The 57,671-nt window shown below is 42.8% G+C and carries 58 protein-coding genes (1 of these 58 running past the window's edge); 22 read left to right on the top strand and 36 right to left on the bottom strand.

The annotated features are described in order from the left end of the window. From DMB44_RS00685 to DMB44_RS00665, 5 genes are all read right to left on the bottom strand, one after another. Positions 1-2,827 carry the 5' portion of a glucodextranase DOMON-like domain-containing protein gene (locus DMB44_RS00685; protein ID WP_110640145.1) on the bottom strand. Its footprint begins 2,072 nt before the window's first position, so only the first 2,827 of its 4,899 coding nucleotides appear in the window; it begins with the start codon at positions 2,825-2,827; the stop codon falls past the left edge of the window. A 114-nt stretch (positions 2,828-2,941) separates the two neighbouring features. Next, complete coding sequence (locus DMB44_RS00680) at positions 2,942-3,853, bottom strand: sugar ABC transporter permease (protein WP_237265199.1); 912 nt, start codon at positions 3,851-3,853, stop codon at positions 2,942-2,944. Between the two features lie 8 nt (positions 3,854-3,861). Continuing rightward, a complete protein-coding gene (locus DMB44_RS00675) occupies positions 3,862-4,767 on the bottom strand; it encodes a carbohydrate ABC transporter permease (RefSeq protein WP_237265198.1) in 906 nt (301 codons plus the stop codon). 28 nt (positions 4,768-4,795) lie between these two features. Beyond that, positions 4,796-6,274 carry an extracellular solute-binding protein gene (locus DMB44_RS00670; RefSeq protein WP_110640143.1) on the bottom strand — a complete coding sequence of 493 codons (1,479 nt, stop codon included), beginning with the start codon at positions 6,272-6,274 and terminating at the stop codon, positions 4,796-4,798. A gap of 193 nt (positions 6,275-6,467) precedes the next feature. Next, complete coding sequence (locus tag DMB44_RS00665; RefSeq protein ID WP_110640142.1) at positions 6,468-7,130, bottom strand: thioredoxin family protein; 663 nt, start codon at positions 7,128-7,130, stop codon at positions 6,468-6,470. A 96-nt stretch (positions 7,131-7,226) separates the two neighbouring features. Here DMB44_RS00665 and alaXM point away from each other — a divergent pair, with 96 nt between their 5' ends. Both alaXM and DMB44_RS00655 read left to right on the top strand, forming a co-directional pair. Continuing rightward, positions 7,227-7,952: an alanyl-tRNA editing protein AlaXM gene (gene alaXM, locus DMB44_RS00660; RefSeq protein WP_110640141.1), complete on the top strand. Its 726-nt coding sequence runs from the start codon at positions 7,227-7,229 to the stop codon at positions 7,950-7,952. A 200-nt stretch (positions 7,953-8,152) separates the two neighbouring features. Next, the gene (locus tag DMB44_RS00655; RefSeq protein ID WP_110640140.1) at positions 8,153-9,919 is read left to right on the top strand and encodes a phosphoenolpyruvate carboxykinase (GTP); all 1,767 of its coding nucleotides are present in this window, start codon (positions 8,153-8,155) and stop codon (positions 9,917-9,919) included. On the opposite strand, the gene DMB44_RS00650 is transcribed toward DMB44_RS00655, so the two are convergent. Further along, complete coding sequence (locus DMB44_RS00650) at positions 9,916-10,926, bottom strand: N-acetylglucosamine kinase (RefSeq protein WP_110640139.1); 1,011 nt, start codon at positions 10,924-10,926, stop codon at positions 9,916-9,918. The two genes, DMB44_RS00655 and DMB44_RS00650, sit on opposite strands and share 4 nt — an antisense overlap. Next, positions 10,911-11,648, bottom strand: coding sequence for an enoyl-CoA hydratase/isomerase family protein (locus DMB44_RS00645; RefSeq protein ID WP_237265197.1), 738 nt, complete (start codon positions 11,646-11,648; stop codon positions 10,911-10,913). The genes DMB44_RS00650 and DMB44_RS00645 overlap by 16 nt, the downstream gene beginning before the upstream one ends. Before the next feature lie 189 nt (positions 11,649-11,837). On the opposite strand from DMB44_RS00645, the gene DMB44_RS00640 reads away from it, so the two are divergent. Next, the gene (locus tag DMB44_RS00640; RefSeq protein WP_110640138.1) at positions 11,838-12,698 is read left to right on the top strand and encodes a ribose-phosphate diphosphokinase; all 861 of its coding nucleotides are present in this window, start codon (positions 11,838-11,840) and stop codon (positions 12,696-12,698) included. After that, complete coding sequence (locus DMB44_RS00635; RefSeq protein ID WP_237265196.1) at positions 12,682-13,398, top strand: RNA 2'-phosphotransferase; 717 nt, start codon at positions 12,682-12,684, stop codon at positions 13,396-13,398. Before DMB44_RS00640 ends, DMB44_RS00635 begins: the two co-directional genes overlap by 17 nt. Before the next feature lie 2 nt (positions 13,399-13,400). Here the strand turns inward: DMB44_RS00635 and icd are convergent, their stop codons facing one another. The 8 genes from icd to DMB44_RS00595 all read right to left on the bottom strand — a co-directional run bounded on the left by icd (position 13,401) and on the right by DMB44_RS00595 (position 23,043). Next, complete coding sequence (gene icd / locus DMB44_RS00630) at positions 13,401-14,612, bottom strand: isocitrate dehydrogenase (NADP(+)) (protein WP_110640136.1); 1,212 nt, start codon at positions 14,610-14,612, stop codon at positions 13,401-13,403. A gap of 104 nt (positions 14,613-14,716) precedes the next feature. Beyond that, positions 14,717-15,403, bottom strand: coding sequence for a type I 3-dehydroquinate dehydratase (locus tag DMB44_RS00625; RefSeq protein WP_110640135.1), 687 nt, complete (start codon positions 15,401-15,403; stop codon positions 14,717-14,719). 84 nt (positions 15,404-15,487) lie between these two features. Beyond that, entirely contained in the window at positions 15,488-15,928 is a 441-nt protein-coding gene (locus tag DMB44_RS00620) for a helix-turn-helix domain-containing protein (RefSeq protein ID WP_110640134.1), read from the bottom strand. Between the two features lie 205 nt (positions 15,929-16,133). After that, positions 16,134-16,691: a HemK2/MTQ2 family protein methyltransferase gene (locus DMB44_RS00615; protein WP_110640133.1), complete on the bottom strand. Its 558-nt coding sequence runs from the start codon at positions 16,689-16,691 to the stop codon at positions 16,134-16,136. 2 nt (positions 16,692-16,693) lie between these two features. Beyond that, the gene (gene ilvA, locus DMB44_RS00610; protein WP_110640132.1) at positions 16,694-17,914 is read right to left on the bottom strand and encodes a threonine ammonia-lyase; all 1,221 of its coding nucleotides are present in this window, start codon (positions 17,912-17,914) and stop codon (positions 16,694-16,696) included. Positions 17,915-17,987: 73 nt separating this feature from the next. Further along, on the bottom strand, positions 17,988-20,627 hold the full coding sequence (acnA, locus tag DMB44_RS00605; RefSeq protein WP_110640131.1) for an aconitate hydratase AcnA: 2,640 nt from the start codon (positions 20,625-20,627) through the stop codon (positions 17,988-17,990). 387 nt (positions 20,628-21,014) lie between these two features. Beyond that, a complete protein-coding gene (locus tag DMB44_RS00600; protein WP_110640130.1) occupies positions 21,015-21,731 on the bottom strand; it encodes a hypothetical protein in 717 nt (238 codons plus the stop codon). Between the two features lie 349 nt (positions 21,732-22,080). Continuing rightward, the gene (locus DMB44_RS00595) at positions 22,081-23,043 is read right to left on the bottom strand and encodes a phosphate uptake regulator PhoU (RefSeq protein WP_110640129.1); all 963 of its coding nucleotides are present in this window, start codon (positions 23,041-23,043) and stop codon (positions 22,081-22,083) included. A 136-nt stretch (positions 23,044-23,179) separates the two neighbouring features. On the opposite strand from DMB44_RS00595, the gene DMB44_RS09460 reads away from it, so the two are divergent. Next, positions 23,180-23,350 (top strand): hypothetical protein, encoded by a 171-nt coding sequence (locus DMB44_RS09460; protein WP_201796906.1) that lies wholly within the window; start codon positions 23,180-23,182, stop codon positions 23,348-23,350. A 147-nt stretch (positions 23,351-23,497) separates the two neighbouring features. Here the strand turns inward: DMB44_RS09460 and pth2 are convergent, their stop codons facing one another. From pth2 to DMB44_RS00575, 4 genes are all read right to left on the bottom strand, one after another. Next, complete coding sequence (gene pth2, locus DMB44_RS00590) at positions 23,498-23,851, bottom strand: peptidyl-tRNA hydrolase Pth2 (RefSeq protein WP_110640128.1); 354 nt, start codon at positions 23,849-23,851, stop codon at positions 23,498-23,500. Continuing rightward, positions 23,845-24,396, bottom strand: coding sequence for a CDP-2,3-bis-(O-geranylgeranyl)-sn-glycerol synthase (locus DMB44_RS00585; RefSeq protein WP_237265195.1), 552 nt, complete (start codon positions 24,394-24,396; stop codon positions 23,845-23,847). Before DMB44_RS00585 ends, pth2 begins: the two co-directional genes overlap by 7 nt. A 158-nt stretch (positions 24,397-24,554) precedes the next feature. Then, a complete protein-coding gene (locus DMB44_RS00580) occupies positions 24,555-25,139 on the bottom strand; it encodes a CBS domain-containing protein (protein ID WP_110640127.1) in 585 nt (194 codons plus the stop codon). 90 nt (positions 25,140-25,229) lie between these two features. Continuing rightward, positions 25,230-26,015, bottom strand: coding sequence for an MBL fold metallo-hydrolase (locus DMB44_RS00575; RefSeq protein ID WP_110640126.1), 786 nt, complete (start codon positions 26,013-26,015; stop codon positions 25,230-25,232). 201 nt (positions 26,016-26,216) lie between these two features. Here DMB44_RS00575 and DMB44_RS00570 point away from each other — a divergent pair, with 201 nt between their 5' ends. Genes DMB44_RS00570 through DMB44_RS00555 form a run of 4 tightly spaced genes read left to right on the top strand, consistent with a single transcriptional unit; the run spans position 26,217 to position 29,046 of the window. Beyond that, positions 26,217-26,747, top strand: coding sequence for a GNAT family N-acetyltransferase (locus DMB44_RS00570; RefSeq protein WP_110640125.1), 531 nt, complete (start codon positions 26,217-26,219; stop codon positions 26,745-26,747). Then, entirely contained in the window at positions 26,744-27,481 is a 738-nt protein-coding gene (locus tag DMB44_RS00565; RefSeq protein ID WP_110640124.1) for an isopentenyl phosphate kinase, read from the top strand. The genes DMB44_RS00570 and DMB44_RS00565 overlap by 4 nt, the downstream gene beginning before the upstream one ends. Beyond that, positions 27,478-28,524: a type 2 isopentenyl-diphosphate Delta-isomerase gene (gene fni, locus DMB44_RS00560; protein ID WP_110640123.1), complete on the top strand. Its 1,047-nt coding sequence runs from the start codon at positions 27,478-27,480 to the stop codon at positions 28,522-28,524. Before DMB44_RS00565 ends, fni begins: the two co-directional genes overlap by 4 nt. Further along, positions 28,525-29,046 carry a ZPR1 zinc finger domain-containing protein gene (locus DMB44_RS00555; RefSeq protein WP_110640122.1) on the top strand — a complete coding sequence of 174 codons (522 nt, stop codon included), beginning with the start codon at positions 28,525-28,527 and terminating at the stop codon, positions 29,044-29,046. It begins immediately after the preceding gene. Here DMB44_RS00555 and DMB44_RS00550 read toward each other — a convergent pair. The 4 genes from DMB44_RS00550 to dnaG form a co-directional block, all read right to left on the bottom strand. Then, entirely contained in the window at positions 29,043-29,234 is a 192-nt protein-coding gene (locus DMB44_RS00550) for a hypothetical protein (protein ID WP_110640121.1), read from the bottom strand. The two genes, DMB44_RS00555 and DMB44_RS00550, sit on opposite strands and share 4 nt — an antisense overlap. Before the next feature lie 51 nt (positions 29,235-29,285). Beyond that, positions 29,286-30,566, bottom strand: a complete 1,281-nt coding sequence (gene hisS / locus DMB44_RS00545) for a histidine--tRNA ligase (RefSeq protein ID WP_237265194.1) — start codon at positions 30,564-30,566, stop codon at positions 29,286-29,288. A gap of 323 nt (positions 30,567-30,889) precedes the next feature. Next, positions 30,890-32,371 carry a Lon protease family protein gene (locus DMB44_RS00540; protein WP_110640120.1) on the bottom strand — a complete coding sequence of 494 codons (1,482 nt, stop codon included), beginning with the start codon at positions 32,369-32,371 and terminating at the stop codon, positions 30,890-30,892. Continuing rightward, positions 32,353-33,657: a DNA primase DnaG gene (gene dnaG, locus DMB44_RS00535; protein ID WP_110640156.1), complete on the bottom strand. Its 1,305-nt coding sequence runs from the start codon at positions 33,655-33,657 to the stop codon at positions 32,353-32,355. The genes DMB44_RS00540 and dnaG overlap by 19 nt, the downstream gene beginning before the upstream one ends. 212 nt (positions 33,658-33,869) lie before the next feature. On the opposite strand from dnaG, the gene DMB44_RS00530 reads away from it, so the two are divergent. Both DMB44_RS00530 and DMB44_RS00525 read left to right on the top strand, forming a co-directional pair. Beyond that, positions 33,870-34,895: a TIM barrel protein gene (locus tag DMB44_RS00530; protein ID WP_110640119.1), complete on the top strand. Its 1,026-nt coding sequence runs from the start codon at positions 33,870-33,872 to the stop codon at positions 34,893-34,895. Further along, positions 34,896-35,186, top strand: coding sequence for a DUF5611 family protein (locus DMB44_RS00525; protein ID WP_110640118.1), 291 nt, complete (start codon positions 34,896-34,898; stop codon positions 35,184-35,186). On the opposite strand, the gene DMB44_RS00520 is transcribed toward DMB44_RS00525, so the two are convergent. Continuing rightward, complete coding sequence (locus tag DMB44_RS00520) at positions 35,183-35,686, bottom strand: CopD family protein (RefSeq protein WP_110640117.1); 504 nt, start codon at positions 35,684-35,686, stop codon at positions 35,183-35,185. The genes DMB44_RS00525 and DMB44_RS00520 overlap by 4 nt on opposite strands. A 345-nt stretch (positions 35,687-36,031) precedes the next feature. Here DMB44_RS00520 and DMB44_RS00515 point away from each other — a divergent pair, with 345 nt between their 5' ends. Further along, positions 36,032-36,304: an HU family DNA-binding protein gene (locus DMB44_RS00515; protein ID WP_110640116.1), complete on the top strand. Its 273-nt coding sequence runs from the start codon at positions 36,032-36,034 to the stop codon at positions 36,302-36,304. A 360-nt stretch (positions 36,305-36,664) separates the two neighbouring features. On the opposite strand, the gene DMB44_RS00510 is transcribed toward DMB44_RS00515, so the two are convergent. Both DMB44_RS00510 and DMB44_RS00505 read right to left on the bottom strand, forming a co-directional pair. Further along, positions 36,665-37,219 carry a 30S ribosomal protein S7 gene (locus DMB44_RS00510; protein WP_201796908.1) on the bottom strand — a complete coding sequence of 185 codons (555 nt, stop codon included), beginning with the start codon at positions 37,217-37,219 and terminating at the stop codon, positions 36,665-36,667. A 6-nt stretch (positions 37,220-37,225) separates the two neighbouring features. Beyond that, on the bottom strand, positions 37,226-37,654 hold the full coding sequence (locus DMB44_RS00505; RefSeq protein ID WP_110640114.1) for a 30S ribosomal protein S12: 429 nt from the start codon (positions 37,652-37,654) through the stop codon (positions 37,226-37,228). Between the two features lie 175 nt (positions 37,655-37,829). Here DMB44_RS00505 and purM point away from each other — a divergent pair, with 175 nt between their 5' ends. Continuing rightward, entirely contained in the window at positions 37,830-38,846 is a 1,017-nt protein-coding gene (gene purM / locus DMB44_RS00500) for a phosphoribosylformylglycinamidine cyclo-ligase (protein ID WP_110640113.1), read from the top strand. Here purM and DMB44_RS00495 read toward each other — a convergent pair. Beyond that, the gene (locus DMB44_RS00495) at positions 38,840-39,766 is read right to left on the bottom strand and encodes an ABC transporter ATP-binding protein (RefSeq protein WP_237265193.1); all 927 of its coding nucleotides are present in this window, start codon (positions 39,764-39,766) and stop codon (positions 38,840-38,842) included. The two genes, purM and DMB44_RS00495, sit on opposite strands and share 7 nt — an antisense overlap. Then, a complete protein-coding gene (locus DMB44_RS00490; protein WP_110640112.1) occupies positions 39,763-40,587 on the bottom strand; it encodes an ABC transporter permease in 825 nt (274 codons plus the stop codon). The genes DMB44_RS00495 and DMB44_RS00490 overlap by 4 nt, the downstream gene beginning before the upstream one ends. Positions 40,588-40,749: 162 nt before the next feature. On the opposite strand from DMB44_RS00490, the gene DMB44_RS00485 reads away from it, so the two are divergent. The 4 genes from DMB44_RS00485 to DMB44_RS00470 all read left to right on the top strand — a co-directional run bounded on the left by DMB44_RS00485 (position 40,750) and on the right by DMB44_RS00470 (position 43,763). Continuing rightward, positions 40,750-41,358 (top strand): MBL fold metallo-hydrolase, encoded by a 609-nt coding sequence (locus tag DMB44_RS00485; protein WP_110640111.1) that lies wholly within the window; start codon positions 40,750-40,752, stop codon positions 41,356-41,358. A 192-nt stretch (positions 41,359-41,550) separates the two neighbouring features. After that, the gene (locus DMB44_RS00480; RefSeq protein WP_110640110.1) at positions 41,551-42,747 is read left to right on the top strand and encodes a mandelate racemase/muconate lactonizing enzyme family protein; all 1,197 of its coding nucleotides are present in this window, start codon (positions 41,551-41,553) and stop codon (positions 42,745-42,747) included. A 30-nt stretch (positions 42,748-42,777) separates the two neighbouring features. Beyond that, entirely contained in the window at positions 42,778-43,494 is a 717-nt protein-coding gene (locus DMB44_RS00475; RefSeq protein ID WP_110640109.1) for an RAD55 family ATPase, read from the top strand. Between the two features lie 59 nt (positions 43,495-43,553). Beyond that, entirely contained in the window at positions 43,554-43,763 is a 210-nt protein-coding gene (locus DMB44_RS00470) for a CDGSH iron-sulfur domain-containing protein (RefSeq protein ID WP_110640108.1), read from the top strand. Between the two features lie 356 nt (positions 43,764-44,119). Here the strand turns inward: DMB44_RS00470 and purN are convergent, their stop codons facing one another. Together purN and tmk are read right to left on the bottom strand one after the other, a co-directional pair. Further along, on the bottom strand, positions 44,120-44,719 hold the full coding sequence (gene purN / locus DMB44_RS00465) for a phosphoribosylglycinamide formyltransferase (RefSeq protein ID WP_237265192.1): 600 nt from the start codon (positions 44,717-44,719) through the stop codon (positions 44,120-44,122). Positions 44,720-44,786: 67 nt separating this feature from the next. Further along, a complete protein-coding gene (gene tmk, locus DMB44_RS00460) occupies positions 44,787-45,377 on the bottom strand; it encodes a dTMP kinase (protein ID WP_110640106.1) in 591 nt (196 codons plus the stop codon). 145 nt (positions 45,378-45,522) lie between these two features. On the opposite strand from tmk, the gene DMB44_RS00455 reads away from it, so the two are divergent. Both DMB44_RS00455 and folP read left to right on the top strand, forming a co-directional pair. Next, complete coding sequence (locus DMB44_RS00455) at positions 45,523-46,677, top strand: PLP-dependent transferase (RefSeq protein WP_110640105.1); 1,155 nt, start codon at positions 45,523-45,525, stop codon at positions 46,675-46,677. Between the two features lie 179 nt (positions 46,678-46,856). Then, complete coding sequence (gene folP / locus DMB44_RS00450; protein ID WP_110640104.1) at positions 46,857-47,879, top strand: dihydropteroate synthase; 1,023 nt, start codon at positions 46,857-46,859, stop codon at positions 47,877-47,879. A 167-nt stretch (positions 47,880-48,046) separates the two neighbouring features. Here folP and DMB44_RS09725 read toward each other — a convergent pair whose 3' ends face one another. Both DMB44_RS09725 and DMB44_RS00440 read right to left on the bottom strand, forming a co-directional pair. Next, complete coding sequence (locus DMB44_RS09725; RefSeq protein WP_369907608.1) at positions 48,047-48,124, bottom strand: zinc ribbon domain-containing protein; 78 nt, start codon at positions 48,122-48,124, stop codon at positions 48,047-48,049. A 224-nt stretch (positions 48,125-48,348) separates the two neighbouring features. Continuing rightward, positions 48,349-48,702 (bottom strand): helix-turn-helix transcriptional regulator, encoded by a 354-nt coding sequence (locus tag DMB44_RS00440; protein ID WP_161952068.1) that lies wholly within the window; start codon positions 48,700-48,702, stop codon positions 48,349-48,351. A 285-nt stretch (positions 48,703-48,987) separates the two neighbouring features. Between DMB44_RS00440 and DMB44_RS00435 the strand changes: the two genes are divergently transcribed. Continuing rightward, a complete protein-coding gene (locus tag DMB44_RS00435; RefSeq protein ID WP_110640102.1) occupies positions 48,988-50,052 on the top strand; it encodes an arsenic resistance protein in 1,065 nt (354 codons plus the stop codon). After that, positions 50,052-50,504 carry a universal stress protein gene (locus tag DMB44_RS00430; RefSeq protein WP_110640101.1) on the top strand — a complete coding sequence of 151 codons (453 nt, stop codon included), beginning with the start codon at positions 50,052-50,054 and terminating at the stop codon, positions 50,502-50,504. The genes DMB44_RS00435 and DMB44_RS00430 overlap by 1 nt, the downstream gene beginning before the upstream one ends. A 215-nt stretch (positions 50,505-50,719) precedes the next feature. On the opposite strand, the gene DMB44_RS00425 is transcribed toward DMB44_RS00430, so the two are convergent. The 4 genes from DMB44_RS00425 to DMB44_RS00410 all read right to left on the bottom strand — a co-directional run bounded on the left by DMB44_RS00425 (position 50,720) and on the right by DMB44_RS00410 (position 55,393). Next, positions 50,720-51,442: a carboxymuconolactone decarboxylase family protein gene (locus DMB44_RS00425; protein ID WP_110640100.1), complete on the bottom strand. Its 723-nt coding sequence runs from the start codon at positions 51,440-51,442 to the stop codon at positions 50,720-50,722. A 509-nt stretch (positions 51,443-51,951) separates the two neighbouring features. Beyond that, on the bottom strand, positions 51,952-53,370 hold the full coding sequence (locus tag DMB44_RS00420) for a B12-binding domain-containing radical SAM protein (protein WP_110640099.1): 1,419 nt from the start codon (positions 53,368-53,370) through the stop codon (positions 51,952-51,954). Then, positions 53,367-54,857, bottom strand: a complete 1,491-nt coding sequence (locus DMB44_RS00415; protein WP_110640098.1) for a radical SAM/SPASM domain-containing protein — start codon at positions 54,855-54,857, stop codon at positions 53,367-53,369. Before DMB44_RS00415 ends, DMB44_RS00420 begins: the two co-directional genes overlap by 4 nt. Further along, positions 54,857-55,393, bottom strand: coding sequence for a hypothetical protein (locus DMB44_RS00410; RefSeq protein WP_110640097.1), 537 nt, complete (start codon positions 55,391-55,393; stop codon positions 54,857-54,859). Before DMB44_RS00410 ends, DMB44_RS00415 begins: the two co-directional genes overlap by 1 nt. 869 nt (positions 55,394-56,262) lie before the next feature. On the opposite strand from DMB44_RS00410, the gene DMB44_RS00405 reads away from it, so the two are divergent. Then, complete coding sequence (locus tag DMB44_RS00405) at positions 56,263-56,700, top strand: Lrp/AsnC family transcriptional regulator (RefSeq protein WP_161952067.1); 438 nt, start codon at positions 56,263-56,265, stop codon at positions 56,698-56,700. Positions 56,701-57,671 lie beyond the last annotated feature (971 nt).

Below are 57,671 nucleotides of genomic sequence, written 5' to 3'. Positions count from 1 at the left end.
ACATGTACACTCCAATCTCATCAAGTGGATCAATACCGTATAGCCAAGCATCTCCATTGACGTATATCTGAACGAATATAGTTGTTGAATTGTATTCTATGTCCACCTGAGAAATGGATCCATAGGTGGAATTTGAATTTACATACCTGATACTGTCATTCCACTGATCTTCTATCACTGGAGATGACGCAATTCCATATGGTGTGCTTATGGTTTCACCTGCATATCCATTTAGGGATGGAGTATGCTGTTGAGTGTAATCCCCAAGCGAATATGGAGTCAGAGGTTTGCTGTAGCCAAGCGTCAGATAATTCGGTACACGCGATCCGATTTGCTTCAGTGCATATATCAGATCGCCCTTGAATATGTAATCAAATGGGAGCGTATTGGAGCTGCTTATTGTCCACGGAGCCATCTGGAAGAACCAGTCACTGCCTTCTGCAGCGTATACAGCATTCCAGGCTCTTGTAAGATTTCCTTCAGGACCTCTGGCTGTCAAATTACTCTCAAACGCCGAATAATTCTCTATTTGCGTGAGGTTATGGGATTTTTGGTACTCTACCACCTTATTCCTGACTGAATTTAGAGCCTCCCAGTAAAAGTCCTGTACAGAATCTCCAGACCACTGAGTTAAATATATGTTGTTTTGATACGGCGCAGCCTTACCGTTTCCGCTGTTCCAGCCGGCGGTTGCTATATGTGTTAGAACTGGGAATGATAATCCATCAGATCTGGCCTGCTGAATGAACTGATCTGGAGTCACCGTATGAATATAACTAGAGTTCTGATCCAGTGCCTTGTAAAGATCCTCCAAGAATGGTACGCCATCCTCGGCGAACGGCGACATAAACATCCAGTTTTCTCCATCTATGCCTATTGTTACCAGCGTTCTGGCATGATCTTGAGCCGGTATCGCGCTGTATACGCCCTTCAGATAATTTATTATGTTATCAACTGCAACCCATGTTGGAAGGTTTCCATAGTTGAAAGCCCAGTTATTTGATATGTAACCGTCCCTGAAGAACATATAGACAGAGGTGTTGTCTGGGCCAATAGCCACGTATGGTGTATAAAGATTTAGCATCTGGGAAATGTTTCCACCGTTTCCAAAGTCATAACCAGAGGCATCAATTCCAGAGGCCATTAAAGTGGCTTCCGCTGTATTGCTCCATATTGCGCCAGACTCATCTATTGCCTGCATCATACGATACGATACCGTGAACTCTGGAGCGTACATACCGGAAGGCCACTGACCAAAGAGAGAATGAAACTGACCACGGCTTATGTTCATCTGAGCCAGCACATCGCTGTAGTATGATGCCTTCTCGATGGAGCCTTCTGGACCTGATATATTGTTTGCCAGCAGCAGAGGAGTTAACGGATGATAAAACGGACTTGTAAACAGCTCAACATTATTGCTTCCATTCTGATTTCCCTGCATGTCATTTCTGAATGCAGGTATGACCTGACCTGTGAGCCATTTTGAATAATGCAGTATTTCTAAAAGATCCTTCTGGTTGAAAGAAGTCTGATTATGCATAGCCCATATAGTACTGTTTATCCAGTTGGATCCAAGCTGCCCCTCAATAAGAGGCGTACTGATGTCATAGAGGAACCACAGAACTTTCAGATCTTCAAATTGAGACGAACTCAACTTTCCTCCAGACATCCATATGTCATGTAAATTTCTGTATTCATTGGATGCTGGTTCATTCAATTCAAATACATATTCCGGTATACTGAAGTAATCCGCGGTTATATTCGCAAGTAGACTTTGATTCTCCGTTGTATTAAGTGTGCTGTATGGTATGAAGGCATATCGAATGAATGTATTGTTGTAGTATGGATCCGTAGATATATTAACGAGCTGGTAGAGGAGAGATCCAGACATTTCGTATGTCACATTTATCTGCGGAAACATATGTGCTATAAGCGCCTGCTCTATGTATTCGGCGGTTGCATGGGCTTCTGTCCACGGGAGTATGTAATTGTTGGATCCTACAATTTTGTAAAGTGGCTGATGATCGTTATAAATTATGGCCAGATTTATAGGCTTTGGTCTTGAAGACGGTATATTGACATATCCAAAGTTCAGAGCAAGCGTATTATTGACCGTAAATAAACTCTGGTAGGTGCCGTCGTTGTACGATCCCTCCTGATAATACGGTATGCCTGTTCCGACCCATGAACCGCTTCCTCCAACGACGAAGAGGGAAAGATTCATAACTAGCGTACCAGAATATCCGCTTGGAAACATTGAAGTCCATGGAATGGCTATTTCAGTACTATTGGTAGATGAATCAAATTTAAATATACTCGGTATCATCCTAGCGTTTGGCGTATTACTAGTTATTGAGGTGTTGATCAAGAATGTACCGTAGCCTGTTATTCCCGTATTTTCACCACCAAACCAAACGCTGGAAAAATAATTTAGAGGTTCAGTGAATTTTATATCTCTGGCCCAGACATTTAGATTCGATATTTCATAGGTACCATAATCAGATCCAGTATTATTGCTCATGAAGATATAAAGTGCGTTATCACTTATGTTTTCGCTAACGCCTAAGAATAGATATGTTGCATTGAAAGAAACGTAAAACGAGGAGATATTATTATTTTTTCCCCAAGGAGACGCCATGTAATTTCTATACACAATATGCCCTGCAAAGTCTGCCTGAGTATTTCCAGTGAAAGTTATGTTTCCCTCATTTACATGAATTGCGCTATTCGCCATGGGTGAAGCCGCAGATATGGGAATTGAAATTACCGACATCAGAAAAAGTACGGTCAATGATAGAACTATTATGATATTATTACTACTTCGCATGGTATAATAAACTCTTCTCTCTATAAATATTTTTTACTATATGCCTATAACAAAAGAATAAAAATATTCTATTGAAAAATATCTAAATATTTTCAGCTTTTATTCCATATGCGATTATTTATACGTAGCGAGGCTAAATCCTGTCACCAGATACTTTTGAAACACGAAGAACAGTATGAACAATGGTAAGCCCATCAACACCGAGAATGCAGCATAGACATTGTAATTCATCACCACAGTGCCTGTGGATGTGTAATAGAGACCTATAGCTAGGGTGTACATGCTTGGAGTTGTGATGAATTGACCTGCAAGTGCATAGTCTGTATATGGGCCCATAAATGCAACAAGCGTTGCAAATATTATCACCGGTCTTGACATCGGAACAAGGATCCTGAACAAAGCTTGAGACTGAGTCAGACCATCCAATTGTGCAGCTTCCTCATAATCCCTGGGAAGCGAGTTGACGTAGTTCATTATGAGCCATGATGAATAAACGAGCGCACCACCTGTATATGCCAAGATCAGGCCCTGATAGGTATCGATAAGATGTAACGTTGCGAACATAAAGTAGAGTGGAATAACCATAACAACAAAAGGAAACATAGTGAGTATCAGCATCATATACAGTATTGCCTTTTTTCCAGGTATATTAAATCTAGACATACCTATCCCAGCTATGATGGCGAACGCTATCCCTATAGCTGTAGATGCCGTGCAGAATATTAGCGTGTTTCCAAGCCACGTTAGAAAGGGATATTTGAATAATATCAGATAATAGTTTGAAAGTGAGAAGAACTTTGGGAGGAGATCAGATAAGCTGGTCTCGGCGATACTGTTCACCGAACTTAACGATGTAAGTATCACGTAATAGATTGGGAAAATAGAATATACTCCCACTATTATCAGTATTATGTGAGAAAGTATCTTCTTGATTATGGATATGCGTTTATAATACGTATTCTTCTTATAATAAGCCTCTGCATATCTTGGACGCCTTATTTCCTTATTTTCGTTTGACTCTTCCATCAGATCACCTAATATAGAACCTGCATCATCTTGGTATATTTGTTAGCAAGAACTACAAGCACCAGCAGTATCAATATTGATATTATTGCATAAGCTATTCCAACACCATAGGCAAGGTATGTGAATGCTTCATAATATGAATAGGTTATAAGTATCTGGGTCGATATAAGAGGTCCGCCACCTGTCAGTAGAAAAACTGGATAGAAATTATTCCATGTGAATATGAAACCAAATATTGTTATGAAGGCAAACTGCCTGCTGAGCATCGGTAGCGTTATTCTTCTCAGAGTTCGCAGGGTACCGTATCCATCCATCTCCGCTGCATCGTATAATTCAGATGGTATGCTCTGTATGGAGGCCGTAAATACGTAGGTATAATACGGAAATGATAACCATAGATTAACAAGGATCAAAGAGAGCATGGCTAGAGATGGACTTCCAAGCCAGAAAAGCCCCTTCAATCCCAAGGCATTAAGAACTTCGTTTATTATCCCGAAATGATAGCTGAGCATGTTCTTCCATATCAGCAATGTTATGAATGCTGGATACGCCCATGGAAAGAGTATCAAAGTTCTATAAAATCGCTTGCCTATCAGGCCTTTCTGATTTATGATCAGTGCAAGCGCGAATCCCATAGGTACCATCAACACGGTACTTCCAACGCTCCAGATAATTGTATGCAGTATTATCTGAGGAAAGGCGCTTGATGTAAGTATTGCAATATAATTTGCAAATCCTATAAAACTATAGTTATAGAAATGTATCACGTTGAGATTTGTGAATGAAAAATAGACGCCAACGCCTATAGGATAAAAATCCAGAAAGACAAGAACGGCTATTACTGGTATCACGTATATTATACTCTTCCAGTCATAGGATTTATTGAAAAAATTTGAAAAATTCAATGTTTTCATGCTTTTCATTTCTATAGCCTTATTTTATTTATAATCTTATCACATTACCATAGCTCTCTGCAAAGAAAAATATGTTTTCACTGACGGATGATGTCTGCAGTAAAGAGATGGTCGTTGCCGAAATGAATGGTGGATATCCTGCGGACTTCATCGTCGAGATTATCTGTTGCTCCAGCGCATTTGCAGCTTGTGTTATGTTACCATGGCCACCGACATACAGTGCATACATCTGCGTATTGAATGGAGTCCAGTATGCATTGAAAGCGAGATAATTAGGCTGGATCTGCGTATGTTCTTCCTGTTCAAACCAGTACTTTGCGAACGGATCTGTGGAGTTATGAGCAACTGCCCAGCTATTGGCTGCTATTGCAGATGGGAAATCGCCTGCTTCTTTGAACAACAGTTCCTGGTTTGTTATGTTCGTCATCATCTTAACAAACTGTATTGATGCCCATATCTGTGTCGGATTTGCTCCACTGGCTTTGCTGTTGGATACAACATATCCTATTGAACCCCAGATAGGCTCAACCCAGCTGCCCGTCACATTGTTGTAAGGCAATGGTGCCACACCGAGATTGTTACCAAGATAGCTTTCGAAGGTGGCCTGCATCCAAGGCCCTTCCTCTATGAATGCGGACTCATTATCCTCAAACATCGATATTACATCATTCGTCGTGCTGAGACCGGTAGGGCTAACCTTATATACATATGTAAGGTTGTAAAGGAAGCCTATTGTCTTTGTGGAATTTACCGAGTTAAGCTGCGGATACATAGAGGCATTAAATATTGTCGCGTTGAATGCAGGGAACCAGGCCGCGGCGTTATATCCATACCAGAGTCCAAGCCCGTATGGGAATCCATATACAGTTTTACCATTTGGACTCGTCTTTCCAGTCACATTCTTTGCTTCCTGGATTAGCTGGTAGATTGTTTTTGGAGGCGTCTTGACGTACATTTTGTTGTAGTACAGTGCATTTCCATTTATGTTTATGGGTATTCCATATATGCTACCGTGATATGTCCAGTCATTGAGAGCGGCTGGCTCAAATTGAGCAAAATATGAACTGTTGAATTCATCACTCATGTTGATGAGCGATCCAGAGGCCCATAGAACAGCTGCATCGTCGCTTGTATCTCTATATACATTTGGTGCTTTGCCAGCATGGGCGGCTGTCAGATACGTGGAGGCTGACCCAACATTCACGGCAGTATCAATTGATAGCGTTATATTTGGATATTTTGCCTCGAATGCCTTAACCGCTTGATCGAAGACCTGCGTTTCTCCACCGGCGCTCTGAGAGCTCCATATTGTTATTGTGTGTGCTGCCTTGTTCGAATAATAGGCCTCAACACTTACTGTTGCAACTACAACTATTATAACGACAGCAACCACAGCCCACACAAGCTTTCGGTTCTTCTTACCAGCTGAAGGTGGCCTATAACCACCGCCTGAAGGGGGCTGATAGTTAGTACCCTTGTTATTGTTACCATCATTACTACTGTCCATAGTGTATAATCAAAAATAGATTATTTAACTTTTTGCTCAATGAAATATATGCATTAAAAATACATTATTGTATCTATGATAAAATAACCAGATATAAATCCAAGACAAAGAAAATACGGAATTTCTGAGAAATATTTATATAATAGAATGAAGAACCAAAATAAAATATTACAAAAAATAGTAAATATTTAATTTACTGATGATCGTAGGCTTCCATGACGTATTCGGCGAACTGGTCGTCTGGATAGGCCCCAATGAAGGTCACATCATTGTTTATAACTATGTGAGGAACGCTAGAAACCCCAACCTCTTCAGCTTCATTCTCGAATTCCAGAGCCTCGATCATTTCGCCCTTTATGTTGGGATTCAGGAGCGCGAATTTATGCGCCGTTCCAACCGCTCTTGGGCAATACGGACATGTAGGCGTAACGTATACCTTTATCGTTATTGGCTTGTCTATCTTTGATATGAGCTCGGCTGCCTTGGATGAGACATCTGCCTCTCCTATGGATACGTTCTTCAGATCCTCTATGAGTGAACCAAATTCATAACCAGATGGAAGACCATAATACACTATTCTTCCGTCCTCGACACCCGCCTTGGAAACTATGGTGGCTGGATATTTCTCCACACCGTATTTTTTCACCATTTCCTTATCTTCATCGAAGTTGTAAACCTTCAGGTGAATCTTTGGATTGATCTCAGAAACTTCAGTGGCGAGCTGTACGGTCTCCTTGCAATACCTGCAGTTCTCATCATTTGAAGTGAAAACCACAAGATCAACATCATTTTTCAGATACTTGTCAAACTCTCCCTTTAGGTATTCTCTGTCTTCTTTTCTTATCAGATTTGCCATGGATAGGCATTTTTTTATTATATTTAAATCTTACTACACAGATCTGTTTATCGTGAAATACTAAACTGTTTAAAGTATGAATGGATACTCTACACCGTGACCGAAAAGATCTATTATGACAACATGTACCTGAAGGAATTCGATGCGGAAATAGTTTCTGTGGATTCTAACAGGCTGATTTTGAACCGCACAGCATTTTATCCAACAGGAGGGGGTCAGCCCAATGACGTTGGCGTTATCCTAAAGGGAGATGCAAGATACAGAGTGATCGATGTGCAGAAGCAGGGAGATGATGTGATCCATATTCTGGAAAACGCTGACGGATTGCAACCCGGCGATAGTATACATGGTATCATAGACTGGCAGAGAAGATATGCGCATATGAGATACCACACGGCCATACACATACTGGATGGCATAGTTTCTGCAAAGCACAACTCCGAAGCCCTGCTCACAGGCGGCCAGATATATGAAGACAGATCCCGAATAGACATGAATATAGAGAACTTCACCAAGGAATTCGTCGATCAGATCATAGAAGAGGCCAATGAGTTCATAGCCGAAGGCCATCGTGTCTACGCGGAGAACATAAGCAGGGAGGAAGCGTTGAAAAGGCCAAATCTGGCAAGAACAGAGCCTGGAAGAAAACTGATAGAATCATTGCCAGTTGTGAGGATAATAGTCATTGAAGGCCTTGACGAACAATCAGACGGCGGAACGCATGTTGCAAATACAAAGGAGGTTGGTCGCATAATCCTGAGAAAGATAGAGAATAAGGGAAGGAAAAACAAACGCATAGAATTTGAACTTTCACCCGCATAATGAACTTCATATAAAATTTGCGTTTGTTTCTTTAAATTATAGTTTTTTATATTCATATATTTTTATTCGTTATATTTAATAATTTAAACGGATCATACAATAAATCTGTTGCCTGCCTAGAAAAATCAGGGATTATTTTACATGCAACCTATAAACACCACCTCAGATATTTATATATACCATTTTTTCGTAGAATCATTATGCTCGCGCTGAATGAAACAGAACTTAACAAAAATGCATTGAGATGGATAGAATCTATCAAAAAGTTCACGGATCCTGAGAATGTTTTGGTCTGTGATGGGTCAAGAGAAGAATTTGCCCAGATAGCGGGCGAAATGGTTAGATCTGGAGAATTCATAGAGCTGAACAAGGATCACTATCCCAATTCATTCATTTACAGAAGTGATAGGACAGATGTAGCCAGAAGCGAGGAACGTACCTTCATTGCCGCTCCGGATAGCAAGATGGTCGGAAATCTCAACAATTATATGTCGCTGGAACAGGCAAGAGATGTGTGGAACAGGTTTTTCAGGAATGCCTATCGTGGAAAGACGATGTACGTAATACCATATGCACTTGGTCCACTAGATTCAAGGTTCACGGACTATGGCGTAGAGATCACGGACAGCAAATATGTCGTCCTCAATCTGCACTACATAACCAGGATGGGAAAACAGATCATGCAGAAAATCCCTGATCGATTTGTAAAAGGAGTACATGCAACCGGAACCCTCGATCCGAACAGCAAGTACATAATACATCTTCCCTGGGACAAGCCTGAAGGTGTTGATGCGGATATACTCAGTGTCAACACAAACTATGGCGGAAATGCTCTGCTAAGCAAAAAATGCCATGCACTGAGGATAGCCTCAGTGAAGGCCAGATCTGAGGGTTGGTTGGCAGAGCACATGCTGTTGCTTGAGGTGGAGGATCCGCGTGGCAGAAAGATCTACATAACTGGGGCATTTCCCAGTGCAAGCGGAAAGACAAACCTTTCCATGATAAATCCGCCAAAGCATTATGCAGATGCTGGCTGGAAGACAAGGCTCCTCAGCGATGACATATCCTGGATGAAGATAGAGAATGGCAAACTGCATGCGACCAATCCTGAGAACGGATTCTTTGCAGTTGTGCCTGGGACTAACCACAGGACAAACAGGAATGCAATGCTAACGCTGACTAAGGACACCATATTCACAAACACAGGCCTGACAAAGACCGGCGAACCGTGGTGGGAAGGGCTCGATCCCGTCGATGACCAATTGTACGACTGGAAAGGCATCCTCAGAAAGCCAAATGGAGAACCAATAGCGCATCCAAACTCCAGATTCACCTCACCTCTGGCAAATTATCCATTCCTGTCGGAAAAGATAAACGATCCGGATGGCGTTCCAGTTTCTGCCATACTGTTCGGTGGAAGGCGCGCGTCCCTTATTCCGCTCGTGTACGAGGCGTTCAACTGGAATCACGGCGTGTTCATGGGCGCCACAATGGGTGTTGAGAAAACTGCTGCATCCGAAGGTAAAGTCGGCGAGTTAAGGAGAGATCCTATGGCCATGAGGCCTTTCTGCGGATACAACATAGCTGATTACTTTAAGCACTGGATAGAGGTGGGGCAGAAGCTTAGGTACAAGCCTAAGATATTCTACGTCAACTGGTTCAGGAGAAGGGCTGATGGTTCCTTCATATGGCCAGGTTTCTCTGAGAATTTCAGGGTCATAGAGTGGATCATATACCGCCTGGATCACAACGATAATGCCGTTGAGACGCCCATAGGATACATACCGGAGAAGATCAACCTGGAGGGGCTTAACCTCTCAACGCATGATCTCGAGGAACTGTTCAGGATAGACAGAGAGGGATGGAGAGAGGAGATGAGAAACATTGGTGAATATTTCAGTCACATAGGGGGAATACCTGAGGATTTGATGAGGGAATTTGAGATGGAGAAGAGGAGGTTATCCTAAGATTCAGGCACATTTTCCATGAAGAGGAATTCTTTTATATCCTCAGGTTTATTTTTGAGGCTGGCATTCAACTGCCGGATGATCTTATCCCTGATTGAAAGATCAATCTCACCCTTCTTCTCAAGACCCATCAGCACATCGCCTATGGCCACCTGATATCCATAGTAAATGTTCACCGGCACGGAAGTCTTGGATCTGATCATATGCTGATAAAAGTCTCCTGCCAGCATAGTCCCACCCAGAACCGAGTATCTGCCTGAACCGCCAAGCGCCTTAGATTTTGAGTTCATCACCTCAGAGATATAGGATGAGCTCTCTTCAAATATGGAATTGGCATATTTATTTCCGGATCTGGCCATAGCGGATATGTGAGGTGCCAGAGCAGCAACAACGCGTTTGGCTATCCTCTCCTTGGAGATTGCATATACCACCTCATATAGATCCATGCCGAAGTAGCTCATGACTATGTCCCTGAATCCAGTTTCGGATATCCCATCATATTCGCGTTCGGCAAGCAGTATCGCCTGCTTGGCCATCCAGCTTGCAGATCCCTCATCGCCTATTACCCATCCCCATCCGCCGAAGCGCTTTGGTTCGCCTCCCTTCTTAAGAAATCCGACGCTGCCCGTTCCGGGTGCAAACACAACTCCGTCTTCATTCAGATTGGCGAATTTATAGGCTCCGAGGCCATCCGATACTACATCAGCTTTTCCGACGATGGATCTTACGATGTCCTTACCGAGTTCGGTGGCTTCTTTGCTGTCTCCGATACCTGCCAGGCCAAAGACCTTCGTATCGATGCTCCTCATGTCCACACCGGCTTCGGAGCATGCTTTCTTGACTGCATCTGATATATTTGCAGTTGCAGTTTCCCTCGGAGCATTCGTGAAGTTGGAAGGCCCTGATATCCCCACACCAGCTATCGACTCGCTTCTCTCATCAAAAACAATCGCAAGCGTCTTCGTTGAGCCGCCATCCACACCAAGGATCATCATCTCTTCCTCCATTTTAACAGAAGATCCGTTATTTCTTTCTTCGTAAATAGCATGGAGAAATATAACGCCTCTTCCTCCATGGCACGATCAATCGGAAGATCCAGTGAGGCATTGACAAGCTTCTTTATATACTGAAGTGTGGCCTGCGGCTTCCCGGCTATATCGTCCACTATCGATCTGACCTGATCCTCATCCTCTACCACTTCATCCACAAGGCCCATGGCCTTGGCTTCCATTGCGCTCATCTTCCTACCGGTCATGGCCATGTACATCGCCCTACCAGCACCCACTATCCTGGGCAGGATAACGTTCCCGCCAGCACCGGCATTTATTCCTATGGATATCTCAGGCTGCCCTATGACGGCATCCTTTAGAGCTATCCTTATGTCTGCTGATTCGGCTATTTCAAGCCCACCTCCCAGCGAATAGCCCTTCAGTACGGCAATGACTGGCTTCGGAAGATCACGGATCTTTCTTGAGACTCTGTTCATGGCCATTCTGAATTCGTAGGCCGATGCACTGTCAAAAGAGGCAAGCATATTTATATCCGCACCTGCAGAGAAATCCTTTCCCTCGCCAGATAATACAACAGCTCGAATGCTATCGTCTGAGGCGGAGTCATCCAGAATCTTTTCAAGATCATATACCGTCTCCAGGTCTATGGCATTTTTTCTATCCGGCCTGTTGAGATAAACATATAATGCGGATCCAACAGTGTTTCTGATTATGGGCATCTGTATCGGTAAAATTAAGGCTTGGATCTATTTTTATCTTCCTCAGCAGAACCTTAGATCTATCCTAAACTGCTTCCGTAACTCTATGCATACGCTGGATTTGATATTACAAGCGTTTGTGCTGCATTGGATGTTGAACTGTTTGGAATGCCCTCAAATTTTTAATAGAAATAGACATACCTGTGCGTTATGAAAATAATCGGCCTACGATCATCTGCGGGTCTTGCAGAAAAGGTTGCAGATCAGCTTCACAGCGAACTTGTCATGCCTGATGAGAGGCGGTTTCCAGATGGAGAACTCTATCTGCGATATGATACCGATATGAGCGGGGAAGATGTCTTCATCATAGGCAACACGCATACCGATGGGGAGATCATGGAGATGATCCTGACCCTCTCTGCGGTGAGAGATTACGCTGTCAAGAGCGTGAACATAATAGCGCCTTATTACGGATATGCCAGGCAGCACCAGAGATACAAGCGCGGAGAACCAATATCCTCCCAAATACTCACGGAGATATTTGCCACGTACAGCAGAAGCATAGCCACAGTTGATATACATGACGAGCAGACTCTGAGCTATTCCAAGGTGAAATTTACCAATCTGCATGCGGATAGATCCATCATAGACTTTTACAGGAACGTTGACATAGATTATATAGTCTCACCAGACGACGGCGGTCTGGAGAGAGTGAAGCATGTAGCTGAATCCCTTGGCAAGAAATATTTTTATATCGAGAAGAAGAGAATAGATGACAGGACTGTTGAGATGAAGGCCCCAGACATAGATATTAGGGGAAAAAAGGTTCTGATCCTGGACGATATAATATCCACGGGCGGAACGATCGCCAAATCATCATCCATCCTGAGGCAGAAGGGCGCATCCAGAATATATGTATCCGCAATACACGGCCTCTTCGTCAACAGCAGCGAGTCAAAGATCCTGGAGAATGCCGATGAGATACATGTGACAGATACGGTATCTGGAAAGTTCTCTGACATATCTGTTTATCAGGTAGTTAGCGATTACATAAATGGTCTGTATGCCTGAACTCAGAATATGTCACGGCCCGTATCGAGGCAGGGAATGTCCGGTCTGCGGAAAACCCGGAAAGATACTGATGAACGAGAGAGAGGTGGATGAGGTAAGCAGAACTCTTGCCGCCATACTCAGGCATGATCCGGAAAGATATCACATAAGGCTGGACAGCCATGGCTATGCAAGGATATCCAGTATAGTCAGCGTGCTCAGGAAATTCAAGGGCATGCGATGGATAACCTTCGATCACATAGTCGATCTTGCGGAAACCGATCCAAAGGGGAGGTATCAGGTTTCAGGTGTACTCATAAGGGCGGTGTATGGACACACCATACCCGTTGATCTGAGCGACCTGCCGGAAGATAATATTCCGGATACGCTCTATTACCAGTCGTCAGCTGCCGAAGCCCCTCTGGTAAAGGAAGCCGGCATATATCCATCAGACAAGAGCTGGATCCATCTTTCCGGTACGTACAGGAGATCCTACGTATCCGGACTCTATCACATAGATGACCCGTTCATTCTGAAGATCGATGCCAAGGCCATGATCGAGGATGGCCATGACATATACAGATCCAACGATGACATCTATCTCACGAGGGAGATCCCGCCTGAATACATAAGCGACGCTGAAAAGGAGGAAGTAACGCTGACCGAAGAGGAAAAAGAAGATATAAACAGGGTAAGAAATAAAAATAACAACAGGGATTAGTCCTACGGCTTTTTCATCCTGTTGATTATCTCCTCTCCAAATTCAGAACATTTGAGTGCCTTTACATTAAGAAGCCTTGCTATGTCCTGCGTCAGCTTCTGATCCTTGTATGTCTGCATGATCGCTTCATCCAGTATGGTTGCCGCTTCGTTCCATCCAAGATGCTGCAACATCATCTCTCCTGAGAGTATGAGCGATGTTGGGTTTGCCACGTCCATGCCGGCATACTTCGGCGCAGTTCCATGAACAGCCTCGAATATCGCATAGTGATCGCCTATGTTTGCACCAGGGGCTAATCCGATACCGCCAACCTGTGCAGCCAGCGCATCCGACAGATAGTCGCCGTTCAGGTTTGGAGTGGCGATGACGTCATACTCCTGGGTCCTTGTCAGAACCTGCTGGAACATATTATCCGTTATACGATCCTTTATGACGATCTTATTGGAATACTTCTCCGGATCCTGCAGATATTCGGCCTCAGTAACAGTGTAGTTGCCGAATTCTGTCTTTGCGACCTCGTAGCCCCACTCCTTGAATGCGCCCTCGGTGTACTTCATTATGTTTCCTTTATGAACAAGCGTGACGCTCTTCCTTTTGTTCGCGATAGCGTACTGTATAGCCTTTCTCACCAGCCTTGTTGATTTGAACTTGCTAATGGGCTTTATACCTATACCAGTATCGCTGGTCAGGTTGATGTTGAACGTCGATGCCAGAAATTCCCTTACCTTTTTTGCACCATCCGAGTCGTATCTCCATTCTATTCCAGCGTACAGATCCTCAGTGTTTTCCCTGAACACAACCATGTTCATGTATTCCGGGTGCACCACGGGCGATGGAACGCCCGGGAAGTATCTCACCGGCCTTATATTGGCGTAGAGATCCAGATACTGCCTGAGAGTGACGTTTAGGCTCCTGAATCCCTCGCCTATCGGCGTTGTTAGCGGGCCCTTCAGAGATACAACACATTTCTTGAGGTCGTCGAGAGACGATTGCGGAAGCCTTTCGCCCGTCTTGTCGTAGGCTTCGTCTCCTGCAAGTATCTTCTTCCACTCAATTGAACGCTTTCCCCCATAGGCAATCTCAAGGGCAGCGTTAAGAACATTTATTGTGGTCTTGGATATATCCGGTCCAATTCCATCTCCTTCGATATATCCTATCGTTACTCTGTCTGGAACCTGAAGGGTTCCATCTTCCTTTATCTGAATATATGCCATACATCTTGAATAGCACCAATCTAATTTATACTTATCATATAGCTACGAAATCGGTCGAAATGCGTCAGGAATATTATCTGAAAACACTACCACATAACGATTTCCTATTGGAAAAGCATCTTGAATGCATCATAATAGTAATCGGCTTTTGGCTGCCCGTATGCGGTGGGCCTGTCTCCCATGGCATACACTATATCAGACACGTAATAGCCGGCAATGGCCCGCCAGAAGGTCCTTCCCATGGGTATGAATGCCATTGGTTTCTTCTTATCTTTCCTCACATCAATGATGCGGTTCAGATCAGTGAGAAACTCCTGATCATCTGAGTATGAACATGCCACCTTGACCATATCCACATCTGAATTCATCATTCTATCCAAAGCAGACATCATCGCAGCCGCATCTGATGTGTGATATGAACCTATTATCTTTGTCACACGCGACCTCTGCTCCAGCTTGTCGATCAGGCTCATATCAAGATCCACGGCCGGTGCCATCTTCTTTATTGCTGTCTCATAATATTTCAAAGCATCCTTTCCGCGATATGTGAAGATATAATCTATGTCCATTTCCCTCATTGCGGATATCAGCTCCTCTTCATCTGAAATTTCTCTCTCAGTGAACATGTCGAAGCGTATCTCATACAGGTTCTTGTCTGAGAGGATCTTCGTCTGAAGCTTATCCACGAACGTATCTACGTCCTCATAGAATACCGATGTCACAACAATCGGCATCGCGTTGCCAATCACAAATTTCCCTATATTGAGCTTATCTCCGCTGTAAAGAGGCACACTGCATAATCACCGCCATGGTTAAAAATTATTCACATACGGACATCGAAGTTAGTCAACCTATGCTGAATGCCGTATTTGTCTTTAGATCTTTCCGTTTCTTATGAGGCTGTTTATGTGCTCAACATTGTTTCTGTAATTCTCAATCGCCATCTTTATGTTTATTTCTACCCATGACCAGGCCTTCACCAGATCTCCGGATCTGAGCCTGTATTTCTTGACCTTTCCATCCTTTATTTCTTCAAGTATATCAAGATATTTCAGCTTGTTGAGGTGCCTGTATAGGGTGGAACGGCTGGTGTTTAGGTATGCCATGAGTTCCTCGGGCGTCCAGTACCTGTCGCTTCGCATGAGGAAACACTCCTTGAAGAGCCTGAAGTAAACGGAGTTCTTTATTGAGTTCATGTCTGTTGATGGGCTTATCCTTGGTATGTAGCCTATATCTGATAGAAAATAGGCTATGCTTCTGTCAAGATCTGATTCGTCTATTCTCGCTGGAACAGATGTTATTGAGATTTTAAACATCTCATGAATATAATCTGGGTGGTAAATAACATTTTTCTAAAGGGAAACTGCGTGTTATGCGGATCAGTTTATCATCATGGGCATGATTTTATAATGCTGCTTTGGCAAAATATGACACATAATTATGAGAATCTGAAATTTGAAGCAAATGCCAGTGATAATGAAAGAAATTAATGCATCTGCAACTGTTCATAAAAAGAATAGATCAGATGCGGATTGGATCAAGCCTGTAGAGCAGTATGGACTCGAAATCAAATTTCATCTCCTTTACCATCTTATAGGCATAGCCTTGTGCGCCGAATATGCGATCGTTGTCCGTGAGATCCGTTAAAACAAGGTAGATCTGACCCTTATCCGTGAGATGATCTCTAGCCTGAGTGAGAAACCTCGCTACGATATCCATATCTTCGCCTCCGCTCCATGATATGTCCTCTCCCTCAACTGGAAGATACGGAGCATTGAAAAGCACCGTATCGAAATATCCGATCACGCTTGAAAACAGATCCGAACGATATACATTTAGATTCAGCCCGTTTCTTCTAGCATTTTTCCTGGCACATTCCACCGCGTGTTCGTTTATGTCCACGGCCTGGATATCGCAGCCCTTTTTGAGAAAATATATGGATACTATTCCCGTACCGCAGCCTATCTCTATTGACCTGCCGGCACAGGTTGCGTTTTCCATAAGAAGAAATGTGTCATCCGATGGTGGATACACGCCATCGCATTTCTCTATCTTCAAACCGTTAAATTCAAGGATCATGATCACGTGATTCTGAAGATGTATCCCATCTCGCGAAGTGATCCAAGTATCCTGTTCAGATGGTCCTGACCCCTGACGTTGACGGAGAAGATCACGCTCTGGAATCCAGGCGGCGTCTCCTTCCTCAGATTGTCCACCTCGGCATGGTAGATGTTGCCTCCGTTCTTTGCTATAGCTTCGGCAATCCTGTAAAGGTTGCCTGGCCTATCTGGTATTGTGCATTCTATGCGTACAAGCTGGCCAAGGTTCTCTAACTCTTTGTATATGATCTTGGACATGAGCAGCGGATTTATGTTCCCTCCTGATACAACGATGGCAACCTTCCTTCCCTTCACGTCTATGCTGCCCTCCATTATTGCAGCAAGACCGACTGCTCCAGACGGTTCTGCGACTATCTTCATCCTCTCAAATAGCTTGTAAATGGCCTTGGATACGCCCTCTTCTGTGACCGTAACTATGTCGTCAACGTATTTGCTCGCTATGGAATAGGTCAGATCCCCAGGATATTTCACAGATATACCGTCGCATATGCTCACACCGCTTGTGTGGGCTATGATCTTTCCCTCCTTCAGAGAGGCCTTCATAGAATCAGAGAGTTCAGATTCTATACCTATTATGCGGATGTTTGGGTTATGATGCTTTGCGGCTATGGCGATGCCAGAGATCAGGCCGCCACCTCCCACAGGCACCAGTATGGTGTCTATGTCCGGTTTATCCTCAAGGATCTCCAAGCCAATTGTACCCTGCCCTGATATAACCCATCTATCGTTGAATGCTTCGATGAAAAGGCGGTTCTCCTGAACGGCCAGCTGGTCAGCGTATCTGTGCGCCTCATCGTAATCCAGACCATGCAGAACAACCTCAGCACCGTAATCAGCAACCGCGTTGACCTTCTGCGGTATCGTGTATTCCGGCATCACTATCTTCGCATTTATGCCGTTGACCTTGGCCGCATATGCAACTCCCTGCGCATGATTTCCGGCGCTTGCAGTTATGACGCCTCTCTTACGATCCTCGTCGTTAAGTTTCGAAAATCTGAACAATGCACCCCTCGACTTGAATGAACCCGTCTTCTGGAAATTCTCCAGTTTGAAATACAGTTCGGATCCATACTCATTGCCCAGCGTCGTTGACCTTATAAGCGGTGTTCTGTTGATAAGGCCTTTAAGATAGGTCTTTGCAGAAAGGATATCTTCGTACGAAGGTATCTCCTTGCTGTCCATGGAGGTGAATCGCTGCTTCGATTATAAATTATGGTCAGAAAGAATTTTTGATTTTATAAATAAAAGTATGGGATCATGAGGCCAGTATCTTCTTGAGAGAGTACTGCAGTATTCCTCCGCTGCGTATGTAATCTGCTTCCGCGGGTGTGTCTACCCTCAGCCTCACGTCTATAGTGTGCCTCTCACCATTCTTGTCCGTGTATGTCATTCTGGCCTTTGATCCTGGCTCTATGTCCTCTATGTCTACGTCTATCGTCTTGGTATAATCAATGTCCTGCGGGTTGAAACCGTCATACTCTATGGGTATGACACCCATACCTACAAGGTTGCTGCGGTGGATTCTCTCATAGCTCTTTGCGATCACTGCCTTCACACCAAGCAGATAAGTTCCCTTGGCAGCCCAGTCTCTGGAACTTCCAGTTCCGTATTCCTTTCCAGCAATTACGACAACCGGAATGCCCCTTTCCTTGTACTTCATCGCGGCATCGTACACTGACATCTCCTTGTTTTCTGGTATGAATATGGTGTATCCGCCCTCTCTGTTCACCATAAGATTCTTTATCCTCACATTTGCGAATGTACCGCGCATCATCACCTCATGGTTGCCGCGCCTTGAACCATATGAATTGAAGTCCTCCGGTTTGACTCCGTTCTCCATGAGGTACTTCGCAGCCGGACTGTCTTTGGATATGGATCCAGCAGGCGATATGTGATCGGTTGTTATGGAATCCCCGAGTACCAGAAGCGGATATGCGCCCTTTATCCTGAAATCCTTGAATTCCTGGTCAAGCCTGAAATTCTCAAAGAATGGTGGATTTCTTATGTATGTGCTCTTTGGATCCCATGCATAGGTTGGGGATGATGGAGCGTCTATCTTCTCCCATCTTTCATTCGTGATGTTTCCATACCTTCTTTCGAACATATCCTTCTTTACATATTTATTGACCGCTTCATTGATCTCATCGTTTGTTGGCCATATATCCTTGAGATAAATCTTCTTTCCATTCACCACACCTATCGGATCCTTGTTCAGATTAACGGTTATATTCCCCGCCAGAGCATAGGCAACGACAAGCGGCGGTGACATCAGATAGTTGGCCTTCACATCCTTGTGTATTCTTGCCTCAAAGTTTCTGTTTCCGGATAAAACGGATACGACATTCAGATTGTTGCTCACTATGGCATTGTCAAGATCTGGATCGAGTGGGCCGCTGTTTCCAATGCAAGTCGTGCATCCGTAGCCGACCACATAGAAACCGAGTTTTTCAAGGTAGGAGATGAGACCCGACTCGGTTAGATAGTCTGTCACAACACGAGATCCAGGCGCCAGGCTGGTCTTCACCTTAGGATTGACAGAGAGGCCCGCTTCCACCGCTTTCTTTGCAAGAAGCCCAGCGGCTATCATGACGTACGGGTTGCTCGTGTTTGTGCAGCTTGTTATAGCCGCTATAACTATATCGCCATCGGAGAGCTCTAGATCCTTTCCCTTCATCTTTAGAGGTACTTTGCGCAGAGATACAAGGCGGTTGCTTCCGTTTTGATCCAGCGTCGAAAGAAAGCTCTGTGAGACCTGATCCAGATCAAGCCTCTGCTGGGGAAGCTTTGGACCGGCCACACTTGGCTTCACAGTTGAGAGATCAAGATCTATGACCCTCGTGTATTTTGGTTCACTGCCCTCTCCGAATAACCCCTGGGCTTCAAGGTATTTTCTTATCAGATCTATGTGTTCCTTTGATCTACCTGTAGTTTCCAGATACTGCAATGTCTGTTCGTCTATGGGGAACAGCGCACAAGTGGCCCCGTACTCCGGGCACATGTTTGATATTGTGGCCCTCTCAGGTACAGATAGATATTTCACCGACGGACCGAAAAACTCGACGAATTTGTCTACCACGTTGACCTTCCTGAGCATCTCTGTAACCGTTAGTACCACATCAGTTGCGGTGACGCCTGGTTGCATCTTCCCCTTTATCCGGACGCCTATAACTTCAGGCAGCGATATGGTGATGGGTTGCCCAAGTAGGGCGGCTTCCGCTTCTATGCCGCCCACGCCCCAGCCAAGTACGCCTATTCCATTTATCATTGTGGTGTGAGAATCTGTTCCGACGAGAGAGTCAAAGTAGGCATAGTCCTTGCCGTCCTTCTTGCTTTCGAATACGACCTCTGCCAGATACTCAAGGTTGACCTGATGGATGATGCCGGTACCGGGTGGTATAACCTTGAAGTTCTTGAAAGCATTCTGAGCCCATTTGAGGAATCTGTACCTCTCCATATTCCTTTCAAATTCCAGCTCCTCATTCTTCTCCAGTGCGAAGGTCTCTCCGTAATAATCAACCTGTACCGAATGATCTATGACGAGATCAACCCTTACCTGAGGATTTATCAGTTCTGGATCCTTGCCGAGATTCTTCACAGTGTCCCTCATTGAGGCAAGATCCACCACCGCCGGAACGCCGGTGAAGTCCTGCATCACAACACGTGATACCTTGAATCTTATCTCTGTATCGGCCACATTTTCAGGATTCCAGTTTAGTATGGCGTTGATATCGCTCTCAGAGATCGCCCTTCCATCAAGATTTCTGACCATCGATTCCAGAATTACCCTTAAGGATCTTGGAAGGCTGCTGATCTTCTCACCGAATATCTTCTTCAGCGGATAATAGTAAACCTTTCTTCCATTTACGTCAAAAGAATCTGTTTTTATATTGACCATATTCAGATATAGCTAGATCAGATTATACCTTTTCGTTTAACATTATTGATACATCTGCGATTGGCAACCATGGTGAACTGCTTATCAGCTGAATATTCTCACCGTTATTTCAGCGAAGAAATATTTGCCTGTACGCACATATTCCGCACAAGCCCTGTATCGTGATATCCATAGGCGTAATTCGTATTTAATCAATCTTACTCAAGCACCACGCCGCCTGCTTTTTTGCGGATGATACAGAGAAGAAATCGGAATGATAATTTATGGATCTTTCCAGGGGAAGACCGTGTATTCTTTCACTGAAGCTATTGAGATCTACAGCTTCCCAAAAATCCATGACAAAGGCTTTGGCATAAATGATCGTTTATTTATAAAATTTAATATTTCTTATTTTTTATTTCTATAAGATCTGGAATGTTCTATCGATCTCATCAAGAATATGCCTGCCAGCAGTATGATTTCATAGTAGATGAAGTAGAGTATTGTTGCAAATAACACGCTGTCAGCAAGCCAGGTATTCAGCGGTGCATTTATTGGCCCTGGCGCCGTTAGGCTGTAGTTTGCAAACGTGAATGTATAGTTGTATATGCCAAGCGGCAGCGAACCTGATGGCGCGACATAGTAAACTATCATCTGATTTCCAGAGGTGTAGTTCTTCAGCTGCGTGGTTATGTTTGCGCTGTAAGCTGAGGATGCTATGTGCAGACTGAAATTGAGCGTTTTCAGATCCTTATAGTTGTCTAGAGCCAGGGAAAAGTTGTATGCAGGGAAGTTACCTGAAAATGGCCTGACATTCGCAGTAGCGGTTATACTTCCGTATGAGGCGGAAACTGGATGATCGGTCGAGTAGTAAACCTGTGATTCCGCGGATGATATCAACAATGCAGCTATGAAAACTATGACTACACCGTAAATCAACCTCTTTTTTAATCCATAGAGACCAAGATAATGCATTAAAATCAGAATTACGATTGGAACCAGAAATACGAGAAGAAACAGACTTTCAAAATAAGAAACGAAGTATCCCAGACCATAGGCCAGAAGAGCCGTGATTATCAGTATGAACACAGAATTGTACTTTCTGATGTTTGCATTTACTGGCATGATGCGGGGATTACCGCAAATGTGATATTTAAATTTGAGCACATGTATCCCGATGGGCTACTCCTCAGCTGAATCTTCGCATCGTCATTTCAGCGAAGAGACTTATGTCTGTATTGGTATATTCCGTACATGCTCTGCATCATAATGTCCTTAGGCGCGTTTTCAGGTGGCGTCTGCCCCATTCTTATCGATCGTACGTACTTTATATAAAATTTTATTATCGATGGAAGTCTGCGTATTCCCTGCTCGAAATAAGAATTTTTACTGATCCTGGAAATCCCTAGCCTTTCAATATTTTAGAGCTTTTACGAATTATGTTTCTTTCCATAAGGACGATGCATCAGGATCGTCAGATGGAGAATTCTTCCCTATCTGACAGAATCAGATCCATGGCAAGCTCTGCTATATCCGTTCCGTACAATCCTATCCTGGATATCTCCTCGGCTATCGAACTCAGAACCGAATCATAACTCAATTCACTCAGCAGCTCATATTTTCTCTGGGTTATTTCGGCCTTTCTGTTTATTATCCCGTCTATTTCGTTGAAATTCCTGGAATAGAATGTTTCCATGGCCTTCTTGTATACGTCGTTTGAATAGGTCAGATTGTCGATCATCTTATCCCTTCCCTTTATGCCCTTTTTGTGCTTTATGGCCTGGCAGATGTTGACAGCATGATCAGCTATCCTTTCAAGAATCCTGGAAAGGACGAGTATGTAGATATTCGAGCGTTCGTCCCTGCATCTTATCTTAACCTCACGGTATATATACCACTGGTATCTGTCCACCTCATCATCCCTGAGCACGATGTTTTCAATCAGATCGTCGTCTTCATCATGTATTGCCTTGATCGTGTCCTCTATCATGGTGGAAACATTGAGCGACATTCTCCTTATTGCCTTCTCTAGAGAAAAAGTGTTTGCATTCAATACGTTCTGAAGAACTATGCTTTTTGATGTTTCTTCAATTACCTCTATGCCCATGACAACCTTGGCAAACCGCTTAATGTCGTCTCTCATCTCTGGCGTCATCTTGTCTTTGGATACAACAAGCAGAGTGTCGAATCCAGAGATGTACATAGATGTCAGAAGCCTCTGCAGTGGCTTACCGGTGTATGAGGTCGGCAGCGTTATCTTCTTCGTTACCTCAGATTTCTCATTATTTGCGGGTTCCACCAACAGTTCTGTTCCCTGATCGATTATAGAAACTTCGCTTCCCTTGTTTATATTGTTGCGCTTAACCCATTCGGGCGGGAGTGATATTATAAACGTGGAACCCCCAGTGACCTGAACCTTTCTCGTTACATGTTCCATGGATATTTATTATATATATGAATAAAAACCTTTCCATATATGTATATATAAATTTACAAAAGCAATATACTGGGTATCTCGTTTCGTTCTGTTGGAAAACTATATATCGATTTTTCTGATGACATCCTGTGGTATCATGGCAGATATGCAGGCTATCATAAAGGCTCAGGCTGAACTTTCCTATATCAATGAAAGGCTTCAGCAGATACATCAGAACAGGCCTCAACAGGGATTCGATAAACATGAATATGAAGTATTGATGCAGAGAAAGGCACAGCTTTTGGCTCTGCTCAACAGAAGAGAGTAAGTCTGATCCAATATCTCCGACAATTGAAGGACGTCTGATCGATCCTATCGCGAGGATCAGGCTCCAGAACCTTTTCAAGGAAGTATGGAGTTCAGCATCAATGATACATGCAGAAAAATAGGCCTAGCCAATGATAAACCTGAAACCTCATAACAACTTGTATTTTCCGGTTATTCTATCCAGTTTTTCTTCATCGTCCGGTCCAAGCCCTATACAGGTGATTGTACCAGGATCCACCTGCGTGTAGCCTCTATCCTGGACTATTTCATTTATTATGCCCATGGAATCTGCCATTCTCTTTATCTCGAAGATCTCGTCAAGCCCATTTACCTTTACGACAATCTTGCGCTGCCCCTCCGCATACCATTCATCAAATATATCCCTGTTCGATTTCATTGATCTCAATGCACAGCTGACTGCTGCATGTGCTACCTGAGCTGCAATTTTTCCCTTTCCCATATCAAGATCCCTTCTCACTGCAATGACCATCTTCGTTACCATGGTACATCCTTCTTATGCATTTTATATCCTATTATATTGACTGCCCTGTGAATCGGGGGGACTATTATCAGTATGACGATCATAGGTATATACACGTAATGCTGAATGAAATACTGCCTTTCAAAGACGTACATGAAGAGAAAGGCCATAAGAGCAAAGGGCCACTGATCGAGCAGGCCTCCTTTTCCACCTCTGTCTATTCCTATTCGCCTCTTCACGAATGAACCGGCTATATCTCCGGTGAGTGATCCCGTGGCCATGACAAACGGTATCATTACTGCATCATACAATGTTCCGTACGAGCCAAGTGCGTATCCAGAAAAACTGGATATTGCATAAATTATGAGACCCGTGACTGTGCCTATTGCTATTCCTCCTGCGAATCCGCTCAGTGTCTTGCCATTCCCAAGTATCCTTCGTCCGTCAATAAAATTCTTCCCTCTATCTATTATGAAGTGCCCGCCGGTTATGACAGCACCTGAATTTGCGATCAGTGCCGGAATGAACATTATTATGGACTGGATAACAAACAGGATCTCATTCAACGTCTGGCTAATCCGCAGGCATTTAATAAATTTCCCATAGTTATAGGAGGTATCGGTGATCCTCCCTGATTTACACAGTATATGGGCGAGAATGATGCAAACTTTGGCTGTTAGAATCTATCAGTCTGAAAGAAGCCCACTCATCGAGAACCATTTGATCATGCCATGCCGGCCACAGTCTTGAGAATATCCGCCTTCGTTATTATGCCGACGAGATTCCCTGCCTCTATCACAAGGACGGCGTTGGAATATTTGAGCAGCTGATATATTATGTTGATCGGTGTGTTCCTGTCAACCTGCGGCAGAACCTCGCTCATAACTCTTCTTACGGTCAAGCCTCTGAGCGAATCAACGCTCATGCCCTTCAGCAGCATATCATTTATGTTGTTCTCCGTGATCGTTCCTATAACCTTATTTTCGTCGTTCACAACAGGCAGCTGAGAGAATCCCTTGTCTCTCATTATGTTTAGTGCATTGAGGATCGAATCGTCCGATCTACACACAGTAACGTTTTTGGTCATTATTCTATCGCACGTTATGACCATGTTGTTTGCTTTTTCGCTTGACTTTGTTAGATACTCATATATTGCCTTTATCTTTGAATATGTGGGATTTATTGTGCCCTTCTCCAGCCTGGCTATGTAAGATTGACTGACGCCTGTCACTTTTGCCAGGTCTTTCTGGCTTATTCCGAGGTTTTTCCGCATCTTCCTCAGTTCTTCAATGTTGGGCATCATATCCATGGCGATATATTGTGAACGCATATAATAATATTACCCGAGGTAATAAATGATAGAGATAATTATAATCATCCATAAACCCAAGCAGTTATTTCACATTTCAACGCTTTCAAACGAGGGGTTCTCAAAATCCCCATGCAACAGGGCTGCAGGCGTCTCCGGATCATGATTGAATATGCACACATATCCTTCTCTTATAGCTTTCCTGATGAGTACCTTCTTCATCTCTACAGTCTTCAGCGGATCGAGATCTATAGCTGTCCTGTATGGCAGTTTGAGATGGAACGTTGAGGGGACCAGATCGCCAAGGTACATCACCTTTGTGCTGCCTGAATTAACTAGTATAACCTGATGGCCGGGAGTGTGCCCGCCGGTTTTTATGACGGTTATGTATCTCCCTATCTTTCTTGATCCGTTTATGGGTATCTTTCTCTTTATATCTGAATAGCTGAGGCTGTAATTTGATCTGGTTATCACATTTTTGTATCTTATCTCTCTGAACTCTGCAGCCTGAGCGTATGTGTATGCGTTTTTAAAATCGTTGTTGTGTCCAATGTGATCAAAATGAAGGTGCGAATTGATTATCATGGTAATGGCGTCTGGATCTCCGTGCTTCTCTATGTGATCCAGCACGTCGCTGACCTTTTCTATCCTGTATATCTTTTGAAACTTTTCGCTGAAGTTCCTTCCTATACCGCTATCCACCAGAAATGATATGTCATCGCCATGGGCGTACAGTACATTTGTGGCAAGCCTTATGGCATTGTTATCATCCTTAACCGTCTTTGACCATATGGCCTTTGGTACTACGCCGAATATTGCTCCAGCGTCTAGATAGAAGTAGCCATCATTCAGTATTTCAAGGGCCAGGCCTGACATATTGCATTATCATTTCATATCATTAAAGGTTTGCCAAACCGACATTCTTTCTGTTCAAGTCGCCTGATGCCCCACCTTTATAATCGATTACAAATATTTCAATTAAGGGAACCTTTAATCTCATCATGGAAGCTGTTGAAACTTAAAGCTTCCCTCAAACTACTAATAAATCTTTTTAAACGCGAGTGTTTTCGTGACACGATGAACATCAGATCTAGCAGGATGGACTTGGAGCTTGAAGAACCCATAGATATCCAATATGCCGATGCCATAGCTGAACTTGCTAACGATAGAACACTGGTGAGAAACATAGGAAGCCATTCGTTTCCCTATCCGTATACGCGTGAGGATGCTGTGTTCTTCATCGAAGCCCAGCGATCCTTTGGCAAAGAGGTCTTCCGCGTTGATTTTCTCATAAAATTCAAAGGCATGCCTGCTGGAGTGATAGGACTGAGCGAAATAAACAATACTGATAGAAATGCCCACGTTGGATACTGGCTGGGAAAAAAATTCAGAGGAAGAGGCATAGCAACCGAGGCCCTGCGCCTGACGGTTAACTACTCAAAAGATATGAAGATACACAGGCTTTACAGTTCCGTTGTTGAATTTAACTATCCTTCAATGATCGTGCTAATGCGCAATGGCTTCAGTATAGAGGGGCGTGAGGAGGATGCCATAAGGATTGGGAACAGATATTACGATTTCATAAAGTTTGCAAGGTTGAACAGATGATGATCCTCAAGATTGGTGGAAGTGTAATAACGGATAAATCAGTCTACAGAAAGGCTAATGTTGAGGCTGCGGAAAGGATCATAAGGACGCTGGCTGAAGTCGACGATCTTCTCTGCGTCGTCCACGGAGGCGGATCTTTTGGCCATATAAAGGCGAAGGAATACGGACTACCTGGACCAAAGAACGAGACTTCCAGTCTAGGATACAGCATAGTACACAGAGATATGGAGGAACTGGATCTTATGATCGTCAGCCTCATGATAGAGAACGGTATGAAACCCATAGCAGTGCCCGTAAGCTCGCTTCGTTACGATGGGCATTTTGACTATTCGCCGCTGCTGAGGTACATAGATGAAGGTTTTATTCCCGTTTCATATGGTGATGTATATATAAAAGATGAACATTCATATGGGATATATTCTGGAGACGACATAATGGCAGATCTCTCTGAATTGCTCAGGCCAGATGCCGCTGTCTTTCTGACGGATGTTGATGGCATATACGACAAGGATCCGAAGAAACACAAGGACGCTGTGCTTTTGAGGGAAATAGGCACCGGTATCAGCTTCGGCCATGTGCAGAATGATGTGACTGGCGGCATAGCAAAGAAGTTTGACTCCATGATGAGGATGAGGCGTTATGTCAGCGGAGGCGTCTATCTGATGAATGGAAAGCATCCGGAAAGGATATACGATATTGGAAAGGGATCTTTCATAGGAACGGTGATAAGATGATAGGTAAGAGAAAGGAGGAGCATATCAGGATAGCTGAGAATGAGGATGTTTCTTCATTTCATAATTTCTGGGACGATATCAGCCTGATGCATGAGGCCGATCCAGAGGTTAACTATGATGAGATAGACACGTCCGTGAACTTCGCGGGAAAGAACCTGAAATTTCCCATGATAATATCCTCGATGACTGGTGGTGCGGAAATAGCCAAGAACATAAACAGAAATCTGGCCATTGCCGCCGAAAGGTTCGGCATAGGAATGGGTGTCGGTAGCATGAGAGCCGCGATAGTTGACAGGAGCATCGAGGATACGTATTCTGTCATAAACGAAAGCCGCGTACCACTGAAGATAGCTAACATAGGAGCACCGCAGCTTGTCAGGCAGGATAAGGATGCAGTTTCGGCCAAGGACATAGCATACATATACGATCTGATAAAGGCTGATTTTCTTGCTGTTCACTTCAACTTTCTGCAGGAAATGGTGCAGCCTGAGGGAGATAGAAATTCAAAGGGCGTCATAGACCGGATAAGGGAGCTCTCCGGATCATTCAACATAATAGCGAAGGAGACCGGAAGTGGATTCAGCCGGAAGACGGCGGAAAGGCTGGTCGACGCAGGCGTCAAGGCCATAGAGGTTTCAGGAATGAGCGGAACAACGTTTGCTGCAGTTGAATATTACCGCGCAAAGAAAGAGAACAACTTAGAAAAGATGCGAGTTGGAGAAACGTTCTGGAACTGGGGAATTCCATCACCAGCATCCGTGCATTACTGCAGCGATCTTGTGCCGGTCATAGGCAGCGGCGGTCTCAGGAATGGTCTTGACCTTGCCAAGGCCATTGTGATGGGTGCCACTGTCGGAGGCTTTGCAAGGACTCTTCTGAAGGATGCAGATACATCTCCAGATCAACTCATGAAGAACATAGAGCTTATACAGAGAGAGTTCAGGGTTGCAATGTTTCTCACCGGGAGCAAAAATGTTTATGAACTTAAATTTACTAAAAAGATCATCTCTGAACCACTGAAGGATTGGTTGGAGGCCAAATAAATGGATGTACCAAGGGAGATACAAACTGAGATGGAATGTCCGGTATGCGGATCAAATCTTTACCTCATAACCTACGATACGGAGATCCCCTATGAAGGTAAAATCTCGATATATACGTACTTCTGCAAGGAATGCAGATACAAAAAGACAGAGGTCTATTCAGACGAGAAACGTGATCCCAAGAAGATCACCATAAAGGTTGAAAGCCCAGAGGATCTGCGCATAATAGTGTACAGATCAAGGAAGGCGGATGTCTATATACCTGAGATGGAGGCATCGATAGATTCCGCAGAGTATTCAAACGGCGAGATCACCACCATAGAAGGCATAGTGTACAGGATAGGAGAAAAGCTCGATCTGCTTGCTGTGGACGATCAGGGGAATGAGAAGATAGAGATGCTCAGAAGACGCATAGACGGCATAATAAACGGAAAATTCGAATCTTTCACGCTTATAATAATGGACGAATCAGGAAAAAGCGTAGTGCACAGCGAAAAAGCCATGGTCGAATCCATGTATTAGTTCTGCTTGAGACCGTAATATATTTTTCTTCCACTTTTTTTATTCGTCTCTATCTTCACAAGCTTGCCGCTTCTGACCAGCTCCTGCAGCTTCTTATCCAGATCCTTTAGACCTGTTACCGATAGAATCTGCTCCTCTGTAAGAAAAACATCTGGATTTTCCTTGAACAATTCCAGTACGGGATCCATGTGCCTCGCAGACTTAGAAAATATTTAAATTTTTTTCATTGAATGGCAGTTTCATTTCATAAGGGAGACGAGATGGGGAACAATCGAATCCACATCCATGCTTTCCTGGGACCCGCTGTGCATATCTCTCAGCGTTACCTGGCCCTTTTCAAGATCGCGCTCCCCAAATATTATGGCATAGTCTGCGCCGGACGATGATGCATACTTCAGCTGCGATGAGAGACCTCTGTTGATCAGCTCAACGGTCACGTTCATGCCAGCCTCTCTCAGTTCTCTGGCATATCTGTTCATGAGTCCCGAATCGATCTCTCCGACCCTGCACATATAGACCAATTTTTTCTTCCTTGGTATCTGAATGCCTTCCCTCTTGATGAGCAGTGTTATCACTGCATCACCCATGCCGAACCCAACCGCCGGCACGTTATCCCCAGACATAAGCGATGCCAGACTGTCGTATCTGCCTCCACCTAGTATTGCACGGAACTGGCCTGACCTGTCGTAGGCCTCAAACACGATCCCAGTGTAATAGGACAGGCCTCTAACTATGGAGAAATCGTAGCGTACACTATTCACACCGTAGGATCTCAACAGATCGACAACCTTCGATATCCTACCGATCTCGTCGCTTCCCTTTCCTGTAATTCTCTCGATCTCTTCGACGCTTCTGGTGCCGGAGCAGAGATCCGTTATCATGGATGCGCCTTCTTCACCTATGCCTGCAGATTTGAGCTGTTCCGTGAACTCTTCCCTGCTTATCTTATGGAATCTGTCTATTATGGAAAAAACAGAGAACGGCTCGACATCCGTTATATTTCTGATGATCTCCTCCATGATCTTTCTGCTGTTGATCCTCATCTCATAAACGCCAGAAAGGCCCAGACCATCCAGTATTGACGAGGCAAGGGCAATTACCTCAGCATCGGCTTCAGGGCTGTCGCTGCCAAATATGTCAGCATTGAACTGATAATGCTCCCTGTATCTTCCAGCCTGCGGCTCTTCGTATCTCCAAACCTTTGGAAAACTGTACCAGCGAAGAGGCCTCTGAAGATCCTTTCTGGCCGTTACCATCCTGACTGTTGACGGCGTGGCTTCAGGTATGAGCGTTACCTCCCTGCCGCCCTTGTCGACGAAGGAATATGTCTGCTGCAGAAGCTCGTCTCCTGATTTTATTCTGTAGAGATCAAGGTATTCCAGGCTTGGAAAATCTATGCGGCTGAATCCAAATGCCTCTGCAGCCTCCTCTGTCTTCTGGAATATGAACTTCTCGATCTCCATGTCTTCTGGGTAGAAATCTCTGAATCCGCGGATCTTTTCAATTTGCAATGGTGACACCTTTCGATAAAATTGTGGAACGGTATATATTTATTTTTATTCCGATCGTTTCGATATCTAACCTATTCTTTCGGTGAGTTGCTTCTCAGCCTAATCATCTAATCTTACCTTCAGTGAAAAACCTATGCATGTACGAATATATTCCGCATGTGCACTTTATCGTGATTTAAACAGATCAGTATTCGGATCGCAGCGATCACGTTCTTATGAGTCTTGCAATTATTTTTCATTAAATATTCCTGCTGAAGAAGATCCGAATGCCTGATTATCGAATGTTAAAGTTTCAAAGCCTACACAAACTCGCAACGTCAAGTTTAAAGTGATCACTCATATGATCGATCGTCAAGGTTGTAGTTGTAGAAATCCTTCTGAGAGGTCGTATTCTCAGATGAATACGCGGCTGCCATGCTACCGTATTCCTTGGTTATCTTTTCCTCAACAGGCACATAAAGTTTAACTGCCTCCTCAACATCCTCTTTTTCTATCAGCTTGTTACCTTTGAAAACCGCTATATCTCCTGCAGCTCTTATGAGACCTCCAAGCTCTCTAAGCCTGAGGGTGAGTTCGTTGTTCTTCTTGTCGATCATCTTGGCTCTCTTCTTGCCTTCCTCTATTATCAATTCAGCCGCTTCCATTGTCATATGCGGTATCTTTCCGTCCATCGTTATCTCCTGCGAAATGAACTGAAGGTACTTCATCCTGTTCTCGTCGGTGTCCTTCATCGTTGTCTTCATGAGTACCTCATAACCGTTACCGACTATCCTCGATCTCAACGGGCTCAGTATATATGGAAGATCGTTTATATTGCAGGCAGCAACCAGTATGAAGTCAGCTGGGACCTTATCTACGCGCACGCTGGCACCTGCACTCTGAGGATTCCTGCCAGTTATCGGGAATGATTTCTCCTGCATGGCCGTGAGTATATACCTCTGGAGATTACCAAGATGGGTTATCTCATCTATGAACAGAACGCCCTGATGCGCCTCATGCACCGCACCAGCTATAACCCTTTCGTATGGGAGTGTTCCGAGCTGTGGATGCCCTCCATAAGGATCATGCCTCACATCACCAAGAAGCTCCGTTTCACTTGCACCGGTCGCAAGAACGAACGGATTCCTGTCTATTGGAACGATGGTCTTGCTTGGACTCTTCTTCTCAAGCCTTCTCCTCCTTTCAAGCGTTTTCTCATCCAGAACTCTTATCTTGTCATTATATCTTTCATAGACAATGATCTCGTCATGATCCCCATTCCTTCTAGTCAATGTGACCTTATCCAGATTATTCTGGACTCCAAAGGCTGCTCCTATGACATTGAAAACGTCTCCGAATGGGCCCTGCGTTCCCATCTGGACCTTTGGTGAATTGCAGTTGGGGCAGACGGCATCTGATGGTGAGGAATAGAAGCCACACTTGCTGCATCTGTATCCAAGGCGTTCAGCGACGCTTGTCGGAGCCTCCTTTGGATCTATTATGAGACCAGAGGTGGATGTTTCCTCCTCGCGTTCAGCCATAACCTCTTCCCTTGTCTTTATCTCAACGAATGGCCTTTCTGGATACTGTGGGTTATGAACGACCCTTATCTCCTCCGTCGGGCGCTCGATGTAGAATGACATCGCCTGAGCTATCATTGACTTGCCGACACCTGGAGGGCCCACAAGCAACAGATGTCTCTTCTGTTTGGCTGCAACCATGGCTATCTTGACGGCATCATCCTGACCAATAACCCTGTCCAGAGGGTTTGTTGGTATTTTTATATACGAAGTATCAGGATATTCATTATAAAAATCTACATAGAACGTTCCCATGCTATCACGTTTATATCAACGGGCTTTTTGGTGATATGACCCAATTTGAGGCCATATATATTCTTTATCCCAGCGTTATAGGATACGTCTATGAGCCTCTGGGAGATCACGCCACCCGTTATGACGGTGTTCCCCTTAGGATCCTGAGATATCCTCTCCACAGCCTCCGAAACAGGAAAGGAAAACAGCTTTTCTCCATTTGAATCGTATACCTCAGTCATCTTTAGCTGGGCAAGTGCCTCTATTCTCTTGGAGACTTCGTGTGGGTTTAGCAGGTCAAGAAAGCCCTCCTTCTGCACCGTTACCTGCTGGGACTGTTCTTCATGGATCTCCTCAACCTTTGGAGACTGATCCTGAGGCTCTTCAACAACCTCAGCCTTTGCCTCATGGTTGTTGTTCTGCTGCGAGCCGAAGACTATGTTGTTTCTCTGTGAGTACTCCTTAAGTTCATCGTTCATGCCATGCATTGATAGATACTGGTCTATTGGTGTCTTGTATCTGAGGGCCTTCACTATCTGCTTGTACGTCAATTCTTCTACCTCGGTTCCGGGAGGCGCTCTTGCAACAAAGTCTACCTCAGCGACCTGAAGCATCTCCTTCAGTATGAGATCACCGCCTCTGTCGCCATCCAGAAAGACTGTCACCGTCCTTTCCTTGGAAAGCTTCTTCACCGTATCCGGTATGTTGGTGCCCTGAACAGCTATTGTGTTCTTTATCCCATATTTGAGAAGATTGAGTACATCATTTCTGCCCTCAACAACGATTATCGAATCCGAATCATTGATTGCAGGACCTGCCGGAAGCTTCTCTTCACCATATGATATGATCTCAGATTTCTCAACTTCCTCCCTGACGCTCTTTACCAGGCTTTCGCTGAGATCGTCGCCCTTGCTGTTCATCTCCTGGTATATCTTTTTAGCTCTCTCTATGATCTTCTGTCTCTTCTGAACCCTGACATCCTCAACGTTTGCTATCTCTACCCTGGCCTTGCATGGACCTATCCTGTCTATGGTTTCAAGTGCGGCCGCAAGTATGGCTGTTTCTACCTGATCCAGACCTGATGGAATGAGGGCATAACCCTCGGTTCTGCCCTTCTTGCTGTCTATCTCGACCTCGATCCTCCCGATCTTCCCACTCTTCTGGAGATCCCTGAGATCTAGATCGTCTCCGAGCAATCCTTCAGTCTGACCAAATATAGCACCAACAACATCTGGTTTTTCAACCACCCCATCGGTATATATCTTCGCCTTGATCATGTATTTTGTTAAATTTGGATCTACGTTCATCCATATCACCTTTTTGAATGATAATGATATTAACATTACCACCTAAAATCGGCATCAAATTAACAAATGCATAAATGATATATAATGTATTCTATGAAGCCTTTCACATGTCGAAGTCGATCGAAATGTCAGACCAGGAATGTTTTTTACGCATTGATACGATGATGGTCAGATATTTATAGGTCAATTAAATAGCAATATTAAGGTTATACATGATAAGATTCGGTATTGCTGGGATCCCACTCACAAGTAAGGGAAGGACTTTTATAGATTCAGTCGAAGAAACGCATAACCTGGGTTTGAATGCACTTGAGGTGCAGCTGCTCCGCGTCAACGTCCAGGAGAATTCTGCCGAAGAGTATACTGGTTTGAGACCCTACGATGTTGAGGATTCAATAATAATAGATGTCCTGAGACAGGATGAAAACGGGAACTACAGGAGCGTGGGCATAGACACAGAGATAGAGGAAGATGACATAGTGCAGGAGCTTTTCTGGAACATGGCAAAGAATTATGATGAACTTGAGACTGGGGGCGAACTGGCAAAGGAACTTGACGTTACACTATCGATGCATGCACCATATTACATGGATCTTATAGGATCTCCAGACATAGCCGAAAAATCGATTAATCACCTGAGATGGACGCTTATTCTTGGAAAATATCTTGGAGCGAGGCGCATCGTAACGCATTCTGGGTTCTATCATGGGAGCAAGAAGGATAGTTTGAATAAATTCGCAGAGGTATATTCAGATATATTGAGCGAATTCTCTCCCGAGAATGGTTATCCATACATTGGTGTTGAGACATCTGGAAAGCAGGAAGTTTTTGGGACAGTAAAAGAGGTCATTGAGCTAGCAAAGAGAATAGACATAGAGCCAATCCTGAATTTCGCACACGTACATGCCATAACCGGAGGATCCCTCGTTGAGATAAAGGATTTTGAAAATGTCATAAACGAATTCAAAAAATATGCAAAATATGATCTTTACACGGAATTCTCTGGTGTAGAATTCACGGACAACGAGGAGAGGAGGCTGACCGCTATCAAACATGGAACTCTGAAGTTTGAAACACTCTCTGAGTATCTTATAGACTATCCAGATGATATGACCATAATATCATCTTCTCCATTGCTGGAGCACGATGCACAGTACATGCAAATAATATATGTGAGATCCTATTTCAAAAAGATGCAGAGGAAGAAGATCGCTGAGAAACCTGTATCGGGTGATTGAATGCGAGATTATCCTGTAAAGAGAGGCTTTCCAACGGACTATGAGGGGGTCAAGGCAAAGATATCTCAGCTTGGATATGAGGTGAAAACAGAGGGAGATCTGATAATAACCTCTATACCGGGAATCTCAAGAATAGAGATAAAACCTGACAAAAAGAAGCTGCTTGTAAATACCGGGGATTACGATAGCGGCGCAGATAAATTGTCCGTTATAAAGGAATACAATGATTTCATAGAAAAACTCACAGGATATTCTGCAAAAGAAAGAAAAAAATTGATGACAAAAGATTAGGCAGGCATGAAGAACTGCAGAGCAACGGCAAGCCCCATTATTACGAGCAGTAGAGCCAGTGTTATGAATGATGCAGTGTGAGTTATTTTTCTTATCCTCTTCATCTCATCATACTTTTTCTCTTCTGCCAGCCTCATTATCAGTTTACCATGATATATATTGTTGGCATACATAAGAACAATGGTTATCCATACGATTATCACCTTGATGAGCAGTATTTGCCCACCGAGTGTCGTTGTCAGCAGCGAGAGATTGCCGCCAACATACTCATACCCAAGATATGCCCCTGTGACCAGCAGTATTGCAACAGTTGCATCTGTCCACCATCCGAAATATCGACCTATGACACCAACTATCTTTGTCCTCTCGCTCTCGTCTGATGTGGCCTTGTATGAAGCTGGCCACACGATGAACCATATGAACAGAGAACCACCAATGAATATCATTGCTGCAAACACATGTATTATGAGTACGGCAAGTAATACGCCAATTATGCTCATAGGCTTCCATTTTTAAGTGATATAAATTACTGTTGACTTATCTGCGATTCTCGATCACCCCAGAGGTGTCCGTGAATGCTAATAAAATTCTTGTAATACCTAATGTCAGACATATTCTGAGCAGAACTATTTAATATTTATAATAGGATGCATATCGCATATTTATGAATAATTGTGAAATATGAATAAATACTGATTTTTCTGCACCTGTAGTAAATAATTAATCGGCATAATTTTTATTATAAATTATGAATATTGGCAGACTGCGTATTCGCTTTATTCTAATTAAAACATGATAGAAATATTTTAATACTTCCTATGTTATTATCATATAGGTGGTAAAAGATGGTAGGAATTAGTGAGCTATCCAAGGAGGTAGCAAAGAAGGCAAACACCACCCAGAAAGTGGCAAGAACCGTAATAAAGTCTTTTCTGGATGAGATAGTCGCTCAGGCCAACGGCGGCCAGAAGATAAACCTTGCTGGCTTTGGAATATTCGAGAGAAGAACGCAGGGTCCGAGGAAGGCAAGGAACCCGCAGACAAAGAAGGTAATTGAGGTCCCGTCCAAGAAGAAATTCGTGTTCAGGGCTTCAAGCAAGATAAAATACCAGCAGTAAGGGTATTTTTTATAATTTTTGATTTTTATTGATTCTATTCTAATATATTCTACATACGATGATTTGCTTCTCAGCCTAATCATCTAATCTTACCTTCAGTGAAAAACCTATGCATGTACGAATATATTCCGCATGTGCACTTTATCGTGATTTAAACAGATCAGTATTCGGATCGCAGCGATCACGTTCTTATGAGTCTTGCAATTATTTTTCATTAAATATTCCTGCTGAAGAAGATCCGAATGCCTGATTATCGAATGTTAAAGTTTCAAAGCCTACACAAACTCGCAACTCCCGTTTAAAATGGAATATCTGGATGAAAGATGGAAATAAAATATTTAAGTAAAACCAGATGGGAGATCATCTGGCTGACTGCGCAACCCTTTCTATCTCCTCCTTCTTGCTTATCGCATAGGACGTTGGATCGTTTCTGGCAGCTGCCATTATTTCATCCGCAAGACAGTTTACTATGGATTTTTTGCTCTTAAATGAGGCGTTGGTGGCTCCTGTCGCTATATTTCTAAGTGCCTCATCTACCCTTCTGGACGGCGAAACATCAACGGACTTTGGTACGGCTATTCCTCCGTATTTCAGTCTGGTCACTTCTTCACGCGGTCCGGCATTTTCTATTGCGTTGATGAGGATCTGAAGCGGATTCTGCTTCGTCTTCTCTGCAATTATCTGGAATGCCTCTTCCGTTATCTTATAGGCGCTGTATTTCTTGCCCGTCCACTTTTCGCTTCTCATGAGTTTGTTTATCAGTCTTTCCACAACATTCATGTTTATTTTACCGGCATAGTATGATGAAAACCTGCCTCCAGTATGCAGGTTAAGAGCCGATTTCACGTTTATATATTTCACCATGCCTGGATCATGGATCTCCACGGTATTCACGTCATATTTGTTGAATAACATCAGCATTTATCTCACCGTCTTCTCCTTTCTTCCCTTAACAAGCTCTTTGAGTGATATGCCGTTAACTGCAACGACCTTATACCTGACTCCAGGTATATCTCCCTTACTTCTGCCCATCCTTCCGCCTATACCCTCAACGGTAACTTCATCATGCTCATCGATATAGTTTATGGCACCATCACCAACAGCAAACGCCGTTATCTGTCTTCCATTCTTTATGAGCTGAACCTTCACACATTTCCTTATCGCTGAGTTGGGCTGTTTTGCCTCTATTCCAACCTTTTCGATAGCGATTCCTTTGGCCTGAGGTGCGCCCTCAAGCGGATCACTCTTTCGCTTAAGCTGAAGAACCCTCCTCTTATAGTCCCTATCAGACCACCTAAATTTCTTCCTTGTTTCCAGTAATTTTCTTCCTGCGTTTATACCATTTCCCATTATACCACCATGATGTTATGATACTGATCTTACTATGTGTGATGCATAATACATATCTGATATTTATATCTGACATTTGCCTTAATATCTATATTCATACATAAAAGGAATAAGCATTATATATAATCGTTGATAGTGTCACAACAAAGTTATTAAATGAAGTTATACCCATATTATGAGTGAGGTTGAAGGCGGGATCATAAATAGGAAACTCCAGGGCGAATTCGTCAATACCTTTATCAGACAATTAAAATTTCATCGTGACGATTTCAAAAATATAGGCTATATAGGGGGTTTCACATCGATAATAGATATGGGAAATTTTGGGATCACCTTCAACAATGACGGCGTAGGCACCAAAACAATGATAGCCGAGGCCGTAAACAAGTACGATACTATAGGCATAGATTGCGTTGCCATGAATGTCAACGACGCCATAACCGTTGGATCCGAACCCATAGCCATGGTCGACTATCTGGCAATGAACAAAATGGATGACGAGATCGCAAAACAGCTCGGAACGGGTTTCAATGTAGGCGCACAGATGGCGAATATAACCATAGTCGGTGGCGAGACCGCTGTCCTGCCTGATATGGTTAAACACATGGACGTTTCAGGATCCGTAATAGGCATTGTGCAGAAGAATCAGATAATAACAGGATCAAATATCAGAGAAGGGGATGTGATAATAGGTCTTGGAAGCAGCGGACTCCATTCCAATGGCTTTACCACGGTACGCAAGATAATAGCTGATAACAACCTGGACCTTCAAGATACATTTCCAGGCGACTCAAAGAAAACCTATGAAGTTCTTCTTGAGCCCACGAGAATATATGTGCGTGAGATACTAGACATCATGGGCATAATATCTATAAAGGGAATGGCGAATATAACTGGAGGCGGCTTCAAAAACATAACCAGGATGAAGGATATGAGGTACGTTATAGACGATCCGTTTGACCCGCAGAATGTCTTCATCAGGCTGATGGAGATGGGCAATTTGAACTACGATCAGATGTTCGAGATCTTCAACATGGGGACCGGTTTTGTACTAGTTATAAATGAAGACGAAAAGGTAGACATAATGAATGCCCTGAAGGGCAAGGTTCCTGTCAAGGTCATCGGGCATGTCGAGAACGGCAGTGGAGTTGAAATACCCAAATTTGGCGTAACCCTTAGGGGTTACTACTGACTTCCATTTTTGAGGATTGAAATATACGCTTCTTCCAATTCTGAACCTACGCTGTCGTATCTGATCACATTCCCAACATTGATGAGTTTTTTCAATATTTCTGCACGCTGATCATTGCTGCCGTTGTATCTTATAATGACTGAATTTCCGTTGTTCTTCTCTATGTCAAGGCCCATGCCCTTTATGGCAGAGATCAGTTTTTCATCAACTGGATCAAGAAATTCAACGATCACCGCTTTTGCCCTGAACTCTCTGGATATGTTTGCTACGTTGTCTCTGGCGAGTATTTTACCGTGATTTATGAATATGACCTCGTCGCATACTTCCGCTACCTCTGAAAGGAGATGAGAGCTCATGAGAATTAGCTTATCGTCCTTCATCTCTATTATCATATCACGAATTATCTTCATTTCAAATGGGTCAAGGCCACTGGTTGGCTCGTCAAGCAGTAAAACCTCTGGATTTGGCAAAAGCGCAGAGGCTATAACCACCCTTTGTCTCTGGCCCTTGGACAGATCCCCTATCCTCCTATTCAGATCTGGAAGAGCCAGCGCCTTGGCGTAATATTCGATCCTGTCTTTGGCGTCCTTCCTGTCTAGCCTCCTCAATTCAGCCACAAACATAAGCGAGTCTTCAACGGTAAAATAGGGGAATGGAGATGGAGATTCGATAACAGAACCCATCTTTTTAAATGCCTCTACGGGGTTCCTATTAACATCTATACCATTGATCGTGGCTTTTCCGGAGGTTGGTCTTAAGAGGTTCGTAAGAATCTTGAGTGTTGTTGTTTTGCCTGCCCCATTTGGGCCAAGGTATCCTATTGCACCGTTACCTTCATACTTAAACGACACGTTATCGAGAGCCTTGAATTTCCCGAATTCCTTCGAGACATTTACTAATTCGATTGAAGCCATGTTCATCCCTTTATCTCCTTCTTTGCAAACACGATCATCGAAATCAGCGAAAATACTATTATGTAACCTATCATAATGAGTATGGCCTCATTGCCTGTAGGATTGAATGTATATAGGTAAGCAAAACGTGTATGTGTGACAGAATAAACCACATAATTCTTTGAAAAGACAAGGTATATCATCTCACCAGCGTATGTTACAAACATCCATGGGTTTATACCTGCCAGCGCTGATAATATACCCTGAACAGCTGGATAAACAAGAATCAGGAAGAGTATTGACACCACCAGACCTATGCTTGGGGTCTTGAATATGGCGCTGAAGAGCGTTGCAAATGATATGAGGGCAAGCATATAGAGTAGCGCAAATCCAAATGATGGCAGTATCAGATTGGATACCATCCCATACAGATAGAGAGAACCAGCGATCGCACCTATGTAAATTATGGAGACGAACGCCAGTGTCGAGAGAAAGGCAGCCGTATATCTGCCTAGGTATAGAACGCTGCGTCTTATAGGCTGCACCAGTGTATAAAAAGCAGTGCTTGTACCCAGATCCATCGAGATCATGTCACCGCCGAAGAAGGCTGCCAGTATTGCAAAAAAAGCAATTATATCGTTTGAGAAATAATTCGCGAAGAATTCTGCTGAATTTTCAGTCTTAAGGACTGAATAATTATAATGCAGATCAAGGAACAGTATGAGTACGGTTATGAATATTGAAAATATGAGAAGCCCAATGAATCTGCGGCTTCTGAAATAATATGCAAATTGAAATTTCGTTCCAACGTAGTAATTATGTATGTCGTCCGACCCAATCGAAACCATATACCGATATCGGATTCGATATTAAAATAATTCGTATATATTCTATGCCAAAATTTTATCCTGTTTTTATTCTGTCATACTGCTGTCTCAAGATATTTCTATATCCTTTGAGTTTTAAACGACGTCTTTAACGTTTTTATAATGCTTTAAGATGTATACTTTATGAAGATAGACGGGGCTGTTGAAAGAATAGATGGAGTGATGGCCAACGTTTACCTTATCATCATAGAGGGAAAGAAAGTCCTGATCGATGCTGGAACCGCCGGAGGTGGAAAGAAGATCATAGATTTTCTGGACAGAAATAACACCAGACCTGATTTTGTTCTGATAACGCACCATCATGCGGATCACATTGGCGGCCTTAAGGAGATAGCGGACAGGTTCAATCCCGAGATATACGTACCAGACCTGGAGATAAAGATCATAACTGGCGAGGAAGATCCGCCTAAACCCAGATCTTTCCTTGGCAGGATGGTAACGTCCATAATGAAGTTCGACCCTGTTAAGGATGTCAAACCAGTTTCAAAGGCTGATGTGCCAGGAGTGGAGGAGATGGCCACACCAGGCCATACCATAGGAAGCACATCTTATATCGTTGAGGATCTTCATCTGCTGTTCAGCGGAGATGCCGCGGTTGAATCCGGCGGTGTACTGAAGATCAACAAGAGCTTTACCTACGAGATCAACAGCGCCCAACGATCCCTTGAAATAATAAAGGGAATGAAGGGTTACCGTGTTCTGCCGGGTCATGGCGATCCCGTTCAGCTATGATCAATATATATCTTAATTTTTCCGCGAGAACATGAACAATGACATACGATTATCCCCAAAATTCCTGATCCGCAGTCCAATTCGATCATCGCACAGGATATAGCAATCCTGCATCGCTGAAAACGTTGAGTTTTACTGCTTAAAGCGGAATCTCAACACTATCTTTAAAAGGAATGAGATGATATCTCATTCATGAATTCTACCATCAAAAATATTGAAATTATAGAGATGGGAGAGAAATCGCGTGAGACTTCTTCTCCATGGAGCTCCACTATACTGCTGGTGAAATTAACAACTGCTGACGGCCTCGTAGGATATGGAGAGGCGCCAACTACCCTAATGACGCTGCCTGTACTGGAAAGCATGAAGGAAGTGGCAAGAGTCTTCAATGGAAAGGATTTCTTCAACGTTGAGCAGAACGTGTTTGACTTTTACAGAAACTCCTTCTATCTGCCAGTGTCCATGGAGGCAACATCCGCATTGAGCGCTTTTGAGATCGCCTCATGGGATCTGATAGGAAAGCAGCTCGGCGCACCGGTATACAAGCTTATGGGCGGTGAGGTTAATAAGAAGATGCGGGCCTATGCGAACGGCTGGTACAATGACTGTGTGTCTCCCGATGACTTCCTCAAGAAGGCTAAGGAAGTCGTGAAGATGGGGTTCACCGCCATGAAGTTTGATCCATTTGGAGACAATTATGATTCTATATCAAATGAAGGGCTGGAGAACGCAAAGAACATAGTTGGTACCTTGAGATCCGAACTCGGAGATAAGATCGATCTGCTTATAGAATATCATGGCAGGTTCTCAAAGATAGCTGCGATAAAGGCGGGAATGGCCCTGGAGGAATACCATCCGTTCTTCTATGAGGAACCGCTTCATCCCGATCTAGATCATGACCTTCTCGATCTCAAGAACTATTACAGAGTTCCTATTGCCCTGGGGGAGCGTGTCCTAAATAAGAAGATCTTTGCAAGGTTCATATCGCAGAAGCTTGTGGACATAATTCAGCCTGATCTGACGAATTCTGGAGGTATTCTTGAGGGGAAGAAGATCGCGGCTATTGCTGATGGGTTCGGTATTCCTGTGGCGCCACATAATGCTTTTGGCCCAATACAGACTGCTGCAACCCTGAATCTTGACACCACTATCACGAATTTCATCATACAGGAGAGCTTTGAGATGTTCTGGCCTGACTGGAAGAAGAAGCTCGTATCTGGAGGATACAAGCTGGAAAATGGATACTTCTCCCTCACAGGGGAACCTGGAGTGGCCAGAGTGAATGAGGATATAGTCGAAAAATACCAGGTATCCGGTATGGAACCTTTCGACGATAAGGAACCGCCATGGGTTGTTTCAGGTACCTTCAAGCCCTACCAACAAAAATAATTTTTATATGAGAACATATTCTTTTTTTATATGGCACCTGACCAAGAAGGATTGCAGAAAACAGTGAAAGTATCCACAGGCATTGAACGCCTTGACGAACTTTTATATGGCGGATTCGACAGAAATGACAATATAATGGTCAGGGGAAATAATTTCTCACAGAAGAGGAGCTTCATATATAATTTTATAAGGAATGCTGCCAACAGTGGGAATAATGTTATCTTGGCTGACTTTGACTTTCCCTCCGATGGTATTATGGTGGATCTGGCCAGAAACGGTACAAACACAGATATGATTCACATACTGGATGGGTTCGCCAAGCCGTTTCAGATCTCTCCGCCTGCCAACACCGAGGTGCTGGAAGATCCGGGTAACATCCCGTCTGTCCTGAAGCAGATATCTGCCTCAGTGCAGAAGATGGACAGCTATGTCTTCGTGATGCTTTCGGCTACGCGGTATCTTCTATCGCAGGATGAGAATGCGGATCGATTCTTCATACAGCTTATAAACATGAACAGGAAGAGATCCCTCGTATCCTTATACGCTGTAGACGATTTTATACCTGCGGAAAGAACGGAATGGTTCGCCTATCTTATGGATTCCGCTGTTCATTTTAAAAATGATGGCGATAGGGATTATATGAGGGTTCTTACGCTGAAGCGCATAAGGACAAAGGAGTGGGTGAGGATATATCCTGAGGACAGTACCTTTACGCTTGGGTCCTTCAACGTAGAGCGTATAAAATGACGAGGTTTGTCCATTTTTCTTTACACATTCTTTTTTAGCAAAATGTTCTATACTATGATATGGCAAGACTAGTTTTGCATGAGAGAGACCACCCATACGTGGTCAAGGTTGGAGATAAAGAAGTGCATATATGCGGATGTGGTCTTTCTTCGCATAAACCCTACTGCGACGGTACACATAAGATAACCATGGATGAGGGAGATCACATATACATATACAACGCTGAGAAAAAAAGAGAAGAATTTCACTCGTTCTATGATAATGAGTGAGATCACTCAGCCTGCCCGTCTTTCATCATTTTTCAGGAAGATGCGTTCTCATCATAGTGATCCCACCATTTTTTAAATGGTAAATTTGGATATATAGATACCCTATTGTTTTCTGAAGACGATTACATCTAGATATATGAAGCAGGTTTCAGCGCCGATATGTTCAGATTTCCCAGCCATCGCTTATCACGGATATTCTGAGATTAAATACGGAGAATGGATCAAGGAAAGCGTTCTGATTCATAAATATTCCAGGTTAACAGAGGATTCCCCTCATTAGACGTGCAGCTATCTGATCCTTCATCCTCTATGAAATTTGAAGGTGACAGCCGTCATGAAACACCCTGAGTGGCTATTCATGGATAGATCACACGTTTTCCATCAATGATGTAATTACCGGACATTATTATGCGAAGTGCCTGTATAACAGCAGAATGCTCTATAGCATGTATTTTATTCTCAAGTGATTCTGGCGTATCGATATCATCTATCTGAACCGCCCTCTGGAGTATTATCGGACCGCCGTCTATATCCTCGGTGACAAAATGTACAGTGCATCCTGATATCTTTGCGCCACTCTTTATCACCGCTTCATGAACCTTTCTACCGTAGAAGCCCTTACCGCCAAAGCAAGGAAGCAGGCTTGGATGTGTGTTAATTATTCTGTTTCTGAACCTTTGGATAACCTCAGGACTCAATATGCTCAGAAACCCGGCGAGCAGGAAGAGATCAGCTCCAGACTCCTCCATCTCCCTTAGGAGATCGATATGAAAATTTACACCTCTCCTGACGATGGCTGTCTTGATGTTAGCGGTCTTTGCCCGTTCTATGGCCATGCAATCCCTATCCGCTATCACCTTGCATATTTTCGCATCCAGTTTTCCCTCTTGGATCGCATCCATAACTGCCTGCAGTGTAGTTCCGGTACCTGATACGAGCACACATACACTTTTCATGATGTCAATTAAGGTATACCGACTGCAATCTTAAATTCATATCATGAAAAAGGGTGCCGCAAACCAGCTAAATATCAATTCTATGATGGTTCGCTATCTTGGGCTTCAATCTGCTGAATGCCTCTTCGATCATTTCTTTTTTATCCTTATGCCCGTCCACCTTGATATCCCACTGGAAGCTTTCGTAAATGTCTCGGACCTGCCTCAGCTTTTCCTCATCCTCGAATCCGAGATTCCTTATTCCCCTTCTGGAGACTCTCTGCATGGCCGTGGCCACGTCTATGTCCACGTATATGTGCACATCGGGCCTCAGCTTGATTATCTTCGAGACCTCATCCATCCATTGTCTCGCCTTACCCGCATCACCGAAGAACTCCTGCACTCCCTGAAACTGATATGCATAGGAAGATCGTATGTATCTGTCGCACACAACGATGCAGCCACTGTTAATGCGATCAATCAGATCAAACTGATGCCTGTACCTGTTTAAAGTGAATTTCAGAAAGAGTTCGACGGCATCACCCTTGTAATTATCGATGTCGTCGGTTGGTTCCTTGGTAAGGTAAACATGGTAACCTTCCCTCAACAGCAGCTGATATATGCCTTCCGCCAGCGTTGTTTTACCGGCACCGTCTATGCCCTCAATAGCTATGAACATTCAGGTGGATAGATACCACATGATAATAAATGTACTGAAGTGGAGCAGAGAAGCGGCATTCTGCAAAGGATGAAATAGAACCACAGTGATTCACCGTCTCGGTTCGAATCACAAACGTTGTTATCCTACATTGGCATGCAGAATCATGGTATCCAATATGTATAAAGGCTTCAACACGAGAGCTGTTCAGTCAGGAGAATTGAGAGATCCAAAGTTTGGAAATGTAACGACACCCATATTCGAAACATCAACCTTCATCTATCCAAATCCGGTAGAAGGTGCCTACATAGATCATACAAGGAATGAACCGTACATATACACCAGATGGGGAAACCCTACTACGCAGGCATTCGAAGATAAGTACGCCGCAGTTGAGGGGTGTGAATATGCACTCTCATTTTCCTCAGGTATGGGTGCGATAACGTCCGTTATAGCTGGTGTGCTACATCCTGGGAGCAGGATACTTTCCATATCTGACCTCTATGGGCAGACCCTCTATTTCTTCAACAAGGTACTCGGCGATATGGGAATAAAGGTTGACTACATAGATACGGACAGGATGAACGAACTTGATTTCGACCAGTCAATGTACGATGCCATCTATATGGAATCGGTTACAAATCCCACGCTCAAGGTGCCAGATATCAAATCTGTATCGGATCATGCCAGAAAGCCCATCATAATAGTGGATGCCACATTTGCATCGCCATACAACCAGCATCCACTTGATCTGGGGGCGGATGTGGTTATACACAGTGCCACAAAATACATAGGCGGCCACAGCGATATAGTTATGGGTGTTGTGGGCACAAATGATAGGGAGATATTCAACAACATCGTGATCAGAAGAAAGACCTTCGGATCAAACCCAGATCCTATTCAGGCCTATCTAGCATTGCGGGGCCTGAAGACTCTGGGATTGAGGATGGAGAAGCACAACAGGAACGGATCAGAGATAGCAAAATTCCTGAGGAACAGCGATACAGTTTCAATGGTATATTATCCTGACACAGACATCGGAAAAAAGGTGCTTTCAGGTTTCGGAGGGATGGTATCCTTCGAGATAAGGAAGGATATTGATGTCCACAAATTCTTGAGAAAACTCAAGATACCGATGGTGGCTGCCAGCCTTGGCGGGGTGGAAAGCCTGATAACTCTCCCGGCTGAGACTTCACACTCATCGCTCTCAAAGGAGGAGAGGGAAAGAATGGGAATAAGCGATAACCTTGTAAGATTCTCCATAGGGATAGAGGACTCTGAAGACCTTATAGCTGATCTGGAGAATGCACTCAAAGAATGATCCTATAGTCTTGGTTCGTCATGGATCGTCCTTTGCAACCATTTTTTGCCTTTAATGAAAAATGCGAATGCTTATATTTCATGGATCCGGACAAGATATGGTGTGACGCGTTATGCTGGTGGATCAGATTGCCAAATAATCAAACCTAAGATATATGATAAATCGTTCAATCAGGGAATATGGGTGGCTTGATCATCCCGCGTAGAGGATCGTATGCGAGATCCGGAAATAAGTTCCAGTTTGAGATATTTTCAGACAAAGTCCCGCCGGTTGATCATGAAGAGATCACAGAATCCGGAAAGAAAAAATATCTGGTCTGGGCTGATCAGAAACTGCTCAGAGACCTAATGGAATTCTATTCCATCAATCCTGGTCATGAAGACCACGCCTCTGCGGCCATATTCAAGGCCCTGGATGAAAAACCGGCCATACCAAAGATAATGGGCATCGTCAATGCAACCCCGGATTCATTTTATCCCGGAAGCCGTGTGCTTGGCCATTCCGATCTGGTATTCAAGATGATAGACGAGAAACCGGATATAATCGACATAGGGGCGGAGAGCACAAGGCCAGGAAGCAAAGGAGTCGATCCCTCGACGGAGCTTGATAGGCTGATTCCCATCGTGAAGATGGTGAGGGATTATTCAGATATTCCAATATCGATAGATTCCAGGCATCCGTCAGTCATAGACGGCCTGACAAAGTACGAGATAAATTACATAAATGATATATCTGGTTTCACAGACCGCAGGATGATAGAAATAGCTAAGGATTCCGGTCTGAACTGTATAGTCATGCATATGCGAGGTACCCCGGAGAACATGCAGAGCATGACCACATACGATGATGTAATATACGAGGTATCTGCATTTCTGGCAGATCGGACAGAGGCGCTTTTGAAGAACGATGTGAGCTTCGATCGCATAATACTCGATCCGGGCATAGGATTTGCGAAGGATATAAAGGGCAACGTGGAGATACTCCGAAATATAAAGAGCTTCAACATAGGCTTTCCACTGCTTGTCGGCACCTCTAGAAAGAGCTTCATAGGTATGATAACGGGGCAGAAGGTTGAAAACAGGCTTGCCGGCACCATCGGCACAAGCATATACCTGGCTGAAAACAGAGTATCAATACTGAGAGTTCATGATGTCAAGGAGAACAGGGATGCACTTACCACCTACCTCGTTTTGGCATCATGATTGATCGCGTAACAAGATTTCTAACATTCTGAGATGTGAGCTTCCCCTAAGCTAAAGCATCTGAGCTTCCCTTCATCGGAGAGACCTCTGCCTCTCCGAACATCCGTACAAGCCCGAAGTAGCGATCTCCATAGGCATATATTCGGATCGCACCGATCCTACTTTTGTCAATCCAATCTTTTTATGCTCTTCGATGCGTTGTAATCCCTGTCGATCGTTAAACCGCATGCATCACAGTGGTATATACGATCGGATAATTTCAGATCATGATCCAGAGTTCAGTAACAATTTTTCTGCATCCTTATGCGTTAGATACAGCTTCACTCTGGCAGCTGTTATCAATTATTATGGAGATGATGAATATATCCGTAAATATCTCCATTGAGAGGCGTCCGTGTATCTCATCGGTAAAGCATTTGAAAATTACAGATTCCCCAAAGCCACCATTATTCATTTTTAACGTTCAATTTTATAGCTGTATCCCTTTCTTCGACTCTTCTATATCCTGAATTTCCCGAAAGAATGGCTCCAGCAAAAAGGTATATTTCGTATTTATTAGGTAAAATGTGAACTTTTTTCCCTCATCTCTCGTTACAATTCCCGATCTGTAAAGTTTATTCAAATGGGATGTTATGGAGGGTTGTGATATATCTAATGCTTCCATTAATTGTTGTGCATAAACCTTACCATATTTTTTCATAAGATAGATCATCGCTAATCTGATCTTTGAGGATAGGGCCTGATATATCTCTGCCGGTCCTTCAAAATCTTTGATCTCCAGTGGTGCCAGGGAAGGATAAATATCTTCCTGTTGTGCGGTCATATTTATATAATTTATATCTAAATATTTAAGAATATCTAGCAAGCACTTGTGCCATATGTTCGATATACCATAAAATGCCAAATTAATCTCCATTTGGAATCATATTTCTGGGGCGTTCTAAGGACATAGCATGATTCCTATGTGCGATGTTGCTTCTAATAAGATCTATCAAGAGCCATATACCAATCTCCAGCCTTCTTCTACCCAAGCCATATAAATCCCTATAAAAGACTGGACACAAATTTTGTATATAATCATTAAGTATTTTTTCAATCTCCAACCCTCATGTCCGAAATGAGTAGGCTAGTAAAGGTCAGAGATCATCTAGATAAATTCCTAGCAATATATGTCGGCATAGCTATAATCCTCGGACTGATTGTGGGTTATTACGACTATCATTGGGTTGCACTTAATAGATCAGTCATAAAAATTCTAGAACTCGCCGCTATAATAATAATGATATTCCCAATGATGGTGATGATGAATTTCCGTGGTCTTGGAAAAGCAATGAAAAACTGGAAGCTCCTTACCATCGTATTACTAATGAATTTTGGCTGGGGACCTATAATGGCCATTTTTCTTGGTGATCTTTTTGTCACTAATCCTCTTGTTAAACTTGGACTATTTCTCGCCTGGCTTGTTCCATGCTCATCCATGAGCGTTGGATATGTCGGCCTAATGAAGGGTAACATAGAGGCTTCTACAGCTTTGGTCGCAATAACATTTTTGGTAGGAATCCCATTGATACCTCTCTATGCAAGCGCATATGGCGCGGCTTATCATATACATGTATCCATAATGATGCTGATAATAACCATATTGGAAATTATTGTTGCACCATTGATCATAGGGATTCCTACGCATGAAGGCCTCATACAAAAGCTTGGAAAACAGAAATTCAGAGAGATAAGCCCAGTATTTTCTTCTATAACGATGATAGGCATGTTCATGATCATTTTTGTTATATTCTTTGGAGACTCGAAAATGGTAATATCGCATATCCAGGCGGTTATGGGTGTATTCTATTCTGCCATTGCTTTTGGTACTATTTCTCTTATATTCATGACGTTTATTTTGAAAACTCTTAAATTCAATTACTGGGATTCGATGGCCGCCCTATTCCCAAGCATAGGTAAGAATGAGGGGACTGCTGTAGCGATAGCTGCCACTGCGTTCTCGCCACTAGTAGCTATAGCACCAGGAACGCTACCCATATTTCAAGTAATATTCCTTATAACCTACATAAAGCTACGTCCAAGGATAGCACATTTCTTTGGAATCAAGGGAAAAGATGCTGTCTTCCAGGAGGAGATGACAGAAGTTGTTGAGTCAATAGGAGGTGCTAGATAATGGTTAAATTGCTGATTCCGGTGGATTTCTCACCCGATTCTAAAGACTTTGTTAAGGCGGGCCTTAGAATATTGCCAGATGTCGACAAAATAGAGTTCGTATATGTGATACCGCTAGGGATGAAAGAACTTGAGGATTTTGTGGATGCCGATAGTATCGAATATGCTAGAAAAAAAGCTGAACAAAAAATGAACGATCTCATAAACAATCTGAATGTTAAAGCAAAGGAAATCGCGTATACAATAACCGATGGGGATCCTGCAAGCGTACTTATTGATATGGCGAATAGCGGTGAATTTGACGCCATTCTCATAGGCCACAGGGGCTATGCATATATCTCAGATTTCTTCATTGGCAGTGTAACTCTCAAGCTGATATCTAAAGCAAGAATACCGGTTATCGTCGTCAGAAAAACAAAAAAGGGTGCTGAAGATATATTTGAAGAAAAATAATATGTTTTGTTTCGAGCGTTTAATAAAAATTTATAAATCATCTGACCGCTCAATTTTTATGATATTGCCTTTCTTATTATTTTTACGACCTATGCATATTTCATTATCTTATGAATGGCCTATATTGCTTGCGATCGACTAGATCTGGACATGCTTGCTGATTAATGGTAATCACTATTTCCAACGATATTAAAGAATATTCATATATACTAATTTTATTTTACCAATATTTTTAATACGTTAAGGCCATTTACAAAGGCTCGATTGCCAGATAGAAATCTTGTTATAGTGAGAATGTCTTCAGCCTCAGCCTTATTTCCGCCATTTTTCACGAACTGATCTAGGTATACCTTTTCACACTCACGATCTCTTATCGAGGCGCTGACTGCAAAGGCTATGGCATATATTTCCTTGGCGGATAACTTGACTGGCTTCAACATTGCCTTCTTTTCCCTTAGATGTTCCCTTACAAGAGCCGAGGAAAATCTGGAAGCTGTGATTACTCTATCCGGAACTATACCAGCTTCAGCTTTTACACTTTTTAGCAGTAATGAGACGCCTTCATCATCAGATGATCTTTCCTCATTATTAAACTGATCTATAAGAATATCAGTACTGTCCAAGGTGGATGACATAAGCGCCATTTTCGTCGCTCTCATAGCATCAACTATTTCAAGCGATTCGACTCCGTATCTCTTGGCAAGTTTGTAGTGTATCATCACAGACTCTTTTGGTCCATTTGCTAGGGCTACAGAAATAGCTATCAATATCCTTGTCTTAAGAGGAAGAGCTTTTCTTCCTAGATATAGAGCTTGGTTCTGAGTGAACTGCTCTATCGCCGACTCTTTGTCCAATTTAAAAAGTAATTCTATAACTTGTGGCATCTCACCGAGCGAGTGTTCTGCAAAATTTCTTATCTCCTTATATTCATTGTCCATGAAATTCGATCGAGATGTAGTTCAAAATCTTTATACACAATAATTTAGATTTAATATGGTGTTTGAACATTAAATTGCGATGCGGTATCTAAAAATTTATTGGCGTCTGTAGATTTATTTTATTTTTAATATCCAGTGAGCTACTACTTGGCTAAAGCATCAGATCCCCCTTATTCGAAGACCTAGCCCTATTCCCTTGCGGCCAAACTGCAGTTTCACTTTGCGAGAAAAAGTTATTGTGAATCATGTACAGTGATATGGTTATGGGTATTTCGATCCAAAAAGGCATGAATTCAGATGGTACTGATCCTACTTTGCGGTGTCATAATGCCTGGCTATCGCAGTGCTCGTGTAAAGATGTCCAAGAACTATTGATAAGCTTTTTCAGCAGGTAAAACCACACATGTCTCGCAGCAAAGTTATTTATTTTATTGTGGCGTCAAAACACGTAATTTCCCGTTAATAAATGAACAAATGTTTATATGTGCCTTTCAAAAAAAATAGATACTTTATGAAGTCGTTTTAGTATGGCCATCAGTGAGAGCCCGATCATGTTTGAAAGCTGTTATAGCTTTAGAATAATACGGTATTATTCTTTTGAATACAAAGCCGTGATCCTTGATCAGATCGTGTAAAAGATAGCTTGGCCTTAGATAGAAACTAACATATGCTTTTCCTAACCATCTTAGTATTTCGGAATCTGTGAAGTTAGTAAGTTTCATAACAGGATTCAATGTTGTGTATTTCCTCCAGTCTAAAGTTTTGATTATACCCCTAGTCTTTGCAAGATGCCACAATCTAGTCCCTGGATATGGAGTTGCGATGGTGAATTGTGCAAGCAAAACTCTTACCTTCTTTGCAAAGCGTATAGTATTGCGCACATCTTCTCTAGTATCATCGGGGAAACCAATTATAAACGATCCTAAAGTATTCAGCCCTGCCTCATTGCCTTTCCTCACCGAATCTACGGCCTGTTGCAATGTTATACCCTTGCCTATGAAATCCAATGTTTTCTGATTTCCCGACTCTATTCCAAAGTAAATAGTGTGCGCTCCTGCCTCCTTCATTGCCCTAGCGATTTCGCTGTTGAAGAGGTTAACTCTTGCTGATGCTGACCAGTGGATATCCAACTTCTCTTCCTTTATCTTCTGAGCTATTTCTGAAGCTCTTTTCATGTTGAGTGTGAATGTGTCATCAAGAAACTCTATTTCATGCAAACCATAATCATTAACCAATCTGCGGAGTTCAGCCATCACCCTTTCGGTGCTATGGGCTCTCCATTTCTTGCCAAACTGAAGTGAAGATGAGCAGAATATACAATTATATGGGCATCCTCTTGATGTCATTATGGTTCCAAATCTCTTCTTGCCGGCCATGTAACGATCCATGGGAAGCAGGTCTATAGCTGGCATTGGTATGGTATCTATATCTTTTATCAGATCCTCTGGTGGCGTGATCACTATTTTTTCTGAGCTCCTATAGGCTATTCCTTTTATTTTTTTTATATCTTTCTTTCCTTCGAGATGCTGTAGCAGATTGGAGAATATTAGCTCGCCTTCTCCAATAACCACATAATCTATATCTGGCGATTCCTCAAGCGTAATATCTGGAGTAAATGTGACGTGCGGGCCTCCGACCGCTATCTTAACCTCATTATTGTGCATCTTCGCAAATCTTGCTATATTATAGACATCAGGTATCATGGAGGTTGTTGATGTTATACCTATGAAATCTGGATCATATGTTTTTATCTGGTTTTTGACATCTCCATGCGAATACTCCATAGCAATAGAATCAATAATTTTTACTTCTTCTCCCTGATCTCTAGCAACTGACGCCAAATACGCAAGCCCAAGAGGGGGCCCAGTTGTTCCTATGACCGATTTTATAACAGAATCAGTAGGTGGGGAAAGTAGTAGTATTTTCATACTCTTACCGGCTCTTGATGCAACTTGAAAACTATTTCCTCATAAGCACTCTCGTTAAGGAGACATCCTGGATCAGACTGCATATAGTCACCATAATACCCATATGCTCGTGCTCTGCATCCACCACATGAATATTTGAATGGACATGTTCCGCATATCCCCTCAAGATGATCTCTGTCTCTAAGGTCCTTCAGTACATTTGAGTTTTCCCATATATTCTTAAGGCCATCTTTTAGGACGTTGCCTACTCGTATGGGTAGAAATACGCAGGGCTCAAGATCACCGTTGTCTTCAAGAGCCGCATATACCCTACCTGCTCCACAGCCTCCTATAAATTCAGCCATAGCGATCCCGTTTGAACCTGTTTCCATGGTGGCAAAGTGAGTTGGAGAATAGGTCTTACCTGTCCCCTCTAGAATCTTGTTTATGCCTATTCTTGAATATTCTGGTGATGTTGAATATATGTCTGGACCAACCTTCTGCTGCCATTTATCATAGAGAAAGTTTAAAAGATCCTCCCTTTCTTTGGGCGTAAGATCCTCATCTATTATTTCTTTCCCTCTTCCCGTGGGTACAAAGTTGAACACTATGAACTTCTTGACTTTGAGCTGTATGGCGAGATCCAGCATTCTGTCCATCTGTTTGTAGTTATATCTCGTTGCAGTAGTAGCTATAGCGGTATCAAAAACTCCTTTTTCAACAACATTCTTTATTCCCTGAACTGTTCTCTCCCATGCCATTTGCTGCCCGCGGAATTTGTTATGAACTTCTGGGTCTGGAGAATCTAAGCTTATCTCTACATATTTTATTCCAACCTCCGCAAGCCTATCCACGACACTTTTAGTAAGTAGTGTACCATTCGTCGCTATCGTTGTATAGAATCCTTTGCTGGAGGCATATTCAGCGATTTTCCAGAAATCAGGGCTAATAAGTGGTTCACCACCGGAAAAAGCTATCATCGTCACACCTGCTTCATCCATCATGTCTATTACCCTCAGCTTCTGTTCTAGAGTCAATTCGTCTGAATGCTTAATCCCTGCATTAGCATAACAATGTAGGCAATTTAAATTACACTGTTTTGTCGTGTTCCATACTACCATAAGCGGTGCATCGAATATCTGTGGTTTCGTAATTCCATATTTAGCCACGCTTCTCAAGGTAAGTGCTACACCTTTCCTGACAAATTTCTCTTTGAGTGCGTTCTTGATAGTATCCATGCCATCGACATGAAATGTCTTCATGCCCCTTTTGAGGGCGGTTTCTATCATTTTAACTTCAGTTGATTCCTTTATTCCTGATGATTCTTCGACTCCAGCAAACACACCAAGAAGGTGTTCAAACTTTTTCTGATCAGTTAATTTTGTCATAATAAATCTGGCAAACCGATGATCAACGATCTTCTGAAATTGTGCTATCAGTTCTGTGGAATCTGGAAGTTTTTCTGATCCATAAAAATTAACTCCCTCGATACTTTCCTTTTTCGACATCAGACCTTCACCTCCTCCACGTCTTTATAGTTATGAATTTCTGAGTCACCTTTACCCCACTCGAAAAAGATGATGGGTATTCCGACAGAATCCAATAGCTTCATTACGTCAATTATATTGTTGGCGTGAGAGCAAAATTCCTTTGCTTCTATCGCAATCATGTTGTAATTACCTTCCTCGGACAAATTTAATATAATGTCGGAGAGCTCTCCTTCAGCTACCCTGTAATTGTAGAATAGATTCTCGCGTTTAGGTAATTTTTTTACAAACTTATATAATTCTTTTTCTGCTATTGCTCTATCGTACATTGAGTTCTTTATATTCTTTTTCATGCATGGGCCATTTTCTGTGGGTGGCAGAATGTTTAGGAAATCCACACTTATCTTACCACTAAACATCTTAATAAAAGCATAGATACTGGTTATCAGATCATCATTACACCTCGTTGGAAATAATACTTTAATGATATTATTTTTATCCAAATCCATGGATGTTTCGTGATCTTTATTATTTTCTTTATCAACTTTCTGAAGCATAATAAAATATTGATGGCAAATAATTAAGAATTCTTAACAAATATTGTCCTTATTTCGCCTTATTTCCTAATTGATTGCGATAATCTTGGCACATACTTCACAAAATATCATTACATCCAGTCTATTTTTATACCGATGAGTAAATTGCCAGAATTCATCTGTCTTTTGAATATAACTCAAGCAAATTATTCTTCAGCGAAGAGGTCTTCGCTGATACCGATATGTTATATGCAAATCTTAGATTATAAACTTCACAGACGCAAATTCTGACTATACAGACTCTGCCTTTATCAATTCCGTTTTTGACGTTCTTCCATGGGCTGTGATCTCTATATATTATTATATCTCACACCCATCTTGGTATTCTCCATTGCTATTGTTTTTCTATCTGAGGATCTTAGAAAGCGTATTGGATTCCAGGCACTGCTCTGAAAGAACTTCTTGAATGCATTATTATAAATTGCAGGGACACCTCTAGTAATTGGAAATTTACAATGTATAACCAGAGATATTTTTGAGAGCGATCAGCATTTTCGCTATATCGAAACAGTAAAGGAATAATTTCTCCATGTCCTATGAATAATTCATTATGCATCACGTTCTCAAAGAAAATAGCTGCATATCAGCCTGTGGCTGCGTAGGTGCTTTTCATTTGGATACAGCTTCGATCTTATAGCTAAGATAATCATTATAGTCATCATTTGCATGTCCGTAGATCTTTACATTCAGTAACGTTCGTGTATATTATTGCTGAAGCTGTCGATTTTATCGTTTTTTCCAAATCCCAGTCTCCGCTTAAAAACGTTGAAGCAATTCGATCATTCGAGCTCTTGGATAAAAATTTTAATCTTGTATACTATCAATTTAACGTGAAAGATTTTAAAATCGATCGGTTGGATTACGAGATACTCGCGCTTCTAGAAAAAGATTGCTCTAGAACATATTCAGACATAGCTAAAGAGCTTAACGCAAATATTTGGACGGTAAGGGATAGGATCGAACTTCTGAAGAAGAGAGGTATAATAGAAAGATGCAGAGCAGAATTGGATTATTCAAAGATGGGATATGGCTGTGAAGCTCTGCTTTTTCTTGTAATCAATCCATCAAAGATGAATGAATTTATCTCGTTTATGAAGTCCAATGACAAGGTGAAGGGAGTTACTGTGATGACTGGCGATGAAAGGCTCATGGTTTACATCGTTGATAAGACGTGTGCGGACATAAAAGAGTTTATTCAGCAGAAATTTAGTGGGTTTGATTTAGATGTCAAGAAATTTAATATAGTTCTGGAGAGACCAAAAAAATGAATAAAAATCTCGATAAAGAACGGCTTTGTCGGAACGACGCTTTCATACAAAGCAGCGTAATAACATAATTTATGCGGCTTATAGTCGCTATCTGTGAGCCACTCCTCAGGTGAATCTTCGGATCTTCCTTCCATCGAAGAGACCTCTGCCTGTATGGATATATTCCGTACAAGCCAGATGTTGCGATCTCCACAGGCGTGTATTCGGATCGCACCGATCCCACTCAAGCATCGTACACTTGGTTATCGTAGAGAATATAAAATATGCAAAGACAATTTATAAATATATCCATTGTGGGAAGTCCGTGTATCTCATGTCCGAAGAGGGAATTTTACTACTTCCTTCAAACTCCTAACTTTCCTATAAATTGAACGACATATTAAACTTATTATATAGCTTCTTAATAATACACACATAAACCTCAACATATAGGCCAATATATTTGCTGATACCAAATGCCTATCATGATCATAACGATGAAATTACTTATAGAATTTTAAATAAATATGTGAATAATCCATATGATTGTATCGAGAGCCTGATCGATTCTTATTGAAGAGATATACAATCAACACAGTATACTCGAAGATTATGTCTAGTATATCCTTCGAAGAGAGGATATTTATCTTACACTCCTTGTGATAATATGAAATAATCGATTGAAGCATGATCATACAATGAAGGGATAGATTGATAAGAGTTGTCTTTGATGCATATGAATATCTCATTTTGAAGACACGGAGTGGAAGCTGTTTTTATATCATAGATATGGAGACTGAGACCTAGTCTATAAAAATATTTAAGGATGTCCTTTCAATCATACATTGGTTCGAGGAAGATTGTGACCGTTTTTGGCAATATCTCAAGTGATGGAATTACAGTCGGGGGCGATTTTTTGAAGTCAACATAAATCAATTTATTTATAGATAAATATTTGCTACATAGGAATATAGATATAATCATTATATTAT

Origin of the sequence: Thermoplasma sp. Kam2015 (genome assembly GCF_003205235.1) — an archaeon.
Classification (GTDB): domain Archaea; phylum Thermoplasmatota; class Thermoplasmata; order Thermoplasmatales; family Thermoplasmataceae; genus Thermoplasma.
This window is presented reverse-complemented; position numbering and strand designations above follow the sequence as displayed.

What these genes read in the sequence shown, in the direction of transcription:
- DMB44_RS00680 (WP_237265199.1), bottom strand. Translation starts at nt 3,853, where the DNA reads ATGGAAGAGTCAAACGAAAATAAGGAAATAAGGCGTCCAAGATATGCA.
- DMB44_RS00675 (WP_237265198.1), bottom strand. Translation starts at nt 4,767, where the DNA reads ATGAAAACATTGAATTTTTCAAATTTTTTCAATAAATCCTATGACTGG.
- DMB44_RS00670 (WP_110640143.1), bottom strand. Translation starts at nt 6,274, where the DNA reads ATGGACAGTAGTAATGATGGTAACAATAACAAGGGTACTAACTATCAG.
- DMB44_RS00665 (WP_110640142.1), bottom strand. Translation starts at nt 7,130, where the DNA reads ATGGCAAATCTGATAAGAAAAGAAGACAGAGAATACCTAAAGGGAGAG.
- DMB44_RS00655 (WP_110640140.1), top strand. Translation starts at nt 8,153, where the DNA reads ATGCTCGCGCTGAATGAAACAGAACTTAACAAAAATGCATTGAGATGG.
- DMB44_RS00650 (WP_110640139.1), bottom strand. Translation starts at nt 10,926, where the DNA reads ATGGAGGAAGAGATGATGATCCTTGGTGTGGATGGCGGCTCAACGAAG.
- DMB44_RS00645 (WP_237265197.1), bottom strand. Translation starts at nt 11,648, where the DNA reads ATGCCCATAATCAGAAACACTGTTGGATCCGCATTATATGTTTATCTC.
- DMB44_RS00640 (WP_110640138.1), top strand. Translation starts at nt 11,838, where the DNA reads ATGAAAATAATCGGCCTACGATCATCTGCGGGTCTTGCAGAAAAGGTT.
- DMB44_RS00635 (WP_237265196.1), top strand. Translation starts at nt 12,682, where the DNA reads ATGGTCTGTATGCCTGAACTCAGAATATGTCACGGCCCGTATCGAGGC.
- icd (WP_110640136.1), bottom strand. Translation starts at nt 14,612, where the DNA reads ATGGCATATATTCAGATAAAGGAAGATGGAACCCTTCAGGTTCCAGAC.
- DMB44_RS00620 (WP_110640134.1), bottom strand. Translation starts at nt 15,928, where the DNA reads ATGTTTAAAATCTCAATAACATCTGTTCCAGCGAGAATAGACGAATCA.
- DMB44_RS00615 (WP_110640133.1), bottom strand. Translation starts at nt 16,691, where the DNA reads ATGATCCTTGAATTTAACGGTTTGAAGATAGAGAAATGCGATGGCGTG.
- ilvA (WP_110640132.1), bottom strand. Translation starts at nt 17,914, where the DNA reads ATGGACAGCAAGGAGATACCTTCGTACGAAGATATCCTTTCTGCAAAG.
- acnA (WP_110640131.1), bottom strand. Translation starts at nt 20,627, where the DNA reads ATGGTCAATATAAAAACAGATTCTTTTGACGTAAATGGAAGAAAGGTT.
- DMB44_RS00600 (WP_110640130.1), bottom strand. Translation starts at nt 21,731, where the DNA reads ATGCCAGTAAATGCAAACATCAGAAAGTACAATTCTGTGTTCATACTG.
- DMB44_RS00595 (WP_110640129.1), bottom strand. Translation starts at nt 23,043, where the DNA reads ATGGAACATGTAACGAGAAAGGTTCAGGTCACTGGGGGTTCCACGTTT.
- DMB44_RS09460 (WP_201796906.1), top strand. Translation starts at nt 23,180, where the DNA reads ATGGCAGATATGCAGGCTATCATAAAGGCTCAGGCTGAACTTTCCTAT.
- pth2 (WP_110640128.1), bottom strand. Translation starts at nt 23,851, where the DNA reads ATGGTAACGAAGATGGTCATTGCAGTGAGAAGGGATCTTGATATGGGA.
- DMB44_RS00580 (WP_110640127.1), bottom strand. Translation starts at nt 25,139, where the DNA reads ATGGATATGATGCCCAACATTGAAGAACTGAGGAAGATGCGGAAAAAC.
- DMB44_RS00575 (WP_110640126.1), bottom strand. Translation starts at nt 26,015, where the DNA reads ATGTCAGGCCTGGCCCTTGAAATACTGAATGATGGCTACTTCTATCTA.
- DMB44_RS00570 (WP_110640125.1), top strand. Translation starts at nt 26,217, where the DNA reads ATGAACATCAGATCTAGCAGGATGGACTTGGAGCTTGAAGAACCCATA.
- DMB44_RS00565 (WP_110640124.1), top strand. Translation starts at nt 26,744, where the DNA reads ATGATGATCCTCAAGATTGGTGGAAGTGTAATAACGGATAAATCAGTC.
- fni (WP_110640123.1), top strand. Translation starts at nt 27,478, where the DNA reads ATGATAGGTAAGAGAAAGGAGGAGCATATCAGGATAGCTGAGAATGAG.
- DMB44_RS00555 (WP_110640122.1), top strand. Translation starts at nt 28,525, where the DNA reads ATGGATGTACCAAGGGAGATACAAACTGAGATGGAATGTCCGGTATGC.
- DMB44_RS00550 (WP_110640121.1), bottom strand. Translation starts at nt 29,234, where the DNA reads ATGGATCCCGTACTGGAATTGTTCAAGGAAAATCCAGATGTTTTTCTT.
- DMB44_RS00540 (WP_110640120.1), bottom strand. Translation starts at nt 32,371, where the DNA reads ATGGGAACGTTCTATGTAGATTTTTATAATGAATATCCTGATACTTCG.
- dnaG (WP_110640156.1), bottom strand. Translation starts at nt 33,657, where the DNA reads ATGAACGTAGATCCAAATTTAACAAAATACATGATCAAGGCGAAGATA.
- DMB44_RS00530 (WP_110640119.1), top strand. Translation starts at nt 33,870, where the DNA reads ATGATAAGATTCGGTATTGCTGGGATCCCACTCACAAGTAAGGGAAGG.
- DMB44_RS00525 (WP_110640118.1), top strand. Translation starts at nt 34,896, where the DNA reads ATGCGAGATTATCCTGTAAAGAGAGGCTTTCCAACGGACTATGAGGGG.
- DMB44_RS00520 (WP_110640117.1), bottom strand. Translation starts at nt 35,686, where the DNA reads ATGAGCATAATTGGCGTATTACTTGCCGTACTCATAATACATGTGTTT.
- DMB44_RS00515 (WP_110640116.1), top strand. Translation starts at nt 36,032, where the DNA reads ATGGTAGGAATTAGTGAGCTATCCAAGGAGGTAGCAAAGAAGGCAAAC.
- DMB44_RS00510 (WP_201796908.1), bottom strand. Translation starts at nt 37,219, where the DNA reads ATGTTATTCAACAAATATGACGTGAATACCGTGGAGATCCATGATCCA.
- DMB44_RS00505 (WP_110640114.1), bottom strand. Translation starts at nt 37,654, where the DNA reads ATGGGAAATGGTATAAACGCAGGAAGAAAATTACTGGAAACAAGGAAG.
- purM (WP_110640113.1), top strand. Translation starts at nt 37,830, where the DNA reads ATGAGTGAGGTTGAAGGCGGGATCATAAATAGGAAACTCCAGGGCGAA.
- DMB44_RS00495 (WP_237265193.1), bottom strand. Translation starts at nt 39,766, where the DNA reads ATGAACATGGCTTCAATCGAATTAGTAAATGTCTCGAAGGAATTCGGG.
- DMB44_RS00490 (WP_110640112.1), bottom strand. Translation starts at nt 40,587, where the DNA reads ATGGTTTCGATTGGGTCGGACGACATACATAATTACTACGTTGGAACG.
- DMB44_RS00485 (WP_110640111.1), top strand. Translation starts at nt 40,750, where the DNA reads ATGAAGATAGACGGGGCTGTTGAAAGAATAGATGGAGTGATGGCCAAC.
- DMB44_RS00480 (WP_110640110.1), top strand. Translation starts at nt 41,551, where the DNA reads ATGAATTCTACCATCAAAAATATTGAAATTATAGAGATGGGAGAGAAA.
- DMB44_RS00475 (WP_110640109.1), top strand. Translation starts at nt 42,778, where the DNA reads ATGGCACCTGACCAAGAAGGATTGCAGAAAACAGTGAAAGTATCCACA.
- DMB44_RS00470 (WP_110640108.1), top strand. Translation starts at nt 43,554, where the DNA reads ATGGCAAGACTAGTTTTGCATGAGAGAGACCACCCATACGTGGTCAAG.
- purN (WP_237265192.1), bottom strand. Translation starts at nt 44,719, where the DNA reads ATGAAAAGTGTATGTGTGCTCGTATCAGGTACCGGAACTACACTGCAG.
- tmk (WP_110640106.1), bottom strand. Translation starts at nt 45,377, where the DNA reads ATGTTCATAGCTATTGAGGGCATAGACGGTGCCGGTAAAACAACGCTG.
- DMB44_RS00455 (WP_110640105.1), top strand. Translation starts at nt 45,523, where the DNA reads ATGGTATCCAATATGTATAAAGGCTTCAACACGAGAGCTGTTCAGTCA.
- folP (WP_110640104.1), top strand. Translation starts at nt 46,857, where the DNA reads ATGGGTGGCTTGATCATCCCGCGTAGAGGATCGTATGCGAGATCCGGA.
- DMB44_RS00440 (WP_161952068.1), bottom strand. Translation starts at nt 48,702, where the DNA reads ATGACCGCACAACAGGAAGATATTTATCCTTCCCTGGCACCACTGGAG.
- DMB44_RS00435 (WP_110640102.1), top strand. Translation starts at nt 48,988, where the DNA reads ATGTCCGAAATGAGTAGGCTAGTAAAGGTCAGAGATCATCTAGATAAA.
- DMB44_RS00430 (WP_110640101.1), top strand. Translation starts at nt 50,052, where the DNA reads ATGGTTAAATTGCTGATTCCGGTGGATTTCTCACCCGATTCTAAAGAC.
- DMB44_RS00425 (WP_110640100.1), bottom strand. Translation starts at nt 51,442, where the DNA reads ATGGACAATGAATATAAGGAGATAAGAAATTTTGCAGAACACTCGCTC.
- DMB44_RS00420 (WP_110640099.1), bottom strand. Translation starts at nt 53,370, where the DNA reads ATGAAAATACTACTACTTTCCCCACCTACTGATTCTGTTATAAAATCG.
- DMB44_RS00415 (WP_110640098.1), bottom strand. Translation starts at nt 54,857, where the DNA reads ATGTCGAAAAAGGAAAGTATCGAGGGAGTTAATTTTTATGGATCAGAA.
- DMB44_RS00410 (WP_110640097.1), bottom strand. Translation starts at nt 55,393, where the DNA reads ATGCTTCAGAAAGTTGATAAAGAAAATAATAAAGATCACGAAACATCC.